At 52.7% G+C, this 57,671-nt stretch carries 52 protein-coding genes, 3 tRNA genes and 1 pseudogene (2 of these 56 cut by a window edge); 38 read left to right on the forward strand and 18 right to left on the reverse strand.

The genetic code is table 11. From position 1 onward, the window contains the following. A pseudogene (locus IPH10_14280) lies at positions 1-652 on the forward strand (aminopeptidase); it begins 474 nt to the left of the window's first position. Positions 653-788: 136 nt separating this feature from the next. Here the strand turns inward: IPH10_14280 and IPH10_14285 are convergent. The 3 genes from IPH10_14285 to IPH10_14295 all read right to left on the reverse strand — a co-directional run bounded on the left by IPH10_14285 (position 789) and on the right by IPH10_14295 (position 3,191). Then, the gene (locus IPH10_14285) at positions 789-983 is read right to left on the reverse strand and encodes a hypothetical protein (protein MBK6912075.1); all 195 of its coding nucleotides are present in this window, start codon (positions 981-983) and stop codon (positions 789-791) included. Positions 984-1,489: 506 nt separating this feature from the next. Continuing rightward, entirely contained in the window at positions 1,490-2,770 is a 1,281-nt protein-coding gene (locus IPH10_14290; GenBank protein MBK6912076.1) for a T9SS type A sorting domain-containing protein, read from the reverse strand. After that, entirely contained in the window at positions 2,700-3,191 is a 492-nt protein-coding gene (locus IPH10_14295) for a hypothetical protein (protein ID MBK6912077.1), read from the reverse strand. The genes IPH10_14290 and IPH10_14295 overlap by 71 nt, the downstream gene beginning before the upstream one ends. Before the next feature lie 566 nt (positions 3,192-3,757). On the opposite strand from IPH10_14295, the gene IPH10_14300 reads away from it, so the two are divergent. The 4 genes from IPH10_14300 (at position 3,758) to IPH10_14315 (ending at position 6,875) form a co-directional block, all read left to right on the forward strand. Continuing rightward, positions 3,758-4,309, forward strand: coding sequence for a LemA family protein (locus tag IPH10_14300; GenBank protein MBK6912078.1), 552 nt, complete (start codon positions 3,758-3,760; stop codon positions 4,307-4,309). Further along, entirely contained in the window at positions 4,306-5,274 is a 969-nt protein-coding gene (locus IPH10_14305) for a M48 family metallopeptidase (GenBank protein ID MBK6912079.1), read from the forward strand. Before IPH10_14300 ends, IPH10_14305 begins: the two co-directional genes overlap by 4 nt. A 124-nt stretch (positions 5,275-5,398) precedes the next feature. Beyond that, positions 5,399-5,857, forward strand: a complete 459-nt coding sequence (locus tag IPH10_14310; GenBank protein ID MBK6912080.1) for a VCBS repeat-containing protein — start codon at positions 5,399-5,401, stop codon at positions 5,855-5,857. Next, on the forward strand, positions 5,802-6,875 hold the full coding sequence (locus tag IPH10_14315) for a VCBS repeat-containing protein (GenBank protein ID MBK6912081.1): 1,074 nt from the start codon (positions 5,802-5,804) through the stop codon (positions 6,873-6,875). Before IPH10_14310 ends, IPH10_14315 begins: the two co-directional genes overlap by 56 nt. Before the next feature lie 378 nt (positions 6,876-7,253). Here the strand turns inward: IPH10_14315 and IPH10_14320 are convergent, their stop codons facing one another. The 6 genes from IPH10_14320 to IPH10_14345 all read right to left on the reverse strand — a co-directional run bounded on the left by IPH10_14320 (position 7,254) and on the right by IPH10_14345 (position 12,520). Beyond that, positions 7,254-8,903: an SMP-30/gluconolactonase/LRE family protein gene (locus IPH10_14320; GenBank protein ID MBK6912082.1), complete on the reverse strand. Its 1,650-nt coding sequence runs from the start codon at positions 8,901-8,903 to the stop codon at positions 7,254-7,256. A gap of 373 nt (positions 8,904-9,276) precedes the next feature. Next, positions 9,277-9,771 carry an SRPBCC domain-containing protein gene (locus IPH10_14325; GenBank protein MBK6912083.1) on the reverse strand — a complete coding sequence of 165 codons (495 nt, stop codon included), beginning with the start codon at positions 9,769-9,771 and terminating at the stop codon, positions 9,277-9,279. Continuing rightward, entirely contained in the window at positions 9,768-10,154 is a 387-nt protein-coding gene (locus IPH10_14330; GenBank protein MBK6912084.1) for a DUF1801 domain-containing protein, read from the reverse strand. The genes IPH10_14325 and IPH10_14330 overlap by 4 nt, the downstream gene beginning before the upstream one ends. Continuing rightward, positions 10,151-10,618 (reverse strand): SRPBCC family protein, encoded by a 468-nt coding sequence (locus tag IPH10_14335; protein ID MBK6912085.1) that lies wholly within the window; start codon positions 10,616-10,618, stop codon positions 10,151-10,153. The genes IPH10_14330 and IPH10_14335 overlap by 4 nt, the downstream gene beginning before the upstream one ends. After that, on the reverse strand, positions 10,615-10,950 hold the full coding sequence (locus tag IPH10_14340; GenBank protein MBK6912086.1) for a winged helix-turn-helix transcriptional regulator: 336 nt from the start codon (positions 10,948-10,950) through the stop codon (positions 10,615-10,617). The genes IPH10_14335 and IPH10_14340 overlap by 4 nt, the downstream gene beginning before the upstream one ends. 115 nt (positions 10,951-11,065) lie before the next feature. Beyond that, on the reverse strand, positions 11,066-12,520 hold the full coding sequence (locus IPH10_14345) for a methyltransferase domain-containing protein (GenBank protein MBK6912087.1): 1,455 nt from the start codon (positions 12,518-12,520) through the stop codon (positions 11,066-11,068). Between the two features lie 328 nt (positions 12,521-12,848). Here IPH10_14345 and IPH10_14350 point away from each other — a divergent pair. The 12 genes from IPH10_14350 (at position 12,849) to IPH10_14405 (ending at position 20,199) form a co-directional block, all read left to right on the forward strand. Next, a tRNA-Arg gene (locus tag IPH10_14350) sits at positions 12,849-12,925 on the forward strand. A gap of 61 nt (positions 12,926-12,986) precedes the next feature. Next, positions 12,987-13,493, forward strand: coding sequence for a nucleoside deaminase (locus IPH10_14355; GenBank protein MBK6912088.1), 507 nt, complete (start codon positions 12,987-12,989; stop codon positions 13,491-13,493). After that, positions 13,474-15,075, forward strand: a complete 1,602-nt coding sequence (locus tag IPH10_14360) for a hypothetical protein (protein MBK6912089.1) — start codon at positions 13,474-13,476, stop codon at positions 15,073-15,075. Before IPH10_14355 ends, IPH10_14360 begins: the two co-directional genes overlap by 20 nt. Positions 15,076-15,089: 14 nt before the next feature. Further along, entirely contained in the window at positions 15,090-16,355 is a 1,266-nt protein-coding gene (locus IPH10_14365) for a tyrosine--tRNA ligase (protein MBK6912090.1), read from the forward strand. A gap of 77 nt (positions 16,356-16,432) precedes the next feature. After that, entirely contained in the window at positions 16,433-17,239 is an 807-nt protein-coding gene (locus IPH10_14370; protein ID MBK6912091.1) for a hypothetical protein, read from the forward strand. 102 nt (positions 17,240-17,341) lie between these two features. After that, a tRNA-Ser gene (locus IPH10_14375) sits at positions 17,342-17,429 on the forward strand. Between the two features lie 73 nt (positions 17,430-17,502). After that, positions 17,503-17,697, forward strand: a complete 195-nt coding sequence (locus tag IPH10_14380; protein ID MBK6912092.1) for a hypothetical protein — start codon at positions 17,503-17,505, stop codon at positions 17,695-17,697. Further along, positions 17,684-18,160 carry a DinB family protein gene (locus tag IPH10_14385; protein ID MBK6912093.1) on the forward strand — a complete coding sequence of 159 codons (477 nt, stop codon included), beginning with the start codon at positions 17,684-17,686 and terminating at the stop codon, positions 18,158-18,160. The genes IPH10_14380 and IPH10_14385 overlap by 14 nt, the downstream gene beginning before the upstream one ends. 29 nt (positions 18,161-18,189) lie before the next feature. Then, complete coding sequence (locus tag IPH10_14390; protein MBK6912094.1) at positions 18,190-18,546, forward strand: VOC family protein; 357 nt, start codon at positions 18,190-18,192, stop codon at positions 18,544-18,546. A 2-nt stretch (positions 18,547-18,548) separates the two neighbouring features. Beyond that, a complete protein-coding gene (locus IPH10_14395) occupies positions 18,549-19,694 on the forward strand; it encodes a DNA alkylation repair protein (GenBank protein ID MBK6912095.1) in 1,146 nt (381 codons plus the stop codon). Then, entirely contained in the window at positions 19,694-20,089 is a 396-nt protein-coding gene (locus IPH10_14400) for a hypothetical protein (protein MBK6912096.1), read from the forward strand. Before IPH10_14395 ends, IPH10_14400 begins: the two co-directional genes overlap by 1 nt. A gap of 23 nt (positions 20,090-20,112) precedes the next feature. Next, positions 20,113-20,199 (forward strand) — tRNA-Ser (locus tag IPH10_14405). Between the two features lie 245 nt (positions 20,200-20,444). Here IPH10_14405 and IPH10_14410 read toward each other — a convergent pair. From IPH10_14410 to IPH10_14435, 6 genes are all read right to left on the reverse strand, one after another. After that, the gene (locus IPH10_14410) at positions 20,445-21,527 is read right to left on the reverse strand and encodes a tyrosine-type recombinase/integrase (protein MBK6912097.1); all 1,083 of its coding nucleotides are present in this window, start codon (positions 21,525-21,527) and stop codon (positions 20,445-20,447) included. Positions 21,528-21,739: 212 nt separating this feature from the next. Further along, a complete protein-coding gene (locus tag IPH10_14415) occupies positions 21,740-22,117 on the reverse strand; it encodes a hypothetical protein (protein ID MBK6912098.1) in 378 nt (125 codons plus the stop codon). Between the two features lie 328 nt (positions 22,118-22,445). Next, a complete protein-coding gene (locus tag IPH10_14420) occupies positions 22,446-22,814 on the reverse strand; it encodes a hypothetical protein (protein ID MBK6912099.1) in 369 nt (122 codons plus the stop codon). A 492-nt stretch (positions 22,815-23,306) separates the two neighbouring features. Further along, positions 23,307-23,765, reverse strand: coding sequence for a hypothetical protein (locus IPH10_14425; GenBank protein ID MBK6912100.1), 459 nt, complete (start codon positions 23,763-23,765; stop codon positions 23,307-23,309). A gap of 153 nt (positions 23,766-23,918) precedes the next feature. Beyond that, positions 23,919-24,362 carry a hypothetical protein gene (locus IPH10_14430; GenBank protein ID MBK6912101.1) on the reverse strand — a complete coding sequence of 148 codons (444 nt, stop codon included), beginning with the start codon at positions 24,360-24,362 and terminating at the stop codon, positions 23,919-23,921. A 714-nt stretch (positions 24,363-25,076) separates the two neighbouring features. After that, on the reverse strand, positions 25,077-25,997 hold the full coding sequence (locus IPH10_14435) for a sigma 54-interacting transcriptional regulator (GenBank protein ID MBK6912102.1): 921 nt from the start codon (positions 25,995-25,997) through the stop codon (positions 25,077-25,079). Between the two features lie 267 nt (positions 25,998-26,264). On the opposite strand from IPH10_14435, the gene IPH10_14440 reads away from it, so the two are divergent. The 13 genes from IPH10_14440 (at position 26,265) to IPH10_14500 (ending at position 42,106) form a co-directional block, all read left to right on the forward strand. Further along, positions 26,265-26,477: a hypothetical protein gene (locus IPH10_14440; GenBank protein ID MBK6912103.1), complete on the forward strand. Its 213-nt coding sequence runs from the start codon at positions 26,265-26,267 to the stop codon at positions 26,475-26,477. 83 nt (positions 26,478-26,560) lie between these two features. Beyond that, on the forward strand, positions 26,561-27,448 hold the full coding sequence (locus IPH10_14445; GenBank protein MBK6912104.1) for a hypothetical protein: 888 nt from the start codon (positions 26,561-26,563) through the stop codon (positions 27,446-27,448). Between the two features lie 93 nt (positions 27,449-27,541). Then, entirely contained in the window at positions 27,542-28,345 is an 804-nt protein-coding gene (locus IPH10_14450; GenBank protein ID MBK6912105.1) for a hypothetical protein, read from the forward strand. Positions 28,346-28,353: 8 nt separating this feature from the next. Further along, on the forward strand, positions 28,354-29,010 hold the full coding sequence (locus tag IPH10_14455; GenBank protein ID MBK6912106.1) for a ThiF family adenylyltransferase: 657 nt from the start codon (positions 28,354-28,356) through the stop codon (positions 29,008-29,010). A 390-nt stretch (positions 29,011-29,400) separates the two neighbouring features. After that, on the forward strand, positions 29,401-31,035 hold the full coding sequence (locus tag IPH10_14460; protein ID MBK6912107.1) for a T9SS type A sorting domain-containing protein: 1,635 nt from the start codon (positions 29,401-29,403) through the stop codon (positions 31,033-31,035). 20 nt (positions 31,036-31,055) lie between these two features. Further along, a complete protein-coding gene (locus IPH10_14465) occupies positions 31,056-32,750 on the forward strand; it encodes a hypothetical protein (GenBank protein MBK6912108.1) in 1,695 nt (564 codons plus the stop codon). Continuing rightward, on the forward strand, positions 32,734-33,549 hold the full coding sequence (locus IPH10_14470; GenBank protein MBK6912109.1) for a hypothetical protein: 816 nt from the start codon (positions 32,734-32,736) through the stop codon (positions 33,547-33,549). Before IPH10_14465 ends, IPH10_14470 begins: the two co-directional genes overlap by 17 nt. Positions 33,550-34,068: 519 nt before the next feature. After that, positions 34,069-37,164 carry a T9SS type A sorting domain-containing protein gene (locus IPH10_14475; protein ID MBK6912110.1) on the forward strand — a complete coding sequence of 1,032 codons (3,096 nt, stop codon included), beginning with the start codon at positions 34,069-34,071 and terminating at the stop codon, positions 37,162-37,164. 383 nt (positions 37,165-37,547) lie between these two features. Beyond that, positions 37,548-38,702, forward strand: coding sequence for a PD40 domain-containing protein (locus tag IPH10_14480; GenBank protein ID MBK6912111.1), 1,155 nt, complete (start codon positions 37,548-37,550; stop codon positions 38,700-38,702). Positions 38,703-38,785: 83 nt separating this feature from the next. Continuing rightward, a complete protein-coding gene (locus IPH10_14485) occupies positions 38,786-39,376 on the forward strand; it encodes a hypothetical protein (GenBank protein MBK6912112.1) in 591 nt (196 codons plus the stop codon). A 266-nt stretch (positions 39,377-39,642) separates the two neighbouring features. Continuing rightward, positions 39,643-40,239, forward strand: a complete 597-nt coding sequence (locus IPH10_14490; GenBank protein MBK6912113.1) for a hypothetical protein — start codon at positions 39,643-39,645, stop codon at positions 40,237-40,239. Further along, positions 40,230-40,700: a hypothetical protein gene (locus tag IPH10_14495; GenBank protein ID MBK6912114.1), complete on the forward strand. Its 471-nt coding sequence runs from the start codon at positions 40,230-40,232 to the stop codon at positions 40,698-40,700. Before IPH10_14490 ends, IPH10_14495 begins: the two co-directional genes overlap by 10 nt. A gap of 227 nt (positions 40,701-40,927) precedes the next feature. Next, the gene (locus tag IPH10_14500; protein MBK6912115.1) at positions 40,928-42,106 is read left to right on the forward strand and encodes a T9SS type A sorting domain-containing protein; all 1,179 of its coding nucleotides are present in this window, start codon (positions 40,928-40,930) and stop codon (positions 42,104-42,106) included. A gap of 1,871 nt (positions 42,107-43,977) precedes the next feature. Here IPH10_14500 and IPH10_14505 read toward each other — a convergent pair. From IPH10_14505 to IPH10_14515, 3 genes are all read right to left on the reverse strand, one after another. Further along, positions 43,978-46,614, reverse strand: coding sequence for a hypothetical protein (locus tag IPH10_14505; GenBank protein MBK6912116.1), 2,637 nt, complete (start codon positions 46,612-46,614; stop codon positions 43,978-43,980). Continuing rightward, positions 46,583-46,861 (reverse strand): hypothetical protein, encoded by a 279-nt coding sequence (locus IPH10_14510; GenBank protein ID MBK6912117.1) that lies wholly within the window; start codon positions 46,859-46,861, stop codon positions 46,583-46,585. The genes IPH10_14505 and IPH10_14510 overlap by 32 nt, the downstream gene beginning before the upstream one ends. 85 nt (positions 46,862-46,946) lie before the next feature. Then, positions 46,947-47,279: a hypothetical protein gene (locus IPH10_14515; protein ID MBK6912118.1), complete on the reverse strand. Its 333-nt coding sequence runs from the start codon at positions 47,277-47,279 to the stop codon at positions 46,947-46,949. A 1,097-nt stretch (positions 47,280-48,376) separates the two neighbouring features. Between IPH10_14515 and IPH10_14520 the strand changes: the two genes are divergently transcribed. The 8 genes from IPH10_14520 to IPH10_14555 form a co-directional block, all read left to right on the forward strand. Then, positions 48,377-49,159, forward strand: coding sequence for a hypothetical protein (locus tag IPH10_14520; GenBank protein MBK6912119.1), 783 nt, complete (start codon positions 48,377-48,379; stop codon positions 49,157-49,159). 494 nt (positions 49,160-49,653) lie between these two features. Further along, entirely contained in the window at positions 49,654-50,739 is a 1,086-nt protein-coding gene (locus tag IPH10_14525; protein MBK6912120.1) for a site-specific integrase, read from the forward strand. A 99-nt stretch (positions 50,740-50,838) separates the two neighbouring features. After that, complete coding sequence (locus IPH10_14530) at positions 50,839-51,051, forward strand: hypothetical protein (protein ID MBK6912121.1); 213 nt, start codon at positions 50,839-50,841, stop codon at positions 51,049-51,051. Positions 51,052-51,134: 83 nt separating this feature from the next. Continuing rightward, on the forward strand, positions 51,135-52,232 hold the full coding sequence (locus IPH10_14535) for a hypothetical protein (protein ID MBK6912122.1): 1,098 nt from the start codon (positions 51,135-51,137) through the stop codon (positions 52,230-52,232). Positions 52,233-52,266: 34 nt separating this feature from the next. Beyond that, positions 52,267-52,911, forward strand: a complete 645-nt coding sequence (locus IPH10_14540; protein ID MBK6912123.1) for a hypothetical protein — start codon at positions 52,267-52,269, stop codon at positions 52,909-52,911. An 8-nt stretch (positions 52,912-52,919) separates the two neighbouring features. Beyond that, positions 52,920-53,576, forward strand: a complete 657-nt coding sequence (locus tag IPH10_14545; GenBank protein ID MBK6912124.1) for a ThiF family adenylyltransferase — start codon at positions 52,920-52,922, stop codon at positions 53,574-53,576. Between the two features lie 395 nt (positions 53,577-53,971). After that, on the forward strand, positions 53,972-55,552 hold the full coding sequence (locus IPH10_14550; GenBank protein ID MBK6912125.1) for a T9SS type A sorting domain-containing protein: 1,581 nt from the start codon (positions 53,972-53,974) through the stop codon (positions 55,550-55,552). 19 nt (positions 55,553-55,571) lie between these two features. Further along, on the forward strand, positions 55,572-57,671 hold the 5' portion of the coding sequence (locus tag IPH10_14555) for a S8 family serine peptidase (protein MBK6912126.1). The gene runs 1,278 nt beyond the window's last position; 2,100 of the gene's 3,378 nt are visible here — the first part of the coding sequence; the start codon lies at positions 55,572-55,574; the stop codon falls past the right edge of the window.

The following is a 57,671-nucleotide window of genomic DNA, read 5'->3' on the forward strand; positions in this document are numbered from 1 at the left end:
CTACCGCGTCTGCTGTGACGTGGATTGGAAAAAGGCCAGCGACGCGATGGTTCCGGCCAAGGCTTTCATGGAAAAGACCGACAAGGTCCACATCAAGGGCCCGGGCACGGACTTGCAGTTCTCGATCAAAGGTATTCCGGCGGTGCCGTGCGGCGGAAGTTTCAATATTCCCGATCTGGAGATCTTCACCGCGCCGGTGCGCACCTCGGTCAATGGCAAGATCAGCTACAATTCGCCCTCGACCTACCGCGGATTCACATTCGAAAATGTCGTGCTGGAGTTTAAGGACGGCAAGATCGTCAATGCCACCTCGAACGACACCAAGCGCATTAATGAGATCTTCGACACCGATGAAGGCTCGCGCTACGTCGGCGAGTTCGCGCTGGGTTTCCATCCGTATGTGCTCGAACCGATGGACGATATTCTCTTTGATGAGAAGATCGCCGGTTCGTTCCACTTCACGCCGGGCCAGGCCTACGAAAAGGAAGCTGACAACGGCAACCGCAGCCAGATTCACTGGGACCTCGTGTGCATGCAGCGCCCCGAGAAGGGCGGCGGCGAGATTTGGTTCGACGGTCAGTTGATTCGCAAGGACGGCAAGTTCGTCCACGAAGCGTTCCTGGCGATGAATCCGGAGAATTTGGTAAAGTAAGGGAGGGCCCCTTCTGATTCCCCGATGAACGGGGGAAAGCCGGAAACAGCAAGCCCCGCGAGAAATCGCGGGGCTTGCTGTTAGAGAGACTGCTTGGGTGATTACCCCTGTTGCCCTCGGGAAGACCTGGGGAATTTTAGCGGCTGTGCAGGATAAAGGCGATCTCCCGGCCGTGGCCCTGCGATAGCGCGAGTTTGATCCAGAGATAGGCCAGCGATTCGAGGTGATGGGCCATGTGCAGCGGTCCGGCATCCACCGGAGCGAAGCCCAGCTCTTCGGCGAGCAGTTTGACCGAGACTTTGGCCACCGCATCGCTGCCGCACAGGAGCATCGTGGCATCGTGCGCACCATATTGCGGCTGGAGGCTGTTGTTCTAGCCGGGCGTGTTGAAGAACGTGATCACATGCGCGTGCGGCTGCAGCTTCTGTAATTCCTCGGCACCGGACGAGCCGGGCGGGAGCAGATAGCCCGGTAAGGCCCGGCGCGAGCGGATTTGTGGCGTCCACGATGACCTTCTCGGACAGCGGCCCGGCGGTGCGCAGCAGCTCGAGCGCGGCTTCGTAGGGCAGGGCTGGGACGATCAGCTCGCCCCAATCGAGTGCAACGTCCAACGCGGCGATGCGAATTGTTTTGCGCTCCGACGGGACGGGCGGCTCGTGCTGATCCGGCCGCCGCACTCCGAACATCACCTCGTGCGCGCCGTCGTTCCAACGCTGGCCGAGGGGTTAGCCACATTCCTTTGCCGATAATGGCGATCTTCAAGGCGATCCTCCGTTCACTTTGTTCCCACTGCGGCGTTGAGGGCAACGCACTGCGGATGTCACGCACATCGGAGCTCTACTTCAAATACAGAACTTTTTTCGTCTCGCCGTAGTAGCGATCCTGCGCCCGAAGGAAATACACCCCTGCGCCAAGTCCGGCGGGCGCGTTGAAGGACAAGTTGCCGGGCAACGTACGGCCCGCATGCAGGAGTGCTACCTCGCGACCAAGCAGATCAAACAGACGAATCTCAAAACCTGCGCCGGCCATGCCCTGCAGTTCAACGTGGAATTGGGAATTGAACGGATTCGGGTAGACGTTCGCAATGTACCACGTAGAGGGCACCGGCCAATGCCAGTCATCTGCGGCGTTAGGCAGGATGGTCGTGTCGGGAATGCCCCCTTCGCTTTCCAGCCACGGATCGAACCTTGTTCGGGAATCGGCTGTGTCCCCTTGGCCCTGCGGGTTTCTAAGCGCTTCGAAGGGGCCGCTTGTGCTGCCCCAATAGTTGTTTAACGCGTACCCCGTCGAGTCGGACCATGGTGAGGTGTATACGGCCACACCTTGATTACCAATGAAGGCGTTGTACTCGATCACGCCGGGGAACACCTGCGAGAGCGCCACAGTCTTGCTGCCGCCATCCACCTCTGGTGTGCTGCTGTTGTTGACAAAGTAGTTTCGCCACACGCGGCGATACTGTGGATGTCCGGCATTTGAAATGCCGACACAGGCGAAGTCATATCCTTGGTTCGAGTCGAAGTAGTTTTCCTCAACGACGCACCGGGACGGAATAAGGTCCAAGACGATCAAACCTTGCATCCCATAGTTGGGAATGGGGACATTATTCTCAAACCAATTGCGAGTCAGCGTGGCGCGCGCCATGCCGGAATGCTCCCAGCCGCGAAACACTCCGAAACCGATTTCATTGTCCGCGAACACGCACGAATCCAGAACAAATGTGTTGGCGGCACTTCCCGTTGACGAGTAGAGTTGAATGAGACGGTTATTGGTGAACGCGCAGCCGAAAATGCGAATTTCCCACGGACCGCTGCCGCCCAACGCGTGGTCAATGAAGGCGCAGGCCTGGCCACCGTGACCGACATCATGGATCCGGCAGTCGCGGAGCTCGAGTTCGCCGCTGGATGCGCCGATCGAGCTCCGGCTGCCCCAACCGCTGAACTCTCCGCCGTGAAAGCCAAAGTCACAGGATTCAAAAACGACGTCGCTGCGGATCGAGCACAGATTGCGGCCATTGTCGGGTGAGTCATTGTCAAGAAACTCACAGCGATCAACCTTTAGGAGCAGTTCTCGGCGTAGATCGCGCCGCCGTAAAATCCGCGGTTTGTGCTGAAAATGCAATCCCGCAATTCGACGTTGCGGCGTTGAACGAATAGGCCACCGCCCTCTTTTCCGTGACATTATCTGCCGTCGCCCGGCCAAGAGTAACGGTCAGGCCCACGATGGTCAAAGATGTGTCACGCGAAGCCGCCGAGTCCGCTGTCAGGCAACGCCGCTCGGGATCCTCTGCGCCGGGCTGGATGACCGTGGTCGAAATGAGTGCTGTGTCGGCGGTGAATACGTACTCACTTCCGAGTGTTATATGGATCGGCGGAATGACGAACGAACCGTTGTAAGTGCCCGGTCGGCAGATCACTGTATCGCCCGATGACGCAGTGTCGAGCGCCGCTTGCAGATCGGGAAAATCATCCGGGACATAGCGGACCGTAGCCTGTGCAGCGCACGCAGAGGCAAGCATGACTATGAGCAGGGCCTTGCGCATCTCAGTTTGCTCCTTCACACGGGGCCGCATTCGTGCTCGGCGGGCGAGAAGAAATTCACCTGTCCCTGGCCGGACAGTTCAGCAATGCCGATGCAGGGTTCAATAGCGACTCGGCAGCGAATCAGCCTGCCCGCCGGGAGCGGATTGACCGAGGAGAAGATGATGGTACTCGAGCAGCCGCATCTTGAGGCGTTGGGAGTTCAGCAAAACTCCCCGTCGTGCCATCCTCAATCTCGACGTAGACCTGTGCAATATCCTGCACATCATTTGACACGTAAATCGCGTCTGTGTCGAAAGGTAAAGCAAACTCGCGCACTGTTAGCTTGCCGTCACCGGCCTGATCCGTCACCCACATACACCAACTATCGCCGCAGTGCCCCGAGGTTGCCAGCAGGAGTACCAAGGCGACTAGCGCAATGCCGATCCTGTGCATAGCTTTGCTCCCCCGTTTAAGCTAAAGAAAAGTTAACATTCAAGTTACGAATTCAGTTGCGATGACCAGTTGCTTGTCTCACCCCCATAACGTAAATTTCTACATTCCAAACTGACAATCAAGGGAGAAACGAATGGTATTTCTAATTCTTTTAGGTATCATTGCCGTGGTAGGGCTGTGGGTGATGGGGCTCTACAACGGGTTGGTCACGTTGCGTAATCAGGTCAAAGGGGCCTGGTCGCAGATTGACGTGCAGCTCAAGCGCCGCCACGACCTGATTCCCAATCTCGTTGAAGTGGTCAAGGACTACATGTCCTATGAGCAAGAGACGCTCGAGAAGGTAATCAAGGCACGCAATACCGCAGTGGCGGCCAGCGGTCCGGCGCAGGTATCCGCCGCTGAAAACCAGTTAACCGGGGCGCTGCGGCAGATGTTTGCGGTGTTTGAGAATTACCCGGACCTGAAGGCCAACCAGAACGTGATGAAGCTGCAGGAAGAGCTGACTTCGACGGAAAACAAGATCGCCTTTGCGCGGCAGTACTTCAACGATTCAGTGATGACCTATAACACGAAGCAGGAGCTGTTTCCAGCTAATCTGTTTGCGGCTACGCTGGGATTCAAGAAGGAAGAGTACTATCAGGTTCCCGAAGAAGAGAAGCAGAATGTGAAGGTTGACCTGCGGTGAGCGATTACCGCCGCGATTTTGCCGCTGAGATTCGCTCCAATAAGCGAAAATCGTTTCTGCTGTTTCTGGGACTGCCGATCCTGCTGGTTGGCATGTGCTGGGTGATTGGCGAACAGTACGGGCGCGGCGATCTTGGACTGTTGGGCGGCCTGGTCGTGGCCGTCGGCGGCATGGTCATCACGTACACACTCGGCGACGATATCATTCTGGGCTTCACCGGGGCGCGCGAAGCGACGTGGGAAAGTGATCAGATGCTCTTCAACGTGGTGGACGAGATGCGGATCGCCGCCGGGCTGCCGATGCCGCGCGTCTATGTGGTGGACTCATTCGCCCTCAACGCGTTCGCGACGGGGTGGTCGCCGGACAATGCGGCCGTGGCCGTTACGCGCGGTCTCCTCGAGAAGCTCAATCGCGACGAGCTGCAGGGCGTGATTGCGCACGAAATGGGACACGTCGCGAATTTCGATATTCGCTACATGATGATTGTGGCAACAATGGTCGGCGCCATCGCCTTGATCGCGGACGGTTACCGGCGCACGCTATGGTATGGCAGCGGTCGAGTGGGCCGGGCGTCAAGCAAAGACTCGGGCAAAGCGATCTTCGCGGTCATTGGTTTGGTGCTCGCGATCCTGGCCCCGCTGGCTGCCTACCTGATGCAGGCGACGATTTCGCGCAAACGGGAATATCTGGCCGATGCCACCAGCGCGCGGCTAACGCGCAATCCGCTCGGTTTGGCGGCGGCGCTTTCCAAGATCGAGCAATCGGTCAGTACCACGCCGCTGCCGTGGGTGAATCGTGCCACGATGCATCTTTTCATTATTCACCCGCTGCGATATATGGATGGCAGTCAGGTGCCATGTTCTCGACGCATCCGCCGACCAAGGACCGGGTTTCGCGGTTGCAGGCCATGGCCAGTTTACAGGAGGATGTCACCCACGCGGCTGAGTGAGATTCGTCACATTTAGGCGAGATTTCCGCCGTGCGGCTTGCACTCACGCTCGCGGCGGGTTAAGTTGACTGTATCTTGGCGGAATAGCCGCCGGAATGCCCGGAACACCCAACGAACCCTGCCACAGGGGAGGTGTCATCATGCGTCGCAACATCTGTTTGGCTGTTTGTTGGTGCGCACTGGCTTGGAGCAACGTGACATGGGCGCAGAGTCCCTTCGAAGAGATCGGTGCGCAGGTGGGGCTGACGGAGCCGGGCCAGGCGGGCTGCCCGCGCTGGTTCGATTTCGAGGGCGATGGCGATCTGGACTTGTTACGGACGATACGCTATAACAATGCCGTTGAACTCTATCTGAATGAGGCCGGTCAATTCACGCGCCTGGATGAAATCGGGCTGCCGACCGACAGTGACATTCAAAGCGTTGTTCCCGTTGATTTCGACCGTGACGGCGACGTTGACTTGTTCTTAGGCGGCTATCACACGAACTTGCTGTTCATGGTCAACGAGGGCGGGCAGTTCGTCGAACGCGCGGAGGGCCTACGGTTTGACCGTCACCAACGGCGTCCGCGATTATTTCTGGCTGGATCTCGACGGCGATGACTGGCTCGACTTGATGGTGCAGTATATTAACTACTGGCAGCTGTACCGGAACGACAACGGCGTCCGGTTCGTGGATATCACCGCGCAGGCCAACCTGCCGCCGACGACGGACAATGCGATGTTCGCGCTGGCGGACTACGATCTCGATAACGACATGGATATTTTCATGCCGCGGATCTACGGTCAAGACTATTTTTACCGCAATGACGGCGACGGCGTCTTTGCCGACGTGACCGAAGAGGTTGGTCTCTTGGGCAGTGCGGCCCGCGCGGGCTGCGTGTTCGTGGACATGAACAACGACAAGTACCCCGATCTGGTCGCGCCGGGCAACGGCACGCATGCCGTCTGGCTGAATCACCACGGTGAGTATTTTGAGGGCGCGACCGTGCACGGTGCGGAAGCGGATTTTGAAAGCATGCCGTTCCCATGGGGCGCGCGCTACGCGGCGGGTGACCTGATCTGGACGGCGATTACGATTTCATGGTCGTCTGCCCCGGCGGCACCGGCTATATGCTGGCCGAAAATCAGTTCCTGCGCTGCGACAGCGTTGTGGGTATGGATGTGTGGTTTTACTAACATGGCAGGCGACTGGGGGCTGGACGCGCTGGAAGATGGCCTGCCGCGCTTCGCCGACTTCGATGACGACGGGGATCTCGATCTTATCCTGATGCTTCATGACCAGCCGCCGCTGCTCTATCGCAATCTGACCAACGGCGCGGGACGGCTTGAAGTCAGTGTGGCGGGTCCGAACGGCGAAGAGTATGGCTGGCATCGCCGCGTCGAACTCTATCCGCATGGCAGTGAAACGGTGCTGTGCGCCACCGTGCTTGGGGAAGATGCCGTGGGCATCAACGGCATGAGTAACTACTTCGCCGTGGAACCGCAGCAGGCGTATGACATCGAAATTCACCTCGAAAACGGCGAGATACTCTCGCCGCAATCCCACCCGCAGCTTGCGAATGTCGTGCCCGCCGGATCGGTTACAAGTTGCGGGTTGAGCTGGACGGCATTGCCGTGAATCCGCCGCCGCTCGCCGTCCGCGAGTTTGCGATGCCCGCCCACCCGAACCCGTTTAATCCGGTGACCACCATCAAGCTTTGAGCTGACGCAGACCGCGACGTGGTCCTTCGCGTGTTCAATTTGCGCGGTCAGGAGGGTGACACTGCTCAGCCTGGGAGCGCGCCGCCGGGCGGCATGACTTCGTGTGGCATGCCGACAACTTGGCATCCGGCGTGTACTTCGGACAGCTCGAAGCCGGCGACAACAGAATGTTGCAAAAGCTCGTCCTATTGAAGTGAACGATCCGGAAATTCCGGGATAGAGGCAAAGCGGCCCCGACGATATTCGTCGGGGCCGCTTGCGTCTGAGGCGGATTAGCCTGTTTTCTTCCCGGGTCTTATTCTGCAGTCGGCATGAAGCCGTTTTCGTGCGCGTGGCAGGTCAGGCAGTTGCTGCCGACGTTGTGCTCGGCGCCGCTGCCGTCGCGGCGATAGTAGTCCGTCTGGTTATGGCAGATTTCGCAGATCCCGTCATAGTTGGGCGCACCGTGAATGAAATCCGTGGCGTGATTGAACAGCATGTGTTCGCTTTCGCCGACGGGATTTTCGTCGCGTATGTAGTAGCGCGCGTACTGTTCGCCGTGATAGTGCGGATTGTGACAGATCGAACAGCTCAGCGTATCGGATCCCAAGTGCGTTTGAATCGCCATCGCAAAGCCGGTCTCAACGTGACAGCTTTTGCAGATGTGATCACTGCGCCACCACGCGGGCATGGGTTCGGGATAGTCGAGGCTGCGGAAGTGGCAACTATGACAATCCACGCCATGCGTGCCATGATGCGGCGCGTCGTGAGGTTGGTCAAGCGCCTCGCGGTAGGGCCAGTCGGCGCGCGAGTTGTCAGCCGTACGATCAAAAGCCCGGTGCAGCGTCGGTTCCGACCAGACGCGGTAGTAGTACTGCGCGCCGGGAAGTTCGCTGACATCGTCGGTGTAGAACGTGTCCGTGGTCGCGGCAATCTCATCAGTCCAGAGCGGCGGGAAATCATACTCAATGGAGCGCTCGATGCGATAACCCGAGGTGCCGGGCCGCGCGCGCCAATGGAGTTGCGCTGCATCGTCGGTCCACAAGATTGTCAGATCGAACGGTTGGCCCGCAGGTGGTGGTCCGCCGCCAATAATGGTATAGACATAAACACATCCGGTGGCCGGTGAGCTCACATACAGCCGCTCGCCGTCCACCGCCAGATCCACGCCGCCGCGCATGGCCAAGGGACCGAAGTCGGCTGAATATAGAAACGCTCCGCCGTTGTCGTAGACTTGAACGAGGTCGGCGATCATCTCCAGAGACCAGATGCGGCCTGATGGATCAATGTCCAAACCGAACGGGCGGAAGTAGCTGCCCGGCAATTGAAACTCGTTGCGTTCGCTGCCCCAAGCGCGCAGAAACGCACCCCCAGCGCTGAAGGCCTTGAGGCGATAGTTGTTTTGGTCGGCGATAATCAGTTCGCCAGTGACCGGGTTGAAGTCCAATGCCACCGGCTCATCGAGGCGGGAGCTGATGTAGCCCCAGCCGGCAAAGCTGGAGACGGGTGCCCCGGTTGCGTCGAAAACTTTGATGCTGTCGTCATCATCGGCAACGAATACGCGGCCGTCGGACGCCCACTCCACATCGTGCGGATCAACGAAGTAATCGTCCACGAAGCCAAAGGTGACGAGTTCATCTCCTGAGGTCGTGTATTCGCGCACGCTGCGGCCCACAGAGACGAGCAGTGTGCCGTTTCCGGTGAGGGCGATTGCGCCCGGTTCGCCGTCGAGTTCAATCGTTTCGACAAGCGCATCGGCTCCGTCGTAAACGAAGATCTCGTGCGTCAGCGGCGACGTGACATAAAGGCGATGCTCATTGATGTCACAGACCAAGCGAGTGGAATTGCCGCCGGGACAGAGGGTGGCGTCCAACGTCAGTTCAAGTGCGCCGCACGGGACAACACAGGTCAGTGCGATCAGGCTTGAAACTAGCAAACAGAGCGAAAAGAGGCGATCAGTCCCCATAAAGACCATCCCTAATATATGTGCGGAAGCTGTGTATCAACTTCTCTATGGCAAGATAAGGTGATGATTGCCCAGAATCAAATCGCAAAGTTGTCCATACTTTCTAAATGTGTCGCTGTGTCACTTTCATTAAGATGCGTGAATTCACGGACTAACCTCCACCAAACAACGATGTTGTTGTGAATAATATCACAAAGAGAGGCATGACGCAAAGTTGACAAAATTAGTCTTAAACACAATTTCGAGTAGCGGCAGTGTGAAGGCTTTTTCGCACAGCGACCGAGCTTGGAAAGAGTCGGCGGGACAGGCGTCTCGTCATATACAAACGGCGCCTTGCGGCGCCGTTCGTACTTGAGAGCGTGGTGAAACACTCCTAAACGGCCGCGAGCAGCGCGTCCAAACGTTCGAAGCTCTGAGCCCAGCCTTCGGCGGCCTGCATTGCGAGAATTTTGTCGCGGCCCGCGTTATCGTCGAATTTCGAAATTGAGATCATCTTCGTTCTTGATCCATGATCTTCAAGCAGCAAAGTCATGAGCGTGTTCGGCGGAGGTCCAGCGGGGCCCCAGAAGTCGCCTTCAACAACTTTGTCGAGCCAAACGATCTTTTCAATCGGAACAATCTCCTCGAAAATGAAAAGGCAGGGATATTCGCCGCCCATGCCGACCATGGTGATTTCCATTCTGCCGCCAACACGCAAATCCACCGTGCAGTCTTTATTCGTGAAATTATGCGGGCCCCACCAGTTTACCAGGTGCTCCACTTTCGTGAAGGCATCCCACACCATCTGGCGTGGCGCATCAAACATGCGCGTAAAGACAAGCTCGCGGTCTTTGACCTCGACCTGCATCTTCTCCAATGCCGTACTCATTTCGCTGCTCCCCTTTTCTTCAGTTTGCGCTCTGCTTCCAGCGCTTCGTTCTCTTTTATGCGTGACTTAACAATTGCCTTGACAAGCGTCACCGGCAGGGGCTTCTCGACCGTGAATTGAATGGTGCCTTTGGAAGTCTTGAAGTTCGCCAGCTTTTCTTTCAGCTCTTGCGTCACGAAAGCGCTGGCGCCGAAGAGACTCATGTGATTCTTAAACGCCGCATAGTGCACGAGGTTGCCGTGGTAGCAGACAGTGGGCATGCCGTAAGATATTTTCTCTTCGGCGTCCTTGGCAACAGAGAGGATCGTCGCACGCAGCTTTGCCAGGACAGCGCGTTGCTCCGGGGGCAGTGCGGCGAGATATTTGTCTACGTCGGCCTTCATGCACGAATCAGCAATTCGTCGAGGCGGGCAAAGCTCGGTTCCATACCATCGGCCATGCCGGTCTGCGCGGCGTTGTCGCGGGCCTGCTTGCTGATGTAGCTGATGGTCAGCGTCATCCGCGTGCGACCCTGCTCTTCGGTGAGCAGAAGATGGTTGATCGACTCGGGCCAAGGATCGCCCCAATTCTCCGTGGACACAAGTTTTTCAGGAGCGACGACTTCCTGGTGAACCCCGTGCATGCGCATTTCGGTGCCGTTGGAACGCCGCCAGACATATTCCCACGCGCCGCCCGGCCGCAGCTCGTTCTTGACTACTTCCATGGTCCAACCGTCGGGACCGGTCATCCACTGCTCGAGGTGCGCAGCCTCGGTCCAACCTCTCCACACCAGGTCGCGCGGCGCATCGAAATAGCGCACAAAACGGATTTCTGTATCCGAGGGGAAACTCAATTCGAGTTTCTTCATTCCTGTTCTCCTTTAGCCTGCAGCATTTGCAGATACTGATCTAAACGGTCGAAGCGTTCTTCCCATTGCTGGCGGTATTGCTCGATCCAGTCCAAGGCCTCTTTCAAGGGCAACGCCTCGAGTCTGGCGGGCCGCCACTGGGCGTGCCGTGTGCGCGAGATGAGCCCGGCCCTTTCCAGCACCTTAAGGTGGCGGGTGACGGCCGGCGCGGTCATCTGAAAGGGCTTGGCAAGCTCGCTGACAGAGGTCTCACCAGCGGACAGGCGAGCCAGAATCGCTCGGCGAGTAGGATCGGAGAGTGCTGAAAATGTTTTACTTAGACGATCTTGCATGGCATTTTGATTAACATACTGGTTAATTAACGTAGTGGTAATATACAAAGCCCCTGACGGATTGTCAAGGGCTGCGGGAAAATCAACGGTACGTAGCGGAGTCTATTCGATTGGATCAGGCCCAAATGGCCATAATCTGGCGCCGGGTGGTCGTGGTCTGCGGGCCGGGCAAAGACCGGCATTCAGGCCGTTCGCGCCACTTTTCAATGATCATGCCGGGCTGATCGAGTAGGTGTTCGTAATAGCCTTGAGCAGCGTGCGCGGGGTCTTTCTGGCAGTACCATTCGTATTTACGGAGTCGGTCGGAACGGTGCATATAGCCGAGGTGCTTAATGCGAATATCTATCTCCCTCGATTCGCCGAACAGATTTGCCGGGACGCTCTCGCAATGCAAATTGCCGCCATGCCGCGACGATTTGAAGGCGAGTCGTTCCACCGCCTGCGCCGTCAAGGTGAACAGGCGATGGTGAAAGATGCGGCCGTAGATGCCGTCGCTTCGATAGTGATCAAGGTCGTCCCACATGTAGAGGAACTGCACGTCGAGCGTCGAAACGTGAGCCGGACAGTGACGAATGGCATCGTAAATACGCGGTGCAGCGCCGTCTTCGAGGAGTTCATCACCATCCATGCACAATAGCCAATCGGGCCTGTGCCGCATGGCCATTTGCAGTAGGAGGTTCTTGTCGCGGGCTTCATCGAGCGAGGCGCCGGCCTGATAGGCGTACTCGATTACGGCCGGATGCGCCGCGCAAAGCGCGGGCGTGTTGTCGGTAGAACCGTCGTCGAGAATAACGACGCCGTCCGCGACCAGCGCAATTTGGTCGAGCACGTCGTTTAGCCAGCGCTCTTCGTTCTTGATGCGCATTTGGCAGATCATGCGGGGATAGTCGCGCGCTGTAGAATTGGAGCAGACTGCGAACAACTGCCTGTCATCGTCAATTCCGGTTGCAGTCACGTGTTCGAAGTAGTTGTTCAGAAGCTCGGCAAGTGCATCGCGGGTGAAGTGATGAACATGAGTGGGGTCATCGTAGAACCGCTCGCGCGGCGTAAAGATGAGGAGCGATCCGCCGGGACAGAGCAGCCGCGCCAAGTCCTTGAGCAACGGCCCCGGATGCGCGACATGTTCGAGCACATGCGACAGGAGGATTGTATCGAAGGAGTGTGACTCGAATGGCAACGGCCCCTCACGGCCCTCGACGAAATACAATGCCGCGCGGACAGACGCAGGTTCTTGCGCCAAATGCCGCCGTGCGACCGCTAAGGCGACAGGCGAGAGGTCGTAGGCCGTGACTTGGGCGCCAGCACGCGCGAGGTGAATGCTGATCTCACCGGTGCCGCAGCCGCAATCGAGCAGGCGCTGACCAGTCACTCCACGGCGGCGTACCGCCTCGGTGACGGGATGATTGGTCCAAAAATCGAGGGTCAGCGCTTCAGGATAGTCCTGGGCGCGGCGACGGAACATCTCGTCATAAAGCTCGGCGGTGCTATGGCCGTCGGGCTGCGACCAAATCTCGCGCCGGAAACCGGGCCGAACCGACCCGGCATCCGGGCGAGGGAATTGAATAGCCATCGTGCGCTCGCGTCTTCATCGTGTGCAGTCGTTTTCATCATCATGCCAGATGGAAGAAGGCAAGCGGCGGGCCGGGATGCAGGTTATTGAAAGGTCAGAAGATAGAATAGTGCCCCCCGGTGGGTGGGTTGAAGTCTCACAACGCGGTGGTTGCCGGAGCAGCGCCTACGGCCCAGATTTCCTGCCCTACCCCCGGCTTGACTTTAGTGCTCAAAATTCATATACTTGGGTTCATCTACGACTTTTTGGAAGTGCTTGTTTTTTCAAGGAGTCGAGGGGTGGATAGGAGTGCGGGGCCAGTGCCAATGCCCGCCACGACTTATCACATGCGCCCGTAGCTCAACTGGATAGAGCGTCTGGCTACGGACCAGAAGGTTTGGGGTTCGAATCCCTACGGGCGTACCAATCCGAATGATGAAGGCGGAATGATGAAGGATGAATGGGGTGCCGGAATCCCGTTTCGGCGATGAATAGCATCCTAGAGTCCTTCGGGAAGCCGGATCACGAGCGGTGGATGGGTGCGGCGCTGGCAGAAGCCAAGCTGGCCGCTGACAAAGATGAAGTCCCCATCGGCTGTGTAATCGTGCATCACGGGATTGTGATCGGGCGGGGTCATAATCTCACGGAAAGTTTGCAGGACCCGACCGCACATGCGGAGATGATTGCCATAACGGCGGCGGCTGAAGCACTCGGCAGCCGCCGTTTATTGGATTGTACCCTCTACGTCACGCTCGAGCCCTGCGCTATGTGCGCCGGAGCAATCGTGCTGGCGCGTATTCCCTACGTCGTCTATGGCACGAGTGACCCCAAAACGGGCGCGTGCGATACCCTCTACAGTCTGCTCTCAGATCCGCGGTTAAACCACCGTGCGCACCTCGTCCGCAACGTGCGTCAGCACGAATGCGCCGACCTACTCTCCTCCTTTTTCAGTAAGAAGCGCGACGAAAAGAAGCTTGGCTACCCTGAGTCCTAATCAACTGGCGCAACTGCGCGCGCGGATGTTGCAACGCTCCGAAGCGGGGACGCCGGTGTGGCCGGTCGCCGTCCGCCCGTGTGCTGAGCTAAACGCGCTCGCCTTATTGATGGGGCACCTGCTGGGACGGCTGCCCAATGATGACGTGGCCCCATTGTGCCGACCGATCCTGAGCGAGCAGCTTGCGGACGGCAGTTGGAACCACGATGTGTCGGCGACTCTGGAGATAGTGCAGGCGCTGTCGCAGACACAACGGCCGGAAGTTCGGCCTGCGCTCAACAAAGCGGTCGCCTGGTTGGAAGAGCATCCGCGCAAGCGCCGCTTGCGCGCGGAGACGCTGCTGTTATTGGGTTTCACGACCGGGCTGGGCGCGCCGCTGCGCTACCGGTCCCTCGTCAAGCCGGTGTTGCACGCCGCGCTCGATTGGAATTTGCGGCACGAAGCGCCCACGCGCAAGTTAGCGGCGCACGTGTTGCTCAACGAACCCGGAGCGGATCGCGCGCGTACCGCGAAACTGGTGCGGACGCAATTGGCCGACGGTTCGTGGGAAGGCGACGTACGCGCGACGGCGTTGGCGCTGGCAGCGCTGCGGCAGGCCGGCCTGCCGGCAAGCGACGCGATTTTTGAACGCGGCTACCGGTTCATGCGTGTGCTGCAGCAGTGGGACGGCAACGATCTGATTCAATCAGGCTGCGATATCTCGACGATGCTGCATGCGGTGACCTTGCGCTCGCTGCTGTTGGCCGGCGGTGAATCGCAGGAGCTGGCCGGTTCAGCACTGGTGCTCTTGCAGCAGCAGGATCAATCGGGCGGCTGGAGCGTGGGCAGCGGACAGAGTGTGGATGTGATTACCACCGCGCAGGCGCTCGATGCTCTGGCGCTGTTCGGCGACGACCCACTCGATACACGTTGGGCACGCCGCCGCGCCGCTGAGTTTTTGTTGAGCGTGCAGCAAGCTGACGGCAGTTGGGCTGTATTGCCGAAGCCAATGGCGTGGCTGCGGCGCGGTCTGCGCGCGCCGGGCAGCCTTGATGCAACCAGTCTGGCGCTCCTGGCGCTGACGGAGTGCGGTGAATCGTTTGCGATCCGCGGGATGCAGCGTGGCGCGCAGTACATTCGCGCGAAGCAAATGGCGAACGGCTCCTTTGCCGCGTCCAGTTTGAAATCAAGAATTGGCTCGACGATGCTGGCGGCCGAAGCGTTGGACGCGTTCGGCGGACAACGGGCGTTGGTGGAACGAGCACTCGATTGGATTGCCGCGCAACAGCACGCGCTGGGCGGATTCGGAGAAACGGAAGGCCTGACGTCATGGCATACGGCTCTGGCGATTCGCGGCATGAGTTTGCGGCCCGCGCGCTATGCTGAACCGCTGGCGACGGCGCGCGCCCATCTGCTGCTGCGGCAGGATGATCAGTTGAAGATTTGGGTTGATCCCGCCCCGACGCTCTTTCTTCCCGGCGGAACCGCACGGCAAGACGTGCATGAACTGAGCACGCTGGCGGCGCTCGAAGCCATGAACATCGGCAGCCGCGTGCGCGCGTCGCGCAATCGCATGCAGCGCGCCAAACTTTCGCGCGGTTGAACGGGCACACGGCGATGACGCTATACGAAGACTTTCAATGGCGCGGGTTAATCTTTGACGCCACCGGTGAAACGGCCGATGCGCTGAAGTCGCCGCTGACGGTTTACTCGGGATTCGATCCGACGGCCAAGTCGCTGCACGTGGGGAGTCTGGTACCGCTTCTGCAACTGCGCCGCTGTCAGGAATTCGGGCATGCGCCGATTGCGTTGGCGGGCGGCGGCACGGGGATGATCGGTGATCCGTCGGGCAAATCGGCCGAGCGCAATTTGCAGACGACGGACCAGATCGCCGAGAACATGGCCGGGATGGAGAAACAGCTTCGGCACTTTCTTGACTTTGAGGCCAAAGGGAATCCGGCCCGGCTGATTGACAACGGCACATGGTTGAACACGGTGACAATGGTCGAGTTTCTGCGCGAGATCGGCAAGAACTTCTCCGTCAACGTGATGATGCAAAAGGAGTCGGTGCGGCGCAGGCTCGAAAGTGAAGACGGTATTTCGTACACCGAATTCACGTACAGTCTGATGCAGGCGTACGACTACCTGGAGCTTTACGACCGCTTCGGCTGTACGCTGCAAATCGGCGGCAGTGATCAATGGGGCAATATCACCGCGGGCACGGACCTGATACGCCGCAAACGGCAGGGCAAGGCGCACGCGATGGTCTTTCCGCTGCTCACGACGGCGAGCGGACAGAAGTTTGGCAAGACCGAAGCGGGGAACATCTGGCTTGATGCGGAGTTGACTTCGCCGTATCAATTCTACCAATATTGGTACAACAGCGACGACCGTGACGTCGAGCGCTATTTGAAAACGTTCACGTTCCTGTCGCGTGACCGCATCGAAGAGCTGCTCGCCGCGAAGGCCGCAGCGCCGGAGAAACGCGAAGCGCAGACGGAATTGGCGCGCGAAGTCACGCGGCTGGTGCATGGAGATGCCGGCGTGTTGAGCGCGGAGCGCGCGGCGAAGGTACTGTTTGGTGGTGAATTGGACGGACTGTCCGCAAACGACGTGCTGGGCATCTTCGCCGATGTGCCGTCGCATGCACTGGCGAAAAGTGAAGTGTCTGCGGGCAAGAACGTCGTGGATTTGCTGGTCGAGGCGGGGTTGTTCAAATCCAAAGGCGAAGCGCGGCGCATGATCGAAGCGGGCGGCGTGTATATCAACAACGTGCGTATTGCTGATGCGGCGCAAATCGTGAATACCAATCAAGCGATTGATGGCGAGTTGCTGGTGCTGCGCAAGGGGAAGAAGGACTATTGTGTGGTGAGGGTGGGGTAGGCAGACCTTCGGGGCACCTGCGGCGGGTGCCGCCGCGTGATGGATTTCGCTGTGTGCCGGTTTAAGCAGGAGGGGACATGAGGGTTTGGATGTGGTTCTGCGCGTTGCTCGTGGCGAGTGCGGCGCAGGCGTATGACATTGAAGAGTTTTTGCGTGATGCGCGCGCACATCATGAGCGGCATCTGACCGAAATGGGCGGACTGACGCTGGACTTGACCGGTCTGATCACACAGCCGGGGCATGACGCGGTGGAAGTCGCGGCGACCTACACCATGCGCGGTGCACAGTGGCGGGCCGATGCGACGGTGCGCAATCCCGGGCAAACGGAAGGCTTTCCGTTCGTCGTGCTGTACGACGGACAGCAGACGTGGGCACAGCTGCTCGGCATGAAGCTCAAAGTACCGCGCAGTGACGTGGACGATCGCGTTCGCGGCTATCTCTACTGGGAAGCTCCGGCGGCGGGTTCCGTCGTTGCGGGTGAAGAGACCATCGGCGGTCACGCCTGTTGGCGAATCGAAACGCCGCTCCGCGAATCGGACGGATCGGCGGTGACGATGAAGAGCTGGTACGACAAACAGCATTACGTGCTCGTGCAGTCGGAAAGCAGTTACGACAAGAAGCCCGTGCGCATGGAGTTTTCGGATTTTCGCGCTGTGCGCGGGGACTATGTGATTCCGCACGCGATGCGGGCCGTGCAGAACGACGTGCAGCTCGTGCAGGCGCAGATTGTCGCGGCGCGGACCGGCGAGATTGACGGCGAACGCTTCAGCGCGGCGAGTCTTGACGGGGCGGACTTTCCCGACATGAACGAACTGATGCGCACATTCAAGATTTTCGGGAAAGCCTTCGGTAACGAGGTCTCGAAGCTCTTGCAAAGCGAATAGCCGCGGGGCAGGACTATTCGGGGACGGGGTACTTGATTCTCGGGGGAAATGTGGCTATGTTAGGGGGGTCTGTGCGCGCGATCACCGCGACGGACGACCGTTGGAGAGATGGCAGAGTGGTCGAATGCGGCGGCCTCGAAAGCCGTTGTACCGCTTGTCGGTACCGGGGGTTCGAATCCCTCTCTCTCCGCTTAGACTCTGCCCCGGTCACCATCGTGGCCGGGGCAGAGTCGCCATTAAGGAGCACACATCAGGAGATCGTGATGCGCGGCGTTCACAATTACTGGCTGCACTTCGCGCTGACGGCAGCCGCCGCGGCGTACGCATATTCGTTGGATGCGCGAGACGGCACGATCGCCTGGCCGCTCCTGCTGGCCGGAACGATCATCGCCGGCGCGGGATTCGTCGGCGGGGGTATGCTGATCCAAAGGGTATCTTCACGCCATGACCACTGCTGACCTGCAAGCGCAATTAGGTTTCACGCATTTTTGCGTGATCACGAATCTCGAAGGCGTCAGCGAAGCGCAGGCGCTGCAAGAACCAAAGCCGTCGGGCAATCCCGTCAACTACGTGCTGGGGCACATTGTCGCCTATCGCTCGCACATCGCGAAGATTCTTGACGTCGCGTTCCCGTGGAAGGACGCGCAGATCGCGATCTACGATGAGTCGTGGAGCAAGATTGACAAGACGAAGCTGTTCACGCTTGAGAAGCTCAAGTCCGACGAAGAGCATACGCACGCGATTCTGAAAGCGGGCATCGAGAATTTCGATATTGACTGGGACGATCTGTGGCCGCAGCGCAAGGACGGGAGCATGCAGTCGTACGGCCGACGCGTGCAGTTCTTCTTGCAGCATGAGGCCTACCACGCCGGACAGTTGGGCATGCTGAGACGAGCGCTCGGGTTACCGGGCAAAATATAGCGGCGCAATTCTCATAAGGGGAGAACAGTATGGCGCGACCGATTCACTTTGAGCTGCAATCACAAGATGTAGCCAGGGCGCAGAAGTTCTATGGAGATCTATTCGGTTGGAAATTTCAGCAATTTGGGGGGCACGAGTACTGGCTGGCAATGACCGGCGTGGGGCCGGGGATTGACGGCGGATTGATGCCGTCGAACGGACTGAAGAACTGGGTGTGCACGATGGACGTTGAAAATCTTGACGTGCATCTTGACAAAGTTGTGGCCGCGGGCGGAACGATTGTTGTGCCCAAGATGCCGATTCCCGGCGTGGGCTGGCTGGCGTACGGCACCGATCCTGACGGCAATATATTCGGGATGATGCAAAGCGACAGCACTGCGGCCTAACAATGGCGACAAGCAGTATCAAGCTGCGCGGCAACGACAAATCGCTTGCGGGCTATCTCAAGTCGCTGCCGAAAAAGCAACGCGATATTGCCGAAGCACTGGACGCGCTCATCGTCAAAACGCTGCCGAAGGCGAAAGTGACGATCAAGTGGGGCTACCCGTGGTACGCGGTGGATGACGCAGACGTCGCATACCTGATGGGCGTCGCCAAACGGATCAACTTGGGGTTCCCGCGCGGCGCCGAACTTGAGAGCGAGTTGCTTGAAGGCGCGGGCAAAGGCATGCGGCATATCAAGGTCGCAAGTGTTGATGAAATTAAGCCGCGGCCCTTCAGCGCGTTGCTGAAAGCCGCGGCAAAATTGCCGCCAAGTGAACGCTCGGCGCCCGCAAAGAGGGCCGCGAAGACGACAGTCGCGAAAGCTACGGCGAAAACCCCGAGTAAACCGAGCGCCGCCAACAAAGCTGCGCAGACATGGACGCTCGCAACGCTGATGGCCGAAATGGAAAGGCTGGGGACCGCGCAGGCTGTGAAGATTTACAAGCGGCACGGCATGGTTGAACCACTCTTCGGTGTGAGCTTTGCCAATTTGTACGCACTGCAGAAGCAGATCAAAGTTGATCACGCGCTCGCGGAGCAGTTGTGGGAAACGGGCAATGGCGACGCGCAGCATCTGGCGACGCTGGTGGCGGATCCCGCGCAGTTCACGTCGGCACAGATTGATCGCTGGTCCAAAGGCTTGAAGTGCTACAGTTTTTGCGATCTGTTCGGCAATCTGATTGGCAAGACCGGCTTTGCACAGGCCAAAGCGGAGAGCTGGATCAAGTCGAAAGACGAATGGATTGGCCGTACAGGTTGGTCGCTGGTCGGCCGACTGGCGCTAAATGCGGAGTGCAAACTGCCCGATGCGTATTTTGAAGATAAGCTGAAGCAGCTAGAGAAAGAGATTCACCGAGCTCCGAATTTCACGCGGCATGCGATGAACATGACGCTCATCTCAATCGGCGCTCGCAACGAGAAATTGCGCAAGTTGGCGATCGCCGCGGCGGGCCGGATCGGCAAGGTGCACGTTGAACATGGTGAAACCAGCTGCAAGACGCCGCCCGCAGTTCCCTATATCGAGAAGATGTGGGCGCGCAAGAAAAAATAGTGTACTGCGCCGTTTCACCGGGCATCTTGCCGGAAGATGGAGCCCTTGAACGGACGCGGGTGTGGCGAATTGCGGGTGCGGTGCTCGGGGCGCTGCTGCTCTCGCTGGGTAGTCGCTATCGTGGGCCGGGCGAGATTCTTGTTCACAGTTACGGTTCAAATATCGCGTTCTCGTTTGCTGCGTATTTCTTGGTGATGCTATCTCGAGTCCGCGCATTGGAACGAATAGGGATCGCTGCCACGGTGGTGGCGGTCGGCGTCTCGCTAACGGAGATCGCGCAGAAATTGAAATATCTCGACGGTGTTTTTGATTCGTGGGATTTGGCGGCGAACTTCGTCGGGATTGGGCTGGCGATTGTCGTTGATAGTTTGTTTGCGGGCAAGCGCATGAACTGATCGTGCAGCGTCCGCTTTCGTTTGGAGAGGTGGCCGAGTGGTTGAAGGCACACGCTTGGAAGGCGTGCATACGGGAAACCGTATCGGGGGTTCGAATCCCCCTCTCTCCGCAGATGACTTAGCCCTTGACATGTGAATGTCAGGGGCTTTGTCTTTTGGATGTCTCCGGATGTAAGGTGAGATGTTTCAAGCATTAGAGATCGACAACAAAGCGCTGCCAAACATACTTGTGATCCAGAATCTCCGCTGTAAGTGATAAAGAAAAGAGCCCCGATGTTGGGGCTCTTGTGACTTTGTGAAAACGGCTTGACGGACGGCGCTCCGTCACGGAGTCGTTTTTTCGTACTCAAAATTGTCAAAATGGGAGCTTGTCCATGGCTTCCCGCTTACGTCCGGTGGGTATGTGGGCATACACTGTTTCGGTTGTCCGGACGGATGTATGGCCCAGAATTCTTGAAACCGTGAACATGTCGATCCCGGCCTTAAGGAAGTACACCGTAGCTGTGTGGCGCAACGAGTGAACGGTGATTTTCCGGCCAAAGTCACACAGGTTGACATACTTCTTGAAGATCACAGTAATCGAGTTGGCCGTCCACTTCGGGAACAGTCGTCCGGACTTCTTGGGTCCCTGCTCCTGAAGAAGGTCATAGAGCTTGTCACCGATCTCCAAAACGCGATTGCGCTTGGTCTTCGTGTTGCTTGCCCGAAGAATGATCGTCCGCATCTCCAGGTCAATGTCACGCCAATCGATCAGGGCAACTTCCGTTCTCCGACACCCGGTCAGCAGAAAGAAGCGAATCAACCTGCGGAACTCGTCGTTGGCAATCATGGACAACAGCTGCGCTACTTCCTCTTCGTTCAAGTAAACCGCATAGTCTGGTTCCGGTATTCGCACCGGCTTTACTCCCCGGAAGGGGTTCTTCACCAACCATTCGAGCTTCACGGCAAATTCGAACCCGGCCTTCACAGCACGGTGGTACATGTTCGTGGTTGTTGGGTTCAACCGCTTCAACAACCACATCTTGTATCCTTCCGCGATCTGAAAGTTCACATCTTCCAGCGGAATGTCATCGGCATACTCCCGAAACTTCCAGAATCCCTGCTGAATGATCTCGCATGTATTCTCAGTCTTGTTCGCGCGGCTGAAGGCCATGTACTCACGCTCAAGGTCAGGAATCCGAAGTTTTGAAAACTCATTCAGCTTCGCCTTGTGCTCGCGGGCTTCGACGACGTTCTTCGCCTTAACATCAATCGGTTTGTCCGGGGTTTGACCGGGCTCAACATCAAGCAGCTTTGCGCAGAACTCATGGTAGAGCCGTTGGGCCGTCATTGCCGATCCGTCTGCCGAGCGAATACGTCTTGGCCTGCCGTCAAGCCGGTAATCGATGACCCAGACGTAGTTCCCCGACTTGTATTTCTTTTGTCGTAAGCTTGCCATGGTCGTTCTGTTCCTCCTCGGGATTGTCGGCGTGATGTCACGCGTGATGTTGCGAGGAGCTTGTTTAGTTGCTTTGTGTGTCCTCGGACTGGGTGATTCTGCTACTGATTCTTATGCCCTAAAGTGTTCCGCTATAGTCGGCAAAGTGGTCAAGATTCACGACTCAATACTCCGCTCATACGCGATGTACGCGGCTCACGAATCAGTTACGGTTAACCACATATGCTGACCGTGCCGTCGTCACTCCCAAATTCAAAGGCCTTCAGGTACCTGTGATACATATTGAAGAACCATAGGAGTTCGTCGTCGGCTAATGCCTGAATCGGGTCGGAGTTGAACACTGCTTTACGCAATTCACGCATCTCCTGCATAAGGCGTTTGCAGTGTTGCGGACCGAACCCGTCCGTGATACCGTGATTCAAGAGAGGGTATAAAGGAGAGAGGTCACTTAATTGTGGGTCATTCATCACTTGGACGAATGTCATGTTGAATACCGATTGGCAAAGGATGTCATAGAACTCACTTGCCTCGCTGTATGACAGCGCAAAGCAGTAACTCCTCCCGGCCAAGCGAACTGCGATAGCGCCCATCTGCTAAGCCTTCGGAATAATGTCCTGAATCAGTCGGCCAGAAGGGCACGGTGTCATTAGTTTCGTCAGTTGTGTACTCTGCTTTGCGCAGAGCAAAAACGTGATAGCCCATAATTTTTCTCCAGATAGAATTGATGCGTTCTAAAACGATTGTTAACCAGCAGGGCAGTATGTCAATGCCGCTTTGCTGGTGGATTCTGACAAAAATCAGCCGAGCCTTCGCATGGTGTAATTCTTCGTCACGGAGCTGGGGCTTACACCTTTGAAGTTGTGATTGCCCGTGATGATCTCGCCGAAGTGTCAAGTTCGGCTCTGGCCACTGCTCTCCTCAATTGTCAAACCAGAACACCATTCGCACATCCTGCGCGTGCACGGTGCCTCCTGCAATACTCGATAGCGCCTCTATTATTGCGCTCCGGGATTCGCATGTTGACTGCTCGTATGTTTCTGTCCACTTTACCAGAATCACCGTGCCTTCGTGTTTCTTTAAGAACGCCTCCCTATCCTCCACGCGCTCTTCAGGTATCTGATGATACTCACACGCGATAGTCTTCATCTCTTCCATCGTAATGCATGCATGTGAATCGCGTCCGATCAGGCTCGACAAAGGGTGTCCCTCAAAATGAGTCTTTTCCCACTCGAAGTACAATTCCGGGTGACAGCCTACGGCGACATTCAACAGTCTGGGTCCAGTCAAAACTCAACAACTCCTCGAGGGTGAGCCAGCTTGGGGTGTGGAAATTCATGTGGTCCGACCCGAACTCACGCTGGACAAATCGGGACACATCTGGTGGAAGACCCCGCGGTGGTGCAATGACGTTATACGGATCGCCATGGTCCACGCCAGCAAATCCGTAGTGGTTGTGAACGTCAGCGAGAATCGCGAAGAGGGAGTAGTTGCGATACTCGGGGAGACCGCTAACGAATTCCCATTTCCCGTTGGTCAGGTTCTTCTTTTCGGCAGAAAGGTGAATGTTACATCCCATGGGGATCTCCTTTGGGGATTAGTGGTGCAAAAAGGACCATTTTTATCTCAGAGCACCCCCGGCGCCGCCTCTGTTAGTCGTCCACAGTTTGCGCACGCGGCGACGCCGGGTTTGGCTGTCACTAATTGTCAGCCCCAGACACCGACCATGTCGTCAATCATGTTGCGGTGCTGATCGGTGTCTGGGGCTTCAGCTGAGAAAGACTAGTCCTCGTCTTCTTCGTTGAGGATCTTGTCGAGATCAGCTTGGTCCTTTTCGAGATTGGCCTTCTGCTTCTTCAGGCCGTTCTCGAGGTCCTTCAGCGTCTTCTTGGCGCGCTTCTTTTCGTAAGCATTTTCCGCCTCATCGACCTGCTTACGGACGGCGCTGATTATGCCTTCCTTCGCGGCGATCAGGCCAGGGGCGCGCTCGATGCGGGCACGAAGGAGGCCAATACTGCGGCCTATCGTGCCTTTCGTCTTTGCACGACGCTCAGCCTGTTCAGCCTTGGCCTGAACTTCGTTCTTGACGCCGTCTTCAAAGCGAGCACGATCAACGTACTCGAGACCGGCCACGATAATCAAAGCGCCAAACTTCTTGGCTGCTTTGCGCAAGGTTTCGAGATCGGGAATACCGATCTCCTCTGCCGCCTTGCGGATCGGCAGTACATTCTGGTTTTCCATCGGAAAACTCTCCTGCTTTGCGGTCAAATCGGTTGACCACCGGCCAATAGTTGTAGGGTATGCGCTATTGGCGAATTGTTTGTGGCAGTCCGGGATTCCGCCCCAGACGGGCTATCGTATGTCAAAGAACGAACTGCATCCCTACAGCTTTAGCTAGGCTATAGGGTGTTTTGCTAAGTACTTGGAAATCTTGTGTAATACGCCGCCCACGCCGTTCTTGCCATAAATAGTCTCGCGGTAGGTTGGTTGGCTAATTCCAAGGTATTCGGCTGCCGCAGTCTCAGTCCACTGGATCGACCAGATCCACAGCGCCACAGCCTGCTTATCGGTCAGCGTCGCGACTGCATCGGCCAGAAATTCCATCCGCCGTGCGATAACTTTGTTAAGTTGGTCGCCGGAGATTTCATCGGTTCGGCTCTGGTCTTCCGCAATCGCTCCCAATCGGTCAAAGTCATCGAGTTCATCCAAGGCTTCAGTCGGGTCCGTCGATGTGTCGTCGGTTTGCGTGAGCTTGTACTCCGCACGGTCGATCCAGTAGTTATGTTCACTTGTCTCGTCGGTCGGTACTCCTGAATCCATAGACAGAAAGTCTGTCATCGTTATTTCAAGCGTAGTTCCTCTGGTCTCAACTTCAAATCTGGATTGGTCAAGTCTTCGGTGTAACACGGTCGTGCTGCCCTTTTGAATACGTGCGGCGCTGCAGCGCCTATGTGTCTGTCAGACGCCGCTAATATGAGGACTTATGGGCGGGAAGTCATTTATTACTGTTTAGGCTGTTTCAGCCTAACAAGTACTTCAAGTAAGTCATTGAAAAACAAGCAAAAAAAAGTGCCCAGGAGTACTGAGCACATTAAGGCGGGAGGCAGTTTACTAACAGTCTATAGGACTTGTTTTCGTTTCAACTTCTTAAACCAAAGCTGTTCATTATGGGAAAGCTCATCCACTTTAATGGGATCTCGGACAGTCGTTGCCTTCAAGTCTAACTCATTAAGAAAAGTGGTGTAGTTGTTCATGTTAACGTTTGATGATTCGAGGCTCGCCCTGTCTGTTGGCTTTCCTTCCACATATCCGAGCTTTCTAATTAGGCGAAGTTCATTACTTGTGAACTTGGCATATGCCAACACGATTCTTCTTCCTACTGAAATCCTTATTGGACCTCGCAACCCAGTTCTCCGAAAGTACGCACCAAGTGATTCACTATACTTTTTCTCACCTTGCCTTAAAGCAGTCAATACCTCTAACGTCCTTGCTTGAATGGCCATCTCCTCCGTGGAGGTCGTTGATTTGATTGAAACAACTGCTGTTGGAAGTTCAGCACGGTCCGAATTGATATACTTTTTTGACCACTCTGGCTGAGAGCTCTAAGCCTCGTAATCGTGAATCCACAAAGGAACCGTAAGCACAACCACGAAGTTCGCGGTAGTTGCCGGGCCATTGATGCGCCACCAGCTCCTGCTCCAAGTCCTCAGAATAGCGGGGTTCTCTGGCCCTCTTTCTGAATATCATTGCGAATAACTTGTCAAACAGATCTGACCTTCGGGCTCCTTGAACATTCTCATAGAACCATTTGAACATTGGTAAGACTGCTTCTGGCTGCTGCCGGAGCGGTGGAAGCTTAACATACCCTGCTCGAAGTCTTTGGTGTAAGTCCTGCGAGAGTTTCCCCGTCGAAACTAAGCTTGCAAGGTCTATTTCTGATGCGGTGATCGTCCTCACCCTTGATTTGGTATCGACACTCGAATAGATGTTTACATCTAACAAATGAACTAGTACTTTCTGGATCTTTTCATCAAGTGCGTCTATATTCTCCAAATAGAGTGTTCCATTCGCTGCTTCAGAATAGGAACTCTGAAGCTCTGCTGCTGAACAGCCAGAGCAGTCGATAGATACAAATGGACCGGAGGCACCTGAACTACCATGAATTGACCAAGCCAATGTCCGTTTTCCAGATCCAGATTCACCCTCGATCTGAATGGGAATATTGAACCACGCGAGCGGAGCAACTGAAACTATTGCACGAGAAAGTTCATGAGAGAATACTCTGCCCTGATAGAAGAACTGTAACCGACCCGACTGCTTTGACGTTGAGCCAATCTCGTCAACGAAGTCAATCGTCGCCTCCGTATTAAGGTTCTGACGCAGCTTGGCGATGATTTCAGCAACAATGGCGGCGCTGCCCAATATTGGATTGACTGCACTCATTACGGCGATGATTGGCAACGGAGTGGCCATTTTGACAACACCTGTGCTGTTCGCTAAGGTTCTGCCAAAATCGGAATATGTAACGGATTGGGGGAAACAAGCTTCCACTTCTTTACTTGGTGCGGGATTGTTTGGTGTCATCCTAGATTCGCTTCGGTCAGATGTTGGATTTAGGGCTCACGAACTGGAACTTAAATAGAATAATTGAAACTTTCAATTCTGGCATAAGAATTTACAGAAGCAAGAGCTCTGCATTGTGCGGGGCTCTTTTCATTTCAACCCCCAAAGGAGTCTCCCATGAAAGTCAAAGTCCTCTGCCTCGGCAGATCAGCAAAAGAAATCAATGTCAGCGACGGTACGACCGTCGAACAAGCCATCGCGGAATGCGGATTCCCGAAGGATTCAAGTTACACCCGGCACCTGAACGGCAGCCCGTGCTTCGATACAGATATCCTGGTCGACAACGCCGTGTTGACGTTGGTGCCACAAGTGAAAGGCGGGGGTTGGTAGGCAGGATTCTTCGCTGCCTGCCTATTAAGAGAGGGCTGTGATCCACGTGGTCATGGCCCTCTCTTTCCTCCGGAGGAACGCAAATGATAGAACAACAAATCAGACCCTTGGTCAGGTTCTATGAACAGAAGTGGCATACACCGATAGCCTTGATCACGAGCGAAGAAGATCTTCGCGAGTGGCATGAAGTCGGAGTGGCGGTTTATCTCAATGCCGACGCTACATCGCAGTTCTGTCTGGACCTGTTCGGTGACCCGCTTGTGATGGAATCGGTGCTTGTCGGCAAGGTTTCACCGACTTGGATTGTACTGTACGGTGCGCCGCGTGTCGATGTGACTTCGAACATCCTTGATGCACATCTTCCGCGCATGTGCCGGACGTTTAGAAAACGTCAAAGGGAATCGCTGATCGACACCATGCAAACTGTTGCAGCCGAACGGAAGCATGAGCTCGCAGTTTCGCTGCGTGATGACAAGTACGAATTGGAACGTCTTTGTATGCAGGTGATGACACTGTCTCGCAAGATTGAAGGTGACCGTGAGATTCTGAACATGTTCAGTAGAGCACCGGACTTCATCAAAGCAAAGGCGACGCGGACATTCGTGGAAATGATGCGACTGGTTCCCAGTTGTTATTCGCATATCAACGTTGTCGAGAAGTCTGTGCTTGCGGAAACGTATCCGATCACACTTGAACACGACGGTGGAAGTTATCACTTCGAGCCATACGTGGTTGAAGTGGATTTAGACAAAGGCAAAGTGTTGATCACCGGTGGCACTGAAATGAACGGATACATTCATCCGCATGTCACAGATGACCCGAATAACATCTGCTGGGGAAACATCTCGCATCTTGTATCACGACTCGCAGGTGAACTTGACTTGCATGGATTGTTGCAGCTCGTGCATCAACTTCCTGCATTGCTACAACAGCAGCGATCCGTTTCAGAAAATCGAGAAGTGGGATCCTGACTGGGCAAGATGACTCGAAGAAGACGAGCCTTATTGTTCATGGTGTGACGACTACGGCCACGATATTTCACAATTGCGATTCCTGCTGGTGGTGTGAGCATTGCCAGCAATACGATGATCACGATGAAGACTGCTGCCCTAATTGCCCGAAAGACGAAGACGAAGAAGAGGAGGATGCCGATGCAGAACTTGCAGAGGACACAGCGACAGCCGGTTGATGCTGGAATCAAGGTGCAGGTCGATGCCAATGCTTTGCAGAAGCTTTGGCTCTGGACAGACTTTGCCAAGGGTGAAGTCAGCTGTCTCGGGCTCGTGGACGAAGTCGTTGATGCCAACACAGGCCGCACAACGGCATTGATCGTCACTGACTTCTTTCTGGTGAAGCAGGAATGCACATCAGACGAAACCGACATGGACATTGCCGATGTTGCGAGATTGATATCTGAGATGGAAGCGAAGGGCATTGACTCTCGTAAACTTCGCTGTTGGGCACACTCGCATGGCAGCATGTCCGTGTTTTGGTCCGGGCAGGATGAACAGTGCATCACAGGTCTTGCCAACGGTGAATGGATGCTGTCGCTGGTCGTGAACAAGCGGCGTGATTCGATCATGCGCTTGGATCAGTACCATCCGGCACACCTGTATCTCGCAGATGTCGCATGGGATGTAGTTTATCCACTGGTGCCCGGTCTCGCAGAAGAATGCTTTGACGAATTCAAGTCGAAAGTCAAGGAGTCCCAGTATCGCAGTATACTGAAGAACTCACGAGAGAAATCTGTTCTCGGAGACTTGAAGTCTGCCAACGAGAGAGGAACTCTCACGGATGAAGACCTGATGGAAGAAATGGACTGGCTTGGATTGCACAGGGATGATCTTGATGAACTCGAACCATTCTAGGAGACCACATGACAGATCCAAGATTTCTACGACAGCAAGATGTTGTCGATGCCGAGAAGTTGGCGAACTTGCAGGTAACGCTAATCGGTCTGGGTTCCATTGGGAGCGTCACGGGTTTGTATCTTGCCAAGATGGGAGTGGTCAATTTGACCACTTTCGATGCCGATGTTGTGGATATTCACAATGTCAGCAATCAGGCCTATGGGATGTCTGATGTAGGACTGCTTAAGGCTGATGCTTTTTCAATACTCGTTGAGAGCCAAACGGGACTGCTGCCAAACACGATCTGCACTCAGTATGACGGTCGGCAGCTATCAGGTGTTGTCATCAGCGCGGTGGATTCGATGAAATCACGAGAGACAATTTGGAAGTCTATTCGCGAACAACCGAACGTGCAACTATACATCGATGCACGAATGGGCTTAGAGACTATGGTCGTGCATACTGTAAGACCGCCGATCAAATCTGATCGCGTTGCATACACGAGTTCGCTTGTACCCGATGATCAAGCTCTTCAAGAGCCTTGCACTGCGCGAACGATTTGTTACACGCCTTTGATGGCCGCGAGTGTTGTCTGCAACCTCGTGAAGCGGTTCGTAAACGAAGAACAACTACCACATCGTGTGATTCTTGATCTCGCGACGTGGACACTAATCACATACTAGGAGAACAACAATATGAATGGACCGCGTACTGGATGCAGAATTGTCGATGCGGCTTGTAAGATCGCTGACAAGATCTGCAATGACGAAGATCGGTCGGACGACGACAAGGACGAATAGTAGGTCGTTTTGCCGATGAAAGAAGAGCCAGGCGGGGGCTCTTTCTTTTACATATAACACTATAGAACACAAACAGTTGTCAATGCGTGCTGCTTTGAAACAAAGTCACTATTTGCATAATCAACGGAGGCTGCCTTGTGTCGAATTTCGGAAACAGCTACATTGATGAGGGTCCGCTACCGGCCAGCAAGCAACTGTAGAATCAGACTAAAGCGGATTCAAGTGCGACGGCAACGATGCATCAAGTTGCCTACCTCAAACACGGAATTAATTATGGATAAGTTGACTTCCATCCGACAATTCACTACTTTCCAATCAGGTCTTGGGAAGCGGGCAGGAATACTAAGCCTGGAGGCCACGAAAATGTCAACGCGAATTCTATCTGTATTCAATCTTTTGAAGCGGGTAGGGTTCGCGATTTTGTTTTTGGGGGGGAGTGCGATCGCCCAAGAAGTGATTTGGGTGCGGAATGGGGAAACGGCAAATTCACACTTTGGCGCAGCAATCTATCCACTTGGGGATCAAAATGAAGATGGTTGTACGGACTGGATGGTGTGGTCTGTTGGAGGTTTTTTTGAGGAGACAGATAGAGTTGAATTCTTTCGCGGTGGGGAGACGCCATCGCAAGTGCCATATTTGCTGTTCCACCCTCGACTATTTCCAGTCGAATTATACATGCTAAATGTTCGTACTATCGGCGATTTTGACGGCGACGGCTTTGAAGACTGGGTAATTGGCTATACTTCCAATGAATTCGACAGCGTAATGTTCGAGCTTTACAAGGGTGGAGTAGAATCTGATACGATTGCAGAAGCATCTCTATCCGTTGCTTTTGACTTTTCTACGGATCGAGTCGGAAGAATTGGAGATCACAACGGTGACGGATACGCTGATATTTACTTCTATCACGGTGATAATTCCGACGTCACTCATGTGTACTTTGGAAACTCGAGCTGGGAATTAAGCGAAGATCTAACTAATCAGGGTGAACCAATAGGATCAGGAAATGGAAATCCTCAGCCAGATGTATTCGGCGATTTCAATGGGGACCATTTTGACGACTACGTGGCACGGACCGGCGGAAACACCTATTTCTATTTTGGTTCTGCCGAACCGGATACGATTCCAGACCTGATCTGGGAAGGCAATTTTGCCTTTCCAGCAACACTATCTGCCGATCTTAATGGCGACGGCGCGAAGGATTTGGCAGTCAGTCGTGATCCCAGAACCATTCATGTCCATTTAGGTGGATCAGAAATCTCATCAGTTCCGACATTTGAGCTTGACTATCAGGATTGCAACAATACCGCTCAAAGTATCAGTACATCTGGTGACTACAATAGTGATGGTTTTGAAGATTTGGTAGTTGTCAATCATAATTGTGATAACGGCTTTGGCCGATTATCGCTCTGGCTGGGCGGATTTTGGCTCAATCCTGATCCGGTCATTGAAATCACAGGTTTAAGCGTTCCTCCCTTCAATGATGTTCCGATTTGGCGTGCTATTGGCTTGGGTGACGTCAATGGAGACAGCATTGATGATCTTGCCGTCGCATGTGAAGGGGAAATTCTCGATGGAAGACGCGGACGAGTCGTAATTCTTTCCGGTGACACCTCTTTGCATGTTGATGCCAATGATGGTTTGCCGTTAGCCCGTGATTTCTCCATGACGATCTATCCAAACCCGGCGAATGGCTATGTCCGATTAGAATTCGCGGGAATTTCCCCACATTACTCAAGCGATTTGAATATTTACAATCTTTTGGGCCAAAGAGTAGATCATCTTTTCATGCCGATTGGTACTTCCACACTCAGCTATAATGTTGCGGGGCTTACCTCTGGAATTTACCTTGTACAAGCACAGAACAGCACTATGATACAAACCCAGAAACTCGTCGTCTTAAAGTAGACACTGAATAGGAGAACCTTATGCAGCGCTTCGTGCTAATTCTCGGCTTACTCTGTCTCATTTGTTTTCGATCAGCTTCGGGTTTCGAAGTTGGCGCCTATCACGATCCGCTGTCAACAGTTTACGGTACATGGCGGCAGAACTTGTCCTGTGGGCATCTCGGATATTGTGGCAATGATTCAAGTGCAGAATGCAATGATTATAATCAAGCAATGTGGCTGTTGCATGTCGCCAATAATGATTCGGCGTTGCGTTGGCTGGAAGAGCTCGGTGTCACGTCACTGAATGTCATCTATCCCGTGGATAGTTCAACGAGAATCGCCTGGCTGAACTTGCAGAACTACGAGTTCGATGTCTTGGACGACCTTCGGCCTAACGGACTGAACCGATACTTCGATGCACAACATCGCACGGTAGTTCTTGCTGATCCTGCCGATGATTACGTCGCGCCCAATGACACGATCGGAAGCTGGGGAGAATATACTGACACCCTCCAGAATCGAAACATCTCTCCGACAGAAATAGGCAACCTTCTTACGTATGACACATTAGTTCCAGGCGCAATTTTCCGCCCTGCAAAAGGTTTCGGTGAGTGGTGGGGGTGGAAACGGCGTTTCGATGATTCAGTGATGCCGTTGGTGGCCACGATTCGCGGCAGAGTGGACAGCGTCATTGCGCAGGATACCGTTATCGCCAGAATTGAGTTCTTCTGCAGGCTACCGGATTGGATGAACGGCGGAAGTCTCACTAATGCGTGGGGACGGTTTGGCAGCGCAGAGATTCGCAATCACGATTTCGACGAAGGCGGCGGCGTTTTCTTTGGAACCGAGAAGTACTGGATCGTGCCGAATACCCATGACTTCTACAGCGAAAGCAGCACTGCATGGCCGGGAGAACTTGCCGGGCCGCTTGACTCCATCGGCCACAGCGACAGATTGTTCAAGCACGAAGGATATCGTTACTTCCCCGGACTGTTTGAATACCGATTCGCCATCGTTTCTACGGGCGTACTACCTTTCAGCCTTTATGACATGGGCGTCTCAGATCTCGCTTATCACGAAATGCTTGAGGCACAACCCAGCGACAGTTTAGATTCGCTAGCATATTACAAAGAGCAAATCGGCGCTCGGTTCCGCTCAACACAAGCCGCCGCCGGATCGAAACTGCGAACATGGCACTTTGATGAATGGGGAGAAGAATGGCATGGCGTCATGGCCCGCGTCGCCAAGATCGTAAATGACGAAACAGGAAGAGGTATCATCGTCAACGGCGGCGGAGCAAACTACACGGGTGACGGCTTCCGTGACAAGTTCTACGAAGAACTTGACAGGCAGGGCGCCTATCTTGAAGCCGAAACGATGGAGTTTTATCCGTTTCACGGTGATAGCACGTGTTCGCCGCATTCTGATTACATGCCTGAAGATTCTATGGATCCGATAGCGCTAGTTCCGGATTTGATGTGGACGGATCCGTCGTCTGACATTCCTTACTTTGAATACGAAGAGGCCGATTGTGGATTTCAGACGAGATCATTCAATGGCAAAGTATCGTTGCAGTGTGCGCTTGACATCGCGATGCTTGGCTTGGTTCCGCTTCAGGAAATCTACGGCATACCTACCCAGCCCCGCCCAACAAGGCCAAGGCGTGCTCGGCCAAATCAAATTTGGGCACGACCGAGGAACCAATGTCTGGACCGTTTTGGCTCCCCGTGGTGAAGGCAACCGGAACTTCGATAATAACGACTTTCAGTTTAACCCGCAACGTCGAATTGCAACGCCAAATGAGAACAAATTGACAGCGTGGCTTTCCGTAGCTATGGACGCGGATGGAGTAATGTGGTACCATGGTACCGGCTTCGGAATAGCAAATGACACGATCCCACAAGATTTGACAGGTGCTTTGCTTGAGTACCCAGACGATGGTAACTTCTGCAGTAACAAAAGTGTCGTGCGTACCGATCAGTACTTCGCCGCCAAAGAAGTCTGCAACGAAATTCACGAAATCGCGCCTACGCTTGAGGCTCTGGATTTTGTAAAGACGTATGCGAGCCGGGCGTTTGAGCAGAACTATGGATCAACTGGCAATCCACGAGACACAATCTATTTTGCTGATGACACACTCTTGACTGTACATTCGATCTGGACGTTCTATGGATATGGCCCAAGTGGTCCACCAGAATACCCGGAAGAAGACCCCGACAGCACATATATTCAAGTGTCGAGATTTAGGCAGCCTGGGGTTCCAGAAAGTTCCGAAGACTATTGGTTCTTAGTTGTAAATCGTCGCGCCCTTGGGAACGAAGCGAGAACTGTTTACTTGAATGTTAAGACGCTGCACGACGAGCTTTCCTATGTGTATGATTGCCAACTAAGAAACTACTCTTTCCACCCAATTAACATGAGTGCCGGCGTCAAGGGCATGGTTGTGACTTTGGGACCGGGTGAAGCGGAACTAATTCACTTCTATCGCCCTGACACTACCGACCTTGTCCTTTCAGACACGGTAGCTACCTGACAGCCCCGTCCTATTACAACCGCAACATAATCCTTGACGGCGCACAGGTAACGATCGAGCCGGACACAGCGGCGCAACGTTTCCAGATCATACGGAATGGGCAGTGGGAGAATCAGTGGAAGGACTCGCTTGAGATTTTGTTCGCGCCGGGGAAGGGGATCAAGATGCGGGGCGGATCGGCATCCGCCAATTCACTCCGCGTGCTTGGCAATGACTCGACGCAGATCGTGATGAAATGCGCCAAAGGCGGGGATTTCAAGTGGAAAGGAATTGTATCTGAACCGTCGGCAACGGGAAGTTCAGTGTCGTTGTCTCACACTACCATTTCAAATGCTGTGACAGGGCTTCAGCTCACTGCACGTGATGGCCTTGATTCGCTGTGGGCGTGTGAAGTCATTGCAAATACATGCGGACTTTTCACGAGTGGCAGGCGCGAAGTACGGATGGTCAACTGTGAGTTCGAGAAGAACGTGTGGGGGCTTTTCGCGCAATCAGGCAGCATTGTGCGAGCCAACGGCTGTGATTTCGACGACTCAAAGTACAATGGGCTGTATGCCGTTCACGGCAGTACACTTGATCCTCAATGCAGTAAACGTAACAGGAAGCCAAACCGCTCTGCGCGGCACTGGCATCCGCTCTCTGGCATCTGATGTTTGGATGAAGTGCTGTCAAGTCACGGGTAATGAAGGCAACGGGATTGAGGCGATAGCAGGATCGCTGATCATCGCCGATATTGACACGAGCACTGCGCGGTTCGGAGCAAACCGATTTGCAGACAATGCGCTTACAGAATTGCATCTCGACGGACCACTCTTTGTCTGGGCAAGCGACGGTTATAACGTTTTGGGTGATTCGGAGCATCCAGCAGACCCAATCTGGGTGGCTCATGACCATCTGGAGTCATCCGACTGGCACAACAACTATTGGGGAGGCGATACGAGTGCTGCGGCAATTCAAAGCCATCTGCGACCATTGCCCGATAACGATACAATGAATGTGTCACTCTTCCCGGACGTTACGCCCGCACTTTTCACAGAGCCTGATTTCTGCTATTTGCCGCCACGCATTCCGACAATTGTGCCGTGCGTAAACGAGGGCGTTCAGGATGAGTTGGCGCTTAACTTGACAGAGGCTGTCGTATCATACAAGAACGCGCTCGAATCTTCGCAAGACAGCTGTATCAAGATACCGGCGGTAACGAGAATGGTGAGCGCCAGCTTCCAAAACGGCGGTAACCCGGCTGAGACAATTGCATACTTGCGTTCGATTTTGGACACTGCCGCATCAAAACAGCTACGCCATGCTTCAAAGCTCGGCGCGGCTTTGACCTATTCTGAAGGGCTTGGAGACGCGGACAGTGCCGCGATGATGTATCAAGAACTCATTGACAGCGCAAGCGGTGACATTTACCAGAAGATCAATGGCCAGGCTGGACTCCTTCTACTTGACCTGTGCGCAGAGGAGGCAGACACTGTAGACGGCCTGACATCCGACGAGCTGACCTGGCATCTTGATTCCCTTGACCAAATTCTTGGCCAGCGGTTTGTCTGGTCGCAATACGAGATCACGGACAGCGTGGTGATGTATGCACCTGTCCGAGTGGACAGCGTGATCAACATTCGCGGTGACGGCGTATTGACGATTTTGCCGCATCCGGGATACCGCAATCCGGTGGTGGAATTTGCCGACAAGGGCGCCATCAAGGTATGGGGTACCGATACGACCAAGGCCAAAGGCAAGCTCTACGTCTATGGCCAGCCGGACAGTCGCATTACTCTTCATTGGGAAGATTCGACAGGCACCAAGAACATCTATTCGGAACGCGGTTTTGTGAAGATGAGGCATTCGAGATTGCATGGCAATGGCTTTGTGAATCAGACACAGGATGCTCAAGGATCGACAAACGGATTGCGGCGAGCAACGTTACAGGCGGACTCGTGTTCTTTTTCCTGGTTTGACGAAGGCGTGATGGTGCGGGCAACTGATTCGACGAGCTACATGAGAGCGTGTACGCTTTCGTATATGGGTGGAAGTACCCAATACTCCGGCTTTGGAGCCGGCTTGATTTTGATCAATGCAGATGGTTTCCTCGTTGAAGACTGCGTTCTTGATGGTAATGACGGCGTTGGCATCTACCATGCCCTAGCTACTGATGTAGTTATTCGCAATTCCCAGATCATCAATGGTGCGAAAGTTGGTGTCTTTGGTGCATCTTCTGGCGGTGGCGACTGCCGAATTGAATGCACCACAATTGCCAGCAATGGTGACACATTGCCCGAGCTTCGCACCTACGGTGTAGTCTATGATCTGGTGGGTGGTCACAACACCTTCTCCGATAGTTCAGGATCGCTGATCTACGCGGCTGATCCGTCATACGTCGACCTTGAAGAGGGTGAAAACAGCTTCGAGTTGCTCGGAAGTGGTAGGTATCTGCAATCAGGTGACACCAACGACGTTTGGGATGTCACATGGAATACCTGGTATCCGTTGACGCCCGAGGATAGTGGTTTTTACAGTAATTTGTGGCCAACAACTACAAGTAAGTGGACGATAGACTCGTCGCTGACGAACTTTGTGAGTTGCGATATGTCTGGTACGTCCTCGATGGATGGAGACTCATGGCTGATCGTGGGAGACGACCCCGTTGCGGGAACGATGTCAACGGAATCTGATGATGAAGCGTCAGCATTTTCTCTATCGGCACAATCACCAAATACCAAGTCATCTTCTTCCAAGAATGCACTTGATGTAAGCAAAGGTGGCACGACTAAAACAAACATAACAAAGGCCCGCCAAGAAGCAAAAGCTGAGCGAATTGCCGCCCATCACCAGGAGCTGGCGGCAATGCGAGCTTTGAAGAAGCTTCCCGCAGTTGACCGGCGCAGGCTGGCCATGATGCTTGTGAAGGAAGGTCGCGTCTCCGAATTCGAGCCCGTAGCGCTTGGGGCAATTGCCCGTGGTGCAGTCTGGCATGATCCGGCGAACACATCCAGCAAGTTCCTGTTGGACTACAGCAGTCGCGGCAAAGACCGTTCGAAGAGGGATTTCGCGAAGCGGTTAGGCTATCAGGCGCTTGCCCAAGAAGGCCATCCAGTAGAAGCGATCGCAGGTCTTGAAGAACTGATGCGGAACACGGGATCACCACGTGATTCAATTCTGGCGTTGATGGATGCCATGGCAATTTATTATGAGCACCACAACGGCCAAGCGCTGCAGCCGCAGAACAGCCAGATCGCCGTGGATGACCCCTACGATTTGGTTCGCAGAACGCTCTTCCTATCTGAATTGCTCGAATCAGGTGGCGTATCAACGAAGGACGCCAATTCGGCAATCCCGACATCCTACGCATTGTACCAGAATTACCCCAACCCGTTCAATCCCAACACCGAAATCCGCTTTGATCTGCCCGAAGCGATTCATGCTGAACTGAGAGTGTTCAACATTCTCGGACAGGAAGTGGTAACGCTTGTAGATGATGTCCGTGCAGCAGGTGCGTATCGCGTCCTCTGGGACGGCAAGAATGCGGCCGGACTGACGGTGGCATCCGGTGTCTACATCTACCAAATCAAAACACCGAACTTCACGGACGCTAAGAAGATGATGCTGATTAGGTAGTCGGTAAGACACGGGCAAGGAGCCCGTGCAGGCGGGGCCCTTGTTCACAGCTGAATCTAGTGCAACTTGTCCATTTACATAGTTCGCCTCACGAAAAAAGTATGGGCAATTAGCGCAAAATGAGAACTCAATTGAACTGTTTGAAAAATGTACTCCTAACCGGCGATGATGCTTTGTCGCAACGTATTGACAATTCGAGAAACGGAGCGTAGCTTGAAAACACACGACGGCGCAACCTACCGGACGGGAGTTATGGAACGGTTGAACGGCATCAAATCAAGATCGCGAATATTACCTGACTTCAGGCCATCCTGAAGCGGCTGGGGTTCGCGGTTTTGTTTTGTGTGCAAGTGGCGTTGGGGCAGTGGACGGAACCGGTGCTGATGCGGCCGCCGATCAATGTTGATCCGCCGGGAAGCTACTACTATTCTACGATTTCTGCGGACGGGCAAGTCCTGTGCATGACTATTGAAACGTCACAGGGCTTTGGTGACGACGACGTTTACATCTCCGAGCGGATTGATGATTCGACTTGGACGACTCCTGTTAACGCCGGACCGAATGTAAACCACGCGGGTCGCAATCTTAGCCCATCTATTACCTCGGACAGACAGCGGCTCTATTATGTTTCCTACAACGCTGGTTCCTATGACTTCTTTGTTTCATACCGAACTGGGCCGGATTGGGATGACTGGTCGCCAGGTGAGCAGCTGCCTGAACCAATCAACAGAGGAAGAGAGTTCACAGGGCAAATCAGCTTTGACGACTCGACACTCGTTTTTACTTCGACCGGTCAGCCTGGCATGCATGAAGGCGGGGACGCAGCTTTCACGAGTCGTTTACAACCCAACGGGTCTTGGTCAGAGCCTGAAGAAATCGCATATCATTTGTACGATCCCGCAGGATTTCTTCATCCTTGCTTATCACAGGACAATGAACTTTTCGTGTATGGCCAATGGTGGGGATCAAATCTTGAAATCCTGTATTCTGTTCGAACCGATACAGGCTTCGGCCCCGCGATACGATGTGATTCGACCATCAACACAGAATGGTGGGATTCAGGACCAAGTTGTCCGGCAGACGGGTCGGTCCTGATATTTGAAAGTTTGCGGGTATCTGAAGGCGGAGGTGCACACCGACTTTTTCAGGCGCGGCGAGTATTTTCAAGCGCGTTTGAGCAAAATCAAGAATCGAATCCTCCAAATACAATGCGAATATCACCGACATTTGGAAGTCTTGGGACGCCATTTGAGATCACCCTTCCAACCTCCATGGAAGGAAGTACTCTTCATATCCATAACATCTTGGGCCAGGAAATCGAGTCAATTGTTCCCACGAATTACTGGCAAACGAACTATACTTGGAAGGGACAGCGAAATGGAAGCGCAACTTCACCTCAAGCGGACTCTACTTCATTCAAGCCCGTAACAAAACACAAACCGCAGTTGGCAAAGTATTGCTGCTTCGCTAGCAATTGTGTTGCCCTTTTGCTGTGGTCAATTTTTCGCTTTCAACAAGCGTTGCGGCTGCTCAAATAGACTTCAAGTGCGGAACGCCAGAGACATCGGATCCGTTGCTTGATTACCAGACATTGCCAACCCGAGGCACCCTGAAAGCTTGCATGGTCTGGGCGGGCGTTTGGGACACAGTTAACAATATCGGATTGCATCCAGGCCAGGACACTATCTATAGAACGCCATTTGCAGAGGCGCCAACTTGGTATTCAAGCCTCCTCGACCCAGGTTGGCCCTACAGTCTTGTCAATTGGGTTGAAACCGTATCACATGGCCAGCTCGTACTTGATACCGACGCGGAAGATGTGCATGTTCGAAACCGCGCCACTCGCGAGCGTTACAATTATTTTACGGACCCGCAGATAGCATATGACTATTCGCTTGGTTGGCCGTATGCAAGCCAACTCTTAAGTGAGATTGACGAGGATATTGACTTCTCTGAATATGACGCAAATGAAGATGGCGGCGTTGATTTGTTCATGATTATGATGGACTACCCTTTTGATGCCGGCCAGGCACACATAAGTTGGTACGAGTTGGCGAATGATACGACACTCCGAATTGACGACTATGTAACTAACGATACGACAGCAGACGGCGATTCTGTAGTTATTCAGCAGCAAAGAAGCCTCATTGTTTGGGTGGACTCCCGCGTTACTCCGAATGAAAAGAAGAGAAGCTCTGGAACAGTATTCTGACTCACGAATTCTCTCACCTTTATGGCGTTGACCATGAAAGCCGATACTATGGCACGGGAGCCTTTTCGCTGATGTCTGGAACGGGATTCGCTGATGCCGACACGGTGACGATCCCGAGTCCGTATATTCCTGCTGCCAGTACTGGATCTTACTACAGTTCCACAGGCATAGAAACACAGTATTTTTACTATTCACTGCCAGATTGTGTGGTAACCTCAGTCCAAAACAGCACTCTTCGAGACTTCCACACTTTCGGTGATGCAGTCATGGTCGTACCTGATCAATCAACAGGCGCAGAGGCTCTAAACTACTTTTTGATTACGAATCACAAGCGCCTGAACCAGTTTGAGTTAAATTGGCCGGGAACCGGACTGTTGATTACGCACGTAGATCGCGCTGCTGACGACAGAAATGCGCCAAGCCAACACAAGCGTTTTGATATCGAACACCCAATGGGCTTGTTTGACTGGATTGAACCGTATGAGGACAGAGACACCGTTGGCGTTTTCGTATGGGGAAACGACACCGCATATCCAGATCCGATTGAGGGACTAGATTCTATGGATTATAATGCCACGGTAGTTGATTCCGTAGTTGCATACATGTACCCCTTCGGTAGAAGTGGCGGGCCGGGTTGCTTCTGGCAAGCGGGAATGGAGTTCACACCCTTCACGAATCCCAACACAAATTTATACGATGGTCTCAGCCAATCGATACCATCAGACATAAGCATCTCAAATATTCGTTACGATGATGTGAGTCGAACGTATACTGTTGATGCCTACACCGACCGTTGGGCGGAACTTATCCAAATGACGCAGTTTGGCGAGATACGGTGTTTGTGGAGTCAAACTTGGCTATAGCATTTACTTCAGAACTGACCATCGAGCCGGGAACCAATGTTTATGCTGACGCTGGCGCGACTATTACAATTGGTGGTTCTTTGGTCGCTCTTGGCACGGCCGACGAGCCAATCACCTTCCGCACCAAAGACCCAGGCGAGCGCTGGAACGGGCTAACCATCGTCGGCGGCAGCTTGGAGATGGACTATGTGAACTTGCGAGATTTCAAGGACTACGGCCTATACACGGAAGCTCCCGTTGCTCCAGTATCCATCAACCACGTGGACTTCGATTGCTCTTCGCTGAAGTTCAACGGCATCGGTTTGCGGCTCTGGAACTCGCCCACGGTCACGCAGCGGGTGCAAAATAGCGTCATGCATTCGGTGCCTTCCGATAGCCATGTCGTCGGAATGAACCTCTACAATTGCAAGCTTGCCTTCGACAATGTGACGATTGAGGACTGCGATTGGATTAATTTCTAATCAAGAAGACATCGGGTAGTTTCACGAATTGCGTATTCCGAGACCGCGCGCAGAACTACGCCGTTCTGTTTACCACTGCGCCGAACACTCCCAACTTCCGCTGCTGCACGTTCGAAAATCTGGCGCCATTCTCAGGGACATGGCCCACGACAATTTACTGCTCCGCCGGAACAACGCCCTCGTTCGGTGCCGAAGGAGACGTCGGCGACGGAGCAAGCTGTACCATCATGGATAGTAGGGACTACCTCCTGACCATGTCCGGCTGTTACACGCTCCCAATCGTGGATTCTGATCCGCCCGTGCCGCCGCAATACGGTTCCAGCAATGGCGGGCACAACAACTGGATTCAACTAGACGGGGCCGGGAAGTTCTTCAGAAACTTGCGGGACGACCTACTCTGCCAAGAATATCCCTGCACCGAGCAGTCTTGGAACCCGTGGACATCATCATCAATGTACACACCACAAGGACGCTGGGACTACGAACCGATGTCATTGATGTGGCCTGAGTGCGGCGGCGGTACCGGCTCAGCAATCCATGATGGCCTGTTGGCTCGCGATGAGGACGGCACGCTGGACGACGGCGAGTACGATGTGACAATGAATGAAGCGTTGCAATTCGAGCAGGCCGAGGATTACGCCGCAGCGCAGGAATTGTTCCGCTATGTGGCTGAAAACACGAGCGACACCATTCAGCGCTGGAATGCGCTGACCCATATTGTCGTCTGCGAATCCTTCACGCTGGACGGTGGATCATGGCTGCCAGTGCTCGTAGATGACATGATCGAGCAGGAGAACAGCTACGAGAGCCGTGTACTGGGCGAACGCCTACGGGCAAGTTTTTATCAAAACCGTGAAGAGTATGACGCGGCGATTGAGACGTGCGTAAATCTGCTGGGCAGCGGGTTGACGTTTGAAGATTCCATACAAGTTGCAATGGACCTGTTGGGCATCCAGAGTTCAATGGGTGAAGGAGCGGGAGGCAGCCTCGACGGGATGTCCGCGACCCACATGATCCCCGCATCCCTCCGCGCCGAAACGTCAGAAGAAGTTCTGCAGATTGAGCGAAACTTGTTCGCGTTGCTAAGTCCGAACCCGGAGCAACCTAGGGAATCTGCAAGCATTCCAGTGGAGTTCAAGCTCCATCCAAACCATCCCAACCCATTCAATCCATCAACGCTGATTGAGTTCGACATCCCCGAGGCCTTGCCTGTGACGCTGACGATCTTCAACTCCCTCGGCCAAACTGGGGCCACGATCATCGGCAAGCCGCTTCAAGCAGGGCACCACACTGTGACATGGGACGGTACAGCAGGAGACGGCTCCGAAGTCGCAACGGGTTTGTACATTTATCAGATCAAAGCGGGTTCGTTCACGGATTCCAAGAAGATGGTCTTAATGCGTTAGCCTACTTTCGATCCTCAAAGAGAACAAAGCCCTGGCAATTTGCTGGGGTTTTCGTTTCTGGCAGAAGAATCTGTCCGAGGACACTTTCACAGGAAAGGGATCACATGATAAATACACTTTGTGAATTGATTCGAAGCATCAGTAACGTTGCCAAGGCTGTTTGTACGGTGATTCGAAAATAAATAGCTCCAACGTGCGTGGCTAGAGCTTTTGAGAGTAGAAAAGGGTCGATAATTCGGCCTCTTTTCTTTTACTTACCACAGGCAAGTTATGGACTAACAATGATGCTACTGGTCAGCATCTTTGCGGTTACCCAGCATTCTTGTAGAACCACAAGAATGATTCGAGTTCATGAAGCCAAGAAGTGCCCTTCAAGCACGCGGGGGACGTTCAAACCACAGCGGACGAGAATTCCTTCGTGTTGAGGCTGTTGCATCCCTTAGAGGGCTTCCAGACGTGATTTTCTATCTAGATAATTTATGCAAAGGTGACTAAGCGGGATGCCATGTAACTAACTTTCGAGTTAGGCCTCGGCGAAGGCGAAAGGTCGACGGATTGGATTTCTGGCATAAGATGTAGTCCAAGGACATTCACTAAAGGGATTGATCAATGAAGAATAGACCAATCAGGTTTCTGGAACGGCTCTTAGATGGCGCAACATGGCTTGTCAAAGCCTTGACCCAGCGTCGCCGTTAGCATTTAGGCCAGCAGTTAGCTGGCCTTTCTTTTCGCTCTAAAAAGACAAAAGAGCACATCACGTGCTTCGACAATGATGGGGGTCACTGTTTCGGGCAACCCCCAAGGTCCCACTCGCATATGCTTATCAGCATATAACAAAACTCGCATTAATCAAGCAATTTGCGGTCAACCAAGACGTGATTAGATAACGCAAATAGGGTAGGTGATTAACCTACCCTTTGGGATTCCATGGCATTAGCATATCAAGACAAGACAGACAAGAAAAACTAATGGTAAAAATAGAATAGTATATAGTATACGATAAGAATAATGTGTATATATAAGGGAATGCAGGCCAGTGCGTCTGTCTGTCTTCCTTGTCTTTGGTACATCGCGGCGTGCAAAAATTCCCAAAAAAATTCTTGAAGTCGGTTTCGGGACCGGGTTCTGAAGGAGCCCCTACCTGTTAGGTCAGTGGGAGATCCTGACGGGGCTTGAGTAGAAGCCGAGGCTTCTACCAAAGCATGCTCATTAACTTAAGTTCCACCACGTCTTCGACATGTTTGATTCCATAGGTGAACCTACGGGTTCACGCACGTTGCCGAGATTATTGAAGTGGTCGATCCACATGCCCGCGAAGTTTGGAGCTTGTGGCTCCCGCTCGGCATCAGGATGATAATCTATGTCCGGTTTGATTGGATCACGTTTTCGCATGCCGAGTTGTCGAAGGCGTCGGCCTTCCAGCAATAAGTCTGATAATTTCATAGAGGGTTTTCTTTCTTTGGTTGGGCGTTCGTGCTGTTAAATGTCAATGTGCTCAGTGGAGGTGCTCGTTTTCACGGTCCGGTTCGGGGTATGATTTAGTTCAGTCTTGCCCCGCAGGGACCAATACAATCACAACTACTTTTCCGGTCCCGCAGATAGTGGGATTGGTGGCAAAGGTGATAAATTCGTTCGTAAACTTAAAGCCCTAAAATGGGCCTTAAGTTATTGTTTTTGTTGCGCTGGTGGTAAAAGTGGTGGTAATGATGGATTTTAGAGCCCTAAAACTATTTCCGGCGGGGGCTGTCCTGCTTGGGATATCCAGTATATCTATACCTAAAATAACTTTAAGAGAAAAGAATATCACTTTTACCACTATTACCACCAACACATGTTTTTCCTCGACTTACGGAGTGGCAAACTCGGTTTTTCTAGAACGGGAGGTTATCACTTTCTTCACTTTTCGCTTGATCATCAGTCTTAGGGTCGACATAGTAGCTTTTCGGTCGAAGTATTTTGAACCCAAGTTGCTGTTTGTTGTTTTTGTGGTCGCTTCGCATGGAAATCACGCCCATTCTGACCAGTGCTTCGGTGTAGGCTTTGATCGTACTTGTACTGCGCAGACCGAGGAAGTTGATTGCTGCACGGATGTCTTGAAGCTTGACATAAAACTCGTCGCGATATTCCGTCGGATCATACCAAATTACTTTGACCGTATAGCCTTTCACATTGGTTACGGTTTCATGTCGGCCCATGACCAATATCTCTGCTAACTCTTCAGCTTCCATTTCCACGCTTGTCATGCTGGACGCGTACAGATCGTCCGCAAGCGGCGTGATGGGTGCGGCAAGGAAGTAGCGGTTTCTGGGATCACGGTTCTTGGACAGGTGCTCGAACCGTTCTTTTAGTTCGGTTCGCACGTAATGCCCTAACCGGTCTTCTAACTTGAACTTGATCTCCCGGTCGATTTTGTCATCGGGGACTTCCTTGCAATAGTGAATGAAGAAGTTGTTGACCTTCTCGCTTCGCGGTCCCTCACCCCATTTTAAGGCAATTGGTTTAGGGTCATTAGTTGCAAAGATCAGGTTCAAATTGTTCGGAGCATTAAATTCACTTTCATACTTCTTGTTGATCGACAGCTTGTCGCTTCCGGTAATGCGTTTCAGTTCGGCATACTGCTCGGGCTTGTGCGAGTTTCGGTTTTCGTCCACGAATAGCAGCTTGTTCGTGTATTGCGGATTAAAGGGCTTCACGTCCCCGTCCCACAATCCCAACAGCTTCGGATAGATCTTACCGACCATGTCGGCAAACGTGTTCTTCCCGGCTGACCGGCTGCCAGCCAAAACAATGACCGGCAGCTGTTGATAGTTTGTATACGTATAAACTGCGAGCCAATTCTTGATGAATTCAGCATGTTCCCCGAATAGTTCTTCAAGGAAGCGATTGATCAATGCGTTGTCCTGAATCTTTGCAGGGATAGCCGGATAGCGCAGGATAATTGCATTCTCCTCCGGTTCAAAGGCATAGCCGATCTTTTCGCTATCCGCACTTCCAATTCTGCGCAACTGAAAGTCGTCACTGGAAAAACTAAGTTTTGGGTTGTTGAAAACAGCACGCTTGGCGTATTCGAAGTCTTCTTGATTTCGAAAGTGTTCCTTCTTCAGCAATTCCGGGCTGATGTACTTGTTGGCCCGTGTTTCAATTCGGTGCAATTCACCCTTGAAGGCGAACATGCCCGGCGTTACAGGATGTTCAAAGTACGCCTTGTTACACTTCTCACACCAAATGTGCGCGAAGTGGAATTCATCCAGTCTTGCCAAAGCGGTTTGGCTACTGCATGCAGGGCATACAACTGTTACTTCTTCAACGATGTTCAAGTGGACATCCTTTAATGTCCCCAGGTCGGTTTCAATCCAGGTATCATCTGTCCGAATGCTAAGGCAGTCAGCCCAGCCGATCTGCGAATAGACCGAACTAGGTTTCCGCCCTTTTGCTGCCCAACCAGCCGGTGCCTTTGGTGCACCAGCAGGCAAGTCAAACTTCAGGCCTTGGTCACGGAACTTGTCGTACCCCTGCGGACCATTCCAGTTTTCGGCGATGTAATTGAAAAGGTGGTCAAGTCTATCTTGGTCAAATCGTTCTGGTTCACGTTTGCACAATTCAGTGAAGCGTTCCCATCCACCTGCAAACACCCGATAGTTTGAAGCTAGGCCGAGCCAAGGGTCATGCTGCCAACCGCATGGGTTGTCTTCGAACTTCCGAATGATTGGACAGTGTTCAACCATTCGTTCAAGCCCAGGCTGGTCAAGTTGTAAGTGCGATGAACTCATGCTGATTCGCTCGGCACTTTTAGAAGGTGGCGCTGAACCTACTACTTCCAAAACCTGTGTGGCAGCAGTCTTCGGAGCATTCCGCAGAAATTCCAAAGGATCTTCAACTGGTTCGAATGTATCGGCATTCAAGAAGCAACTGCGTTGCTTGGACACTTTGTGAAGCGCCAACGGTAACTTCACCAGATTGCCGAGCGGTTGGGTTGGTGTCAATACGTCCTGCTTCGGGAAGACTTCGATGTGCAGATGGTCAGGTAACTGACCAACCCGCTGCACGATTGTTTCGCCAAAGCGCTTAGCTTGAATTGCGGGGATCAGTTCTTCGAACAGAACCGTAACGTGGTAGCCCTTGAATCCGCTGAATTCAAGAATCGGTTCAATGCCCAAAGCGCGGCATTCAGCAACTACCCGCTTCGCGGTGTCAGCCAAAACGGGTTTGAATTCTTCAATCTGATCGATTTTCGATTTAGCCAAATCAATATCCAGCGTCACGTACTTAACCCGATTTTCTTGGTCAAGGCTATAAGCACCGATGGTGGTCTTACCTTCGATGTGGTCTTGTATTGCCGATAAGGTTAGTTCGCGATTCTGCGCGTAGTAACTGCCGTCAGAGTTTTGCACGGCATAATTATCAACTCTCGTTCCAAAATTGTGTAGTAACCCCGACGCAAGCAGAACTACCTGCGCCGGGTTTGTAAGATCATTATTAAATGTTTGCTGGTCGTCTGTGTAATTCATATTCCTGGTCTCCATATGCTTGTCTCCTAAGGTTAAAGATGAGAGTTTTGATGTTTTTGTATGCGCTTAAATAATCTGCCAGATTGACGGTGGCAGTTCCGCTGAAGAACTCGCGCTCAAGCTTGCGAGTTAGGTCCGTATCACGGAACTCGATCCACACTTGACCACGCTGGTCAAGTTCGTGCCCGGTCATTTCGCATCGATGCGAAGCAAGTAGGCAACTAATTCCGAAGTCTTTAGTTTTCATTGTTGTACTCCTTGTTTTTGTGTAAGCACGCCGCTTTCAACGACGTGTTGCAGCCAATTAACTTCAGCAGATGCTAAATAGCGGGTCATCTTGGGACGAGGCTGCTTGATCCGTTGACCGTTCCGATTCCGCTAAGCGGAATTACCGTGTAAAACGGATTGATTCTTGTTCGAAATAGTTCGACCACATCCCGCGCATAAGCTTCTGGAAGTAGGTCCACCTGCTTCAGGTAGTCAAGCACATCGTTCTTTCGGAATAGGTCGATGACTTGGCCATCCACGTACATGGTTTCCATATTTCGATACAGGTAGAACTGTGCATTGCGGTCTTGAAGTGATGTTACCAGAATGTCAATCTGCTGGTTGATGTAGTGTTCTTTTGCCTGGGGTTCATACCAGGAGAAACTTGGTTTTTTCATTTTTACATTCTCCATTTCATGTGGTTAATTCACCGGCATAAAAAAAGCCGGAGTCTGTGCGACTTCGGCTGAAGGGTTCATGATTACTTACTGTGACATTCACATACCGAATCATACCATACAGACGAAGACGCAAGCTGAAAGGCACCCTTTGGTGCTGCTTTCGGTCGTTAGTCGTTCGTCTATAGTATTGGCGTTAGTCTGATTTTTCAGTTTAACGCCCGGATTCGATCGTATTTCTTTAGGAATTTCGATTCGATGGAATCGCCATGCCCTATATATAATATAATCAAAACCGAACGCGATTGCAAGTCGCGCACGGCGAATTTCTAGTGATTAACCCATAAAAACCCCCTATATCGGCACGAAACTGAAATTTTTTTGCGATCGTGATCGATTTATTTTAGCGCGGTTAATCAGCGATTTAATCGGCGCCGAAAAAATTGCATCGAACATTCTTCGACACGCGCCGCAAGTTAAGTTTGCATCGTCAGACATGAACCAAACAAACACTTTGAATTGAACGTTGCCTTGACCGCTCAAACTCGATTCGATGTTGTGACCAGTCTTTCCCGCATTGTCCCGCCAAAGGTCCCGAGTTGATGTCCCGATCTGCGCGTGGGACTTTCCTAGCTAAGGCGTAGAAGTAGCCAGGAAGTTGGACGTGTGCTTAGGCACCTCCTCTCCGGATCGTCCCCAATTCTACAGAACCCTAAGTCCAAAAGATGTTCAATTTCGGGCGATCATCCGGCAGCGTGCCTTTGTCGGCGGATAACGCCCCACGGGCTGATTCTGGGGCCTTGTTTTTTAACGGGTTAGCTGGCCTATCGGCAAGCCTGGGGCCAGCATTTCCGTAAGTCACGATTAAACAGACTCATGCGAAGGACTTTCTGATCGTGGTTACCGCCGTGTCTCGGTGTTCCCGCCCGCCGCCGCCGTTAAAATCAACTTCAGAATGACATCCTGCACGACGGAATCTGACGCACCGGGGTATTGCCTTTCTAACTTCCAGCCCCAAACTTCACCAACGTGCCATGAACTATTGAATTGACATCTTTCTCTCTGTATCTTGGCTTCGTCGAAGTTAACGGAATGACATGGCGATGAATACCTGCATCCCCAGCCAGTGGCGCATTGTCGAGATGCCAATGTTTAGCATTGAGATGTTTGAGACACCGATGCTTTGGCTTCACGATGAACGGCATGGATTCTTAAGATTCTGCGGAATGGAAGCAGGCGTTGACTATCAGCTTTCAGAACGGGATGGAAAACCGTTTATCGAATTTACGTGGTGGGAACCGCATCGTCTTCCGCATTGCGGTCGGGGTTGGGCAAGTATTGACGGCCTATCCCTGCATGGAAAGATCTACATGCATGCCGGAGATCGTTCCGACTTCAAAGCCATTCAAGTATATGGTGACCCGGATGAAGATTCGGTAGAAGCAATCTACACCAATGCTAAGGCTCAATCCCGACGCAAGCCAGTGATTCAACAGTCGAGGAAATCAACCGCTGTGCCGCGTTCGCGCAAAGTACAAAGCCCCATACCAGACAAAGTGCGCACGGCACTGAAAGAACGACTGGAACGGCATATTGAGGCAAATTGGGACCATACGCTCGTCAGATTGATCCTACGCTTTCGTGCTGCCTACGCCTACGTTGATGTTCAAGATCCGACACAGAACTTTCCAACACACCTTTGCCGCTTGGGGTATCTGGGCGGAATTGAAAAATGGGAATTCGCATTCTTCAAGTATAGTGATGAAGTTTATGAGAAGTCGCGGGATTGGTCAGGCTCATTCACCACAACCCCGGAACAGGCATTTGATGTTGCGGCAACAGTCTACTTGGCTGACAACAACCCGCCATCGAAGCAGTAAGAGTGACACGCCCAGTAGTTGCGTGCGCTGAATCCAAACAACATGCTTCTGGGAACGGCCAGATCAATATGGTCATCGTCGTGCTTCTTGGATCTGACCATAAGCCAGATGCATTCAATTCACCTTTCTGCAGCAGACAACAAAACTCCAATAGCATGCCGATTGAATTCCGTGCGTCAGTAAACCTCGTGTCGTATCGCTGCATCTCGAAAATCCGATTCGAATCGTGTATATTGACCTGATTATCACCCGTTTCTTGCACGCTCTCGCTCCGACAAATGACGTAAAATCGTCTCGTCGTCGCTCCAAGAGTCTTGTAAATATTGAATTTTGAGACCCTTGGAAGGCGTGCATACGGGAAACCGTATCGGGGGTTCGAATCCCCCTCTCTCCGCAAGAAGCCCGCAAGCTATTGATTTTGTAGCTTGTGGGCTTTATATTTTGGGGAGATGTGCCATTAGTGTGCCACATCAAAACCCACCCTTGAGGCGCTCATGAAGAAGCCTACCATGCCCAATGTCCGCAGCCGCACGTTGCCAAGCGGAAAGACCACCTACTTCTTGGACTATGTTGACATCCGAACAGACGAGCGGAAACGCCTGACCGTCGGTTCGCGCAAAGCCGATGCACAGAAGAAGGCCAAGGAAATCTATGACACGATGATGGCCCGTTTCGTGGGCGAGCCTGAAACCCTACGATCCGAAACGACCATCGACGACCTTGTTTCGTCATTCTTCAGAAGCCGCGAGGGGCGAAACTCGCAACGGACAATCCGGCGTTATCAGATCTTTGCCAGACATTTCCAGGAATTTATGGCCAATCACTTCAGCAAAGTGAGGCGTGCCTCGGAAATTCGACGGGTGTACCTTGAAGAGCTCCTGTCGCACCTTGCGAAAGCCGGCCAAGAGCCACGCACTCTGAATGCAGAACTGAATTTTCTCAAGATGCTGTTCAAGTACGGCATCGAAGAGAGTTTCCTACTTGATAGCCCCGCACAACGAATTAGACCATTTCGTGAAACTAAGAAGGCTGAAGCAGTTCACTTCTGGTCTGAAGACGAAGTCAGAGCGATTCTGGCGACCGTTCGTCCACATTGGAAACCGATCTTCGAGTTTCTCTATCACACTGGACTCCGGAAGGGTGAATTAATACACTTGACGTGGGAAGATGTCACTCTTACAGGGAACCAACCAGCGCTAAGAGTGCAAGCTAAGGACGATTGGGTAACGAAGACCATTAGCAGGCGTGTCGTGCCGCTGAGTAGCCGCGCCGTCGAACTACTGTCCAGCTTGAAAAGGTCGCCAAAACATCAGCGTGTGTTCAGCGGTCCTGAAGGAGGGTTTGTTCACCCAGACAAGATATACAACGAGCTGAAACTCGCGTTGAAGAAACTCGGTTTGGTAGGGGACGTACATCAGTGGCGACACACGTTCGCGTCGCATCTCGTAATGAAGGGTGTTGGGCTCGAAACCGTATCGAAGTTGCTTGGTCACGCCAGCATCGAAATGACGATGAAGTACGCGCACCTAGCACCAGCACATTTGCAAATTGCAGTCAATGAATTGCCCGCTTTGTCGTAACACACTCTTTTGCCCTATTCCCTGGCATAAGAGATCAAGAAAGAAAGGGCCCCGCATTGTGCGGGGCCTTCTTGTTGACAAACCATTCAGGAGAATCTCATGCGCGTAAAAGTATTGTGCTTAGGCCGCTCGGCTAAGGAAATCAACGTCAGTGACGGTACGACCGTCGAACAAGCCATCGCGGAAGCTGGTTTCCCGAAGGATTCCAGCTACACCCGGCACCTGAACGGGAGCCCGTGCTTCGACACGGATGTCGTTGTCGAAGGAGCCGTGCTCACGCTCGTGCCACAAGTGAAAGGCGGGGGTTGGTAGGCAGGATTCTTCGCTGCCTGCCTATTAAGAGGGGGCTATGATCCAAGTGGTCATGGCCCTCTCTTTCCTCCGGAGGAACGCTAATGATTGAACAACAGATACGAACACTGTGCGACTTCCATGCGCAGAAGTGGCATACGCCTGTCACACTGATCACGAACGCAAACGAAGTTGCGGAATGGCATGAGGTCGGGGTGGCCGTCTACGTGAACGCAGACAAAGATTCCCAATTCTGCAAGGACCTGTTCGGTGATCCGCTTGTGATGGAATCGGTACTTATCGGAAAGGTGTCGCCGAACTGGCTAGTCTTGTACGGCGCCCCGCGTGTGGACGTAACTTCGAATGTCCTGGATCAGCATTTGCCACGCATGTGCCGTGCATTTCGCAGTGCACAACGAATGGCGTTGATTGAAACGATGCAGACCGTTGCAGTAGAACGAAAACAGGAACTCGCACGCAGTCTTCGAGATGACAAATACGAACTCGAACGACTGTGTATGCAAGTTATGACATTGTCGCGCAAGATCGAAGGTGACAACGAAGTCTTACGACTGTTCAGCAGAGCACCTGGATTGATTAAAGCAAAAGCAACCCGCACATTTGTCGAGATGATGAAGTTGGTGCCAAGTTGCTATGAATCTATCAAGCTGGACGAATCCTCGATCATTGCGACGACGTATTCCATTGTGCTGGAACATGACGGCAGTCGATACGACTTTGAACCGTACGTCGTAGAAGTGAAACTCGACACCGGCAAAGTGCTGATCACCGGTGGTACTGAAATGAACGGCTATATACATCCGCATGTGACGGATGATCCGAGCAATATCTGCTGGGGAAACATCGGACATCTTGTTTCACGTCTTGCAGGAGAGCTTGATTTGCATGGATTGCTTCAACTCGTGCATCAGTTCTTACACAGCTACAACAGCAGCGATCCTTTCCAGAAGATCGAGAAGTGGGATACGGAATATGTTGAAGACAGCGACGACGAACCATACTGCTCTTGGTGTGACGACTATGGTCACGAAATCGACAATTGCGATTCGTGCTGGTGGTGTGAACATTGCCAGCAATACGATGACCACGACGAAGAAGGCTGTCCAAATGCTCCGAAGAGCGAAGAAGAAGAGGAGGATGCCGATGCAAAACTTGCAGAGGACACAGCGACAGCCGGTTGATGCAGGCGTGAAGATTCAAGTCGAAGCAACTGCTATGCAGAAACTGTGGCTGTGGACGGACATGGCAAAAGGCGAAGTCTCGTGTCTTGGACTCGTTGATGAAGTTGTGAATGCCGACACAAAACGCATCACGGCATTAGTCGTCACAGACTTTCATCTCGTCAAGCAAAACTGCACGTACGATGAAACCGACATGGACATCGCCGACGTTGCGCGATTGATCTCCGAGCTTGAAGCGAAGGGAATTGATTCCCGGAAGCTACGCTGTTGGGCACATTCGCATGGCGCCATGTCCGTGTTTTGGAGCGGCCAGGATGAATCTTGCATATCAGGACTCGCCAATAACGAATGGCTATTGTCCCTGGTCGTCAACAAACGTCGCGACACACAGATGCGCTTGGACCAGTACAACCCGAGTCACATGTTCATTCCTGATGTGGTCTGGGAGACTAAGTTTCCACTGGTAGACGGTCTTGCAGAAACATGCTTTGACGAGTTCAAGGCCAAGGTCAAGGAGTCCCAGTATCGCTCGATGCTGAAGAACTCACGAGAGAAATCTGTTCTCGGAGACTTGAAGTCTGCCAACGAGAGAGGAACTCTCACGGATGAAGACTTGATGGAAGAGATGGACTGGCTGGGATTGCACAGGGATGATCTTGATGAACTCGAACCATTTTAGGAGAGCCCATGACAGATCCAAGATTTCTACGACAGCAAGATGTTGTCGATGCGGAGAAACTTGCGAACTTGCAAGTTACTTTGATCGGTCTGGGTTCCATTGGGAGCGTCACGGGATTGTATCTTGCCAAGATGGGAGTGGTCAATTTGACCACTTTCGATGCCGATGCTGTGGATATTCACAATGTCAGCAATCAGGCTTATGGGATGCCTGATGTCGGATTGCTTAAGGCGGATGCGTTCTCGAATCTCGTGGAGAACCAGACTGGCGTGATGCCATACAGTACCTGTTTGCAATATGACGGAAGACCACTTTCAGGAGTCGTCATATCCGCTGTCGACAGCATGGATAGTCGCAAGGCAATTTGGAAGGAAATTCGAGGTCAAGCTGACGTGCAGCTCTACATTGATTCCCGCATGGCGCTGAACACTATGGACATTCACATTGTGCGGCCGCAAGTCCGATCTGATAGAATCAGCTACGCGCAAACACTTGTATCCGACGATCAGACTTTGCAGGAGCCTTGCACAGCGCGCACCGTGTGTTTCACACCGTTGATGGCCGCCAGTGTTGTCTGCAACCTCGTGAAACGGTTCGTAAACGAAGAACAACTACCACATCGTGTGATTCTTGATCTCGCGACTTGGACACTAATCACAAACTAGGAGAACAACAATATGAGCCGAAAGAGCTGTGTCATCGTAGACGCCGTATGCACCGTCGCAGATCGCATCTGTGGAAATGACCGGCAGGATGACGACAAGGACGAAAAGTAGGTCGTTCGGCCGGAGAAAGAAGAGCCTGGCGGGGGCTCTTTCTTTTAGCCGGCAAGGCCGGCATAAAGGCCAAGAAAACAATAATCTAAGACTGCTTCTGCATTAAGTAACATTATCACTTCTTTCAGCACTTGCGAGGCTTTCTTGTGTTGAATCCTCGAAACACTTACATTGTTCTTTACCAGTGGTGCTTCATGCAAATGCTTGCGTATTCTGAAGTCACTCGGCGTGAGTGTGAAATCCTTTTCACTCCAACTTGCGGAAATTCTAACCTCGAGGGAAATATGGACAACTTGACTTCCTTCCGGCCGTTTGCTACCTTCCCATCAGGTCTTGGGATTCTGGCAGGAAAACTTAGCCTTGAGGCCACGAAAATGACAGCGCGAATTCCAACTGTATTCAATCTTTTGAAGCGGGTGGGGTTCGTGTTTTTGTTGTTGGGGTCGAATGTGAGTGCTCAGCCACCGGATACGATGTGGACCAGACATTATCCGGATTCAGGCGATCCGTGGGAGATTATAGCAACAATTGATGGGGGCTACATTGTTGCGGAAAAGGATTTCCAATTTAGCGATGCTGCACTAACAAAACTTGATTCCCTTGGGAATATTGAATGGAGAAATGTTTATGTCGTGGACAATCGCAGTACAATTTACAATGTAGTTGAATTCGAAGGGGGCTACGCTGCCGTGGGATTCCGTGCAGGATTTCCGCATAACCCTGATTTCGCAACTTATATTATCTGCATTAATCATTCCGGCGATACACTTTGGACAAGACAAATAAATCTGGATACTTTGAATGACCGCCTCCAAGATATTGTCGCATTGAACGACGGTTTCATTTGTGTTGGAGAGGCGGGCTATTATGGGGATTCTTTTGATGCAGGAGATGTTCTCATCATGCGACTAACGCTTCAAGGCGATACACTTTGGACAAGGCGGTATGGGACGTCACTGCCGGATATGGCTTACGATGTCTTTCAGCTGTCTGAAGACCGGTATTTGATCTCGGGAACGGTAGGCAATCCGGGTGCGACGAATCAGCACTTTACCTCGGCTTTTGCATTGCTGATCAACGGAGCCGGGGATTCGCTGTGGATGCACACATACGGCGGCGAAGAGTATATTTTATGTGAGGAAGGAGAGCCAGACGGAGAGGGAGGGTTTCTGCTCACAGGTGTTGTAAGGAGTGAATCATGGGGTGTCGGTGATGTCTATGTCATGCGAGGAGATTCGCTCGGCAATATCGTGTGGGAAAGACGAATGGGAGGCGAGCATAATCAAGTCGGGCGAAGCATATGCGAACACTCTGACGGAGGCTATACGATTCTGGGTGGTCAAGGACTTACCGATACTCTGGGGTTACGAGCGTATGCTCTAAGATTGAACGCCAATGGCGATTCATTGTGGGCGGCTACTTACTCCGGTCCTTGGGGGGGGGGGGCTTATATTGTTGGACTTGGCGGAGTTGTTCAGCCAGATGGTCGTTATACTATACTGGGGATGCAGTATAATTTTGATGAGGAAGTACCTCAGGGCATGCTGTTGATCCAGACCTACCCTGAAGGATTAAGCGCGTACGATGCGCCCTCGGAAGTGCCCAACTTAGGCGAGCTAATTGCCTATCCGAATCCCTTCAATTCGTCCGTAACAATTCAATTTTCAATCAGAGAGTTTACCGATTTTACCTTGGGTGTTTATAATGTCCAAGGCCGCCTTGTTAAAACTGTGCCCTTTGGCAAATCATTTCCAGGAATCTATACGACAACCCTAAGCGGCGATGATTTGGCTTCAGGAGTTTATTTCGTCAGTTTGATGTCGGGCAAAAGAATTCAAACACAACGAATCGTTTTCCAAAAATAGAAAAGAATCGAAGGTTCAAATGAAAGCTCATTTTTTAAACACCATCACAATATGCGTCACTCTTGCGTTTAGCCAATGTGTTTTTGCAACGACTTATGAAATTATCAAGAATGCGAATAGTGAGTTGGTTGCTAACTGTAACCTCCTTGTTAAAGCCAAAGAAGGGGTGACCAACACAGAATTTGCAAGCAAAATATCGTCTTTGGGAGCAACAGTTGTTCATGAGTATGAATACGACAACTGGTATCTGGTTCGGTTCGCAAACGAAGACGCAGACGAGAATCTCGAAGATGTGCTGGAATTAGACCAGGTGGCCGCTGCTCATTTTGACTGGGTTATATTCCCAAACAACTATACTCCAGCGGAGGCATTGTTTGAAGACCAGTGGCCGCTAACTTCGATAGGAGGATCGACGGTAAGCACTAATGTTCATGAAGCTTGGTCCCTCACGAGGGGCAGTTCAAATGCTGGCATACTCATCCTCGATTCAGGTTGGCCCAATGATGACCATGCCGACTGGGATGATACTGCAGGGCTTCTAAAATTGCCTGCCACAAATGCACAAGGCAACCCATTGAATTTTGCAAGCGGCACATACGGTACACCGTATGAAGCGGACGAGGATGAATTAGGTCATGCAACAGCTATCGGCGGGATCATAGCCGCAGAGCATGATGGTGTTGAGCTGTGCGGCATATCGCCACACAATTATACGATTAGTGCCAATATTTTTTTCAGGTGGGATCATGAAGGTTGCGAGAGACCCGCTGGGCTTGCTTCAGATGCTTTATTGGCACTCGAGTGGTTGTATCAAGAATGGAATTCTGATCCTAACTATGGTCTTCGCGGTGACCTATTTCTTGACGAAGTAGATATTGTCAACGCTTCTTGGTCGTACTATCGACAAGGTGAAGAGGGTGCATATGATGCTTTGCTCTCCTTTATCACAAGTCAACTTGCATATGGAGACAATATTCTCTTCGTGACAAGTGCAGGCCACCATGAAAGCGAAGGATCACCACTTTTAAATTTCCCCGCCTACTCTGCGGATGAATCTATCAATATAATTGCTGTAAATGCCTTTGATCGTAATGGCGATTGGGCAGAATACTCAAACTATCTTTATGACGAAGGTCCGCCAATAAACTTAGTTGGCGCTCCCGGCGGCACAAATGGAATCTACAGCGTTCTTGAAGCTTGGCCCTGTAAGAATGCTTCAAATCCTGACTTTACGGATGAAGATGATGTAATCGTAGATTGGCATGGCGAGATGTCAGATTACTATGACGACGGTACTGGAAACCCCAATGATGGGAACGGATATTATGGGGGAGCTTCGGTTGCGACCGCTCATGTGACTGGAATTGCAGCGCTGGTTCATTCATTAAATCCAAATATTGACGTTGAAGATTGGCGGAGTCTGCTTATTTCGACAGCCCTTCCAGGCGATGAGGAAAACGGTGCGGGAAGAGTCAATGCACTTCGTGCAGTGTTAAAAACTCAAGGGATAAAAACACTTCAGTATGATCTCAACATTCCTGTAGATGTTACAATTGAAGATGGCTTGATTATTCCTGAGGGGATAACTCTTACAGTAGAACCCGGAGTCAATATCACGATGGGATATAGGTCTCAAATTATTGTGGAGCAAGGCGGAAAACTAAAGCTCCAAGGCACCACTTGGGAGCATATAGATATTTCATGTGAAGACACGCCGAACAACTTTTGGAAAGGAATTGATTCAGAAGAGGGACAAATAACGCTTGAATGGGTAGACATTCGTGGCGTGCGCGGAACATGGAGTGAAACTTTTCACACGATTTTTGCGAGGAATTCACAGCCCCTTGGAGAAACATACCCGGTTTACATTTCAAATTGCACAATAGATGGAGCAGGTGTTGTAATTTGGGGAACTCCAGAAGAGACTACAAGGATGAACGAAACAACGATTCAAAATGTTTCGGGAACTTATAGTGCCGGACTATATCTTTATAACTGTAACGTTTTGTTTACGCAGGTCTTTGTTCTAAATTGTACTGTGCACAATTCGTATTTGAAAACGATTAGTGGCAGCTTCTATGACTGCACGTTTGAAGGAGAGACCACAGCCTATGGAGTA

The sequence above is a fragment of the bacterium genome, assembly GCA_016702305.1.
Lineage (GTDB): Bacteria > Electryoneota > RPQS01 > RPQS01 > RPQS01 > JABWCQ01.

Coding starts and splice junctions, on each gene's coding strand:
- IPH10_14285 (MBK6912075.1), bottom strand. CDS start 983: ATGCTCCTGTGCGGCAGCGATGCGGTGGCCAAAGTCTCGGTCAAACTG.
- IPH10_14295 (MBK6912077.1), bottom strand. CDS start 3,191: ATGCGCAAGGCCCTGCTCATAGTCATGCTTGCCTCTGCGTGCGCTGCA.
- IPH10_14300 (MBK6912078.1), top strand. CDS start 3,758: ATGGTATTTCTAATTCTTTTAGGTATCATTGCCGTGGTAGGGCTGTGG.
- IPH10_14310 (MBK6912080.1), top strand. CDS start 5,399: ATGCGTCGCAACATCTGTTTGGCTGTTTGTTGGTGCGCACTGGCTTGG.
- IPH10_14320 (MBK6912082.1), bottom strand. CDS start 8,903: ATGGGGACTGATCGCCTCTTTTCGCTCTGTTTGCTAGTTTCAAGCCTG.
- IPH10_14325 (MBK6912083.1), bottom strand. CDS start 9,771: ATGAGTACGGCATTGGAGAAGATGCAGGTCGAGGTCAAAGACCGCGAG.
- IPH10_14330 (MBK6912084.1), bottom strand. CDS start 10,154: ATGAAGGCCGACGTAGACAAATATCTCGCCGCACTGCCCCCGGAGCAA.
- IPH10_14335 (MBK6912085.1), bottom strand. CDS start 10,618: ATGAAGAAACTCGAATTGAGTTTCCCCTCGGATACAGAAATCCGTTTT.
- IPH10_14340 (MBK6912086.1), bottom strand. CDS start 10,950: ATGCAAGATCGTCTAAGTAAAACATTTTCAGCACTCTCCGATCCTACT.
- IPH10_14345 (MBK6912087.1), bottom strand. CDS start 12,520: ATGGCTATTCAATTCCCTCGCCCGGATGCCGGGTCGGTTCGGCCCGGT.
- IPH10_14355 (MBK6912088.1), top strand. CDS start 12,987: ATGAATAGCATCCTAGAGTCCTTCGGGAAGCCGGATCACGAGCGGTGG.
- IPH10_14365 (MBK6912090.1), top strand. CDS start 15,090: ATGACGCTATACGAAGACTTTCAATGGCGCGGGTTAATCTTTGACGCC.
- IPH10_14370 (MBK6912091.1), top strand. CDS start 16,433: ATGAGGGTTTGGATGTGGTTCTGCGCGTTGCTCGTGGCGAGTGCGGCG.
- IPH10_14380 (MBK6912092.1), top strand. CDS start 17,503: ATGCGCGGCGTTCACAATTACTGGCTGCACTTCGCGCTGACGGCAGCC.
- IPH10_14385 (MBK6912093.1), top strand. CDS start 17,684: ATGACCACTGCTGACCTGCAAGCGCAATTAGGTTTCACGCATTTTTGC.
- IPH10_14390 (MBK6912094.1), top strand. CDS start 18,190: ATGGCGCGACCGATTCACTTTGAGCTGCAATCACAAGATGTAGCCAGG.
- IPH10_14395 (MBK6912095.1), top strand. CDS start 18,549: ATGGCGACAAGCAGTATCAAGCTGCGCGGCAACGACAAATCGCTTGCG.
- IPH10_14410 (MBK6912097.1), bottom strand. CDS start 21,527: ATGGCAAGCTTACGACAAAAGAAATACAAGTCGGGGAACTACGTCTGG.
- IPH10_14415 (MBK6912098.1), bottom strand. CDS start 22,117: ATGGGCGCTATCGCAGTTCGCTTGGCCGGGAGGAGTTACTGCTTTGCG.
- IPH10_14425 (MBK6912100.1), bottom strand. CDS start 23,765: ATGGAAAACCAGAATGTACTGCCGATCCGCAAGGCGGCAGAGGAGATC.
- IPH10_14430 (MBK6912101.1), bottom strand. CDS start 24,362: ATGACAGACTTTCTGTCTATGGATTCAGGAGTACCGACCGACGAGACA.
- IPH10_14435 (MBK6912102.1), bottom strand. CDS start 25,997: ATGGCCACTCCGTTGCCAATCATCGCCGTAATGAGTGCAGTCAATCCA.
- IPH10_14440 (MBK6912103.1), top strand. CDS start 26,265: ATGAAAGTCAAAGTCCTCTGCCTCGGCAGATCAGCAAAAGAAATCAAT.
- IPH10_14445 (MBK6912104.1), top strand. CDS start 26,561: ATGATAGAACAACAAATCAGACCCTTGGTCAGGTTCTATGAACAGAAG.
- IPH10_14455 (MBK6912106.1), top strand. CDS start 28,354: ATGACAGATCCAAGATTTCTACGACAGCAAGATGTTGTCGATGCCGAG.
- IPH10_14460 (MBK6912107.1), top strand. CDS start 29,401: ATGGATAAGTTGACTTCCATCCGACAATTCACTACTTTCCAATCAGGT.
- IPH10_14465 (MBK6912108.1), top strand. CDS start 31,056: ATGCAGCGCTTCGTGCTAATTCTCGGCTTACTCTGTCTCATTTGTTTT.
- IPH10_14480 (MBK6912111.1), top strand. CDS start 37,548: ATGCGGCCGCCGATCAATGTTGATCCGCCGGGAAGCTACTACTATTCT.
- IPH10_14485 (MBK6912112.1), top strand. CDS start 38,786: ATGGTCTGGGCGGGCGTTTGGGACACAGTTAACAATATCGGATTGCAT.
- IPH10_14490 (MBK6912113.1), top strand. CDS start 39,643: ATGGTCGTACCTGATCAATCAACAGGCGCAGAGGCTCTAAACTACTTT.
- IPH10_14500 (MBK6912115.1), top strand. CDS start 40,928: ATGGATAGTAGGGACTACCTCCTGACCATGTCCGGCTGTTACACGCTC.
- IPH10_14505 (MBK6912116.1), bottom strand. CDS start 46,614: ATGAATTACACAGACGACCAGCAAACATTTAATAATGATCTTACAAAC.
- IPH10_14510 (MBK6912117.1), bottom strand. CDS start 46,861: ATGAAAACTAAAGACTTCGGAATTAGTTGCCTACTTGCTTCGCATCGA.
- IPH10_14515 (MBK6912118.1), bottom strand. CDS start 47,279: ATGAAAAAACCAAGTTTCTCCTGGTATGAACCCCAGGCAAAAGAACAC.
- IPH10_14520 (MBK6912119.1), top strand. CDS start 48,377: ATGGCGATGAATACCTGCATCCCCAGCCAGTGGCGCATTGTCGAGATG.
- IPH10_14525 (MBK6912120.1), top strand. CDS start 49,654: ATGAAGAAGCCTACCATGCCCAATGTCCGCAGCCGCACGTTGCCAAGC.
- IPH10_14530 (MBK6912121.1), top strand. CDS start 50,839: ATGCGCGTAAAAGTATTGTGCTTAGGCCGCTCGGCTAAGGAAATCAAC.
- IPH10_14535 (MBK6912122.1), top strand. CDS start 51,135: ATGATTGAACAACAGATACGAACACTGTGCGACTTCCATGCGCAGAAG.
- IPH10_14540 (MBK6912123.1), top strand. CDS start 52,267: ATGCAGAAACTGTGGCTGTGGACGGACATGGCAAAAGGCGAAGTCTCG.
- IPH10_14545 (MBK6912124.1), top strand. CDS start 52,920: ATGACAGATCCAAGATTTCTACGACAGCAAGATGTTGTCGATGCGGAG.
- IPH10_14550 (MBK6912125.1), top strand. CDS start 53,972: ATGGACAACTTGACTTCCTTCCGGCCGTTTGCTACCTTCCCATCAGGT.